Origin of the sequence: Devosia ginsengisoli (assembly GCF_024707105.1) — a bacterium.
GTDB classification, from domain to species: Bacteria; Pseudomonadota; Alphaproteobacteria; order Rhizobiales; family Devosiaceae; genus Devosia; species Devosia ginsengisoli_A.
Genome location: NZ_JANQAJ010000012.1, coordinates 1 through 55,744, shown reverse-complemented (window position 1 = coordinate 55,744; position 55,744 = coordinate 1). Strand labels below are relative to the sequence as shown.

Sequence of the window (55,744 nt, the reverse complement as noted above, 5' to 3'; positions counted from 1 at the left end):
GCGAAACCCTCGCCATAGTCGGCCCGTCCGGCGCCGGCAAGACCACACTCTGCGCCCTGCTGCCGCGCTTCTACGAAATCAATGAAGGCGCGATCACCATTGACGGAACCGATATTCGCGACATGACGCAGGCCAGCCTGCGCAGCCAGATCGGTATCGTGCAGCAGGATGTCTTCCTGTTCGGCGGCACTTTGCGCGAAAACATCGCCTATGGCCGGCTCGATGCCAGCGATGAAGAAATTCTTCAGGCCGTGCACAGCGCCCGTCTGGAATCGGTCATCAAGCGCCTGCCTGATGGCCTCGACACTGTTGTCGGCGAGCGCGGGGTGAAGCTTTCGGGCGGGCAGAAACAACGCGTGGCCATTGCGCGTATCTTCCTCAAGAACCCGCCGATCCTGATTCTGGACGAAGCGACCTCGGCGCTGGATACGGCGACGGAAGTGGCGATCCAGCGCTCGCTGGCCGAGCTGTCGCAGGGGCGGACGACGCTGGTCATCGCCCATCGGCTGGCCACTATCCAGCATGCCGACCGCATCGTGGTGATCGATGAAACCGGCATTGTCGAGGAGGGCAGCCACGAGGCTCTCTTGGCCAAGGACGGCGCCTATGCGGTGCTGCACAAGGCGCAGTTCGGGTATCTCGCGGGGTAGGGGGAAGAGTTCATCTCGGACTTCGGTGGCTCCCGTCACCCCACCCTCAATCCCTCCCCATCGAGGGGAGGGGAGGCGCCAGCTCGGAGGCCCGTGTTCATCGTCTCCCTCCCCTTGTGGGGAGGGATCAAGGGTGGGGGTAGGCCGCGCGAACCAGGCTAACGAAGAAGCCCGAAAACGAACACTCCTCCTATGACAGGGGACTGTCACCCGAGTGACTTGGAACCGTCACCCAACTGTCAATCGCCATTGTTAGGCACGCCGGGCTCGCGATCAGACGGGCCGGCAGGAGCCCTCCTGCTGATATTCCGACAGCCAGGAGAGACCCGATGGTTCGCCATTCATTCGCAGCCGGCCTTGCCGCCCTGACCGTAGCCCTATCCTCCAGCATCGCGCTGGCCCAGACCGAAGTCACCTGGTGGCATGCCATGGGTGGCGAGCTGGGCACCAAGCTCGAAGAAATCGCCAATGGCTTCAATGCCAGCCAGTCCGACTATGTCGTGACGCCGGTGTTCAAGGGCTCCTATGCCGAGACCCTCACCGCCGCCATCGCCGCCTTCCGCGCCAATGAGCAGCCGGCCATCGTGCAGGTCTTCGAAGTGGGCACCGGCACGATGATGGCCGCCAAGGGCGCCGTCTATCCGGTCTACCAGCTCATGGCCGACAACAACCAGCCCTGGGACCCGGCCGGCTTCCTCGCTCCGGTGACCGGCTATTATTCGGACACCGACGGCAACATCCTGTCGATGCCGTTCAACTCCTCCACCCCGATCATGTACTACAACAAGGACGTGTTCGAAGCCGCCGGCCTTGACCGTGAAGTCGCGCCCAAGACCTGGGCCGAAGTCGAGGAATTCTCCAGGAAGATCGTCGAGTCCGGCGCTGCGTCCTGCGGCTTCACCAGCGGCTGGGTGAGCTGGATCCAGACCGAGAACCTCTCGGCCATCCACGACCTGCCCTATGGCACGCTGCAGAACGGCTTCGGCGGCCTTGCCACCGAATTCACCTTCAACGGCGAAACCCAGGCCCGTCACTGGGACAACCTGGCCAAGTGGAGCAAGGAAGGCCTGTTCCGCTATGGCGGCCCTGGCGGTGGTGCCGATGCCCCGCCGCTGTTCTATACCGGCGACTGCGCCATCTACATGAACTCGTCGGCCTCGCGCGCCGGCGTCATCGCCAACGCCGCCGGCTTCGAAGTCGGCTTTGCCCCGCTGCCCTATTATGACGACGTCATTGCCGAGCCGAAGAACTCGATCATCGGCGGCGCCACTCTGTGGGTGCTGAATGGCAAGTCGGCTGAAGAATATGCCGGTGCCGCCGCCTTCTTCACCTATCTCAGCCAGCCTGAAGTCCAGGCCGACTGGCACCAGTTCACCGGCTATCTGCCGATCACCAATGCCGCTTTCGAACTGGGCCAGAGACAGGGCTATTACGAAGCCAATCCGGGTTCGGACATTGCCATCGAGCAGATCACCCGCGGCACGCCTTCGGACAATTCCAAGGGCATCCGCTTCGGCAACCTGACCCAGGCGCGTGACGTCATCGACCAGGAATTCGAAGCCGTGCTGGCTGGCACCAAGACCGGCCAGGAAGGCGTGGACGCCGCCGTTGCCCGTGGCAACGAAATCCTGCGCGAATTCGAAGCTGCCAATCAGTAATCGCGACTAGCCGGGCCCGGACACCAGTCCGGGCCCCATTCATCTGCGAGGCTCCATGCAGACCAAGCGCACGATCTTTCCGAACAGGTGGCTGCCCTATGGGTTGCTGGCGCCGCAACTGGCCATCACGCTGGTCTTTTTCATCTGGCCGGCTCTGCAGGCCGTCAAATCCTCATTCGAGCGCGAGGACCCGTTCGGCTTCAAGACGACGTTCATCTGGTTCGCCAACTATTCCAAACTGCTGGCCGACCCGATGTATCTCAACGCGCTGTGGCGCACGCTGATCTTCGCCGTGCTGGTGACCGTGATCGCCATGGGCGTGTCGCTGATCCTCGCCGTGGCAGTCAATCGCCTGCTGCGCTCGGGCCGGGTCTATACGACATTGCTGGTGTGGCCCTATGCCGTGGCGCCTGTCGTGGCGGGCATTCTGTGGTGGTTCATGTTCAACCCGTCCATCGGCATTCTCAGCTATGTGCTGGGCCAGATGGGGGTGACCTGGAACCACCGCGTCAATGCCGACCAGGCCATGATCCTGATCGTGCTGGCCGCGAGCTGGAAGCAGATTTCCTACAATTTCCTGTTCTTCGTTGCGGGGCTGCAATCGGTGCCCGCCTCGCTGTCGGAAGCGGCAGCCATCGACGGGGCAGGGCCCTTCAAGCGGTTCTGGACCATTGTCGTGCCGCTGCTGTCGCCGACGACCTTCTTCCTGCTGATCGTCAATATCAACTACGCCATGTTCGACACGTTCGGCGTCATCGACGCCACCACGTCTGGCGGCCCGGCGCAGTCCACCAATATTCTGGTCTACAAGGTTTATGCCGACGGCTTCCTCGGCCTCAACATTGGTTCATCGGCGGCCCAATCGGTGCTGCTCATGCTCATCGTCATCGTCCTGACCGTGGTCCAGTTCCGCTTCGTCGAGCGGCGCGTGCAGTATTAGGAGCGCTCCATGGTCGAAAACCGCCCCTGGCTGAATGTCCTCACCCATCTGGTGCTTGTTGTCGGCGTCATCATCATCGCCTTCCCGGTCTATCTGGCCGTCATCGCCTCGACCCATGGGCCCGGCGCCTTCCTGAGCAATGTCGTGCCGCTGCTGCCCGGCTCCTACATGCTCGACAATTACGGGCAGATGCTGAGCCAGGGCATGTCCACGTCGGGCGCGCCGCCGCTGACGCTGATGCTGGCCAATTCGCTGGTCATGGCCATCGTCATCGCCGTGGCCAAGATCGCCATATCGATCATCTCGGCCTATGCCATCGTCTATTTCCGCTTTCCCCTGCGGACGCTGGCCTTCTGGATCATCTTCATCACCCTGATGCTGCCGGTCGAAGTGCGCATCATCCCGACCTTCAAGGTGGTGGCCGATCTCGGCCTGCTCAATTCCTATGCCGGCCTGACCATACCCCTGATCGCCTCGGCCACGGCGACTTTCCTGTTTCGGCAATTCTTCCTGACCGTGCCGGATGAATTGATGGAGGCGGCGCGAGTCGATGGGGCCGGGCCGATGAAATTTTTCCGCGATATCCTGCTGCCGCTGAGCCGCACCAATATGGCGGCGCTCTTCGTGATCCTCTTCATCTATGGCTGGATGCAGTATCTGTGGCCGCTGCTGGTGACCACCGACCCCAAATTCTATACCGTCGTCATGGGCATCAAGCGCATGGCCGCTGTTGCCGACGCCGATCCGCAATGGAACCTGGTCATGGCTGCCGTGGTGCTGGCCATGCTGCCGCCGGTTCTTATCGTCATCTTCATGCAGCGCCTGTTCGTCAAAGGCCTGGTGGAAACGGAGAAATAACATGGCCGCCATCGAACTCGCAGGCGTCAAGAAGACCTATCCCGGCGGCGCCCAGGTGATCCACGGCATCGACCTGGCCATCGGCGATGGCGAACTGGTCGTGCTGGTCGGGCCCTCGGGCTGCGGCAAGTCCACCCTGCTGCGCATGATTGCCGGGCTCGAAACCATCAGCGACGGCACGATTTCCATCGGCGGCGCGGTGGTCAATACCAAGGAACCGGCCGAGCGCGACATCGCCATGGTGTTCCAGAATTACGCGCTCTATCCGCATATGACCGTAAGGGGAAACCTCGAATACGGCCTCAAAAACCGCGGCACGCCGCGGGCCGAGATCGATGCCCGCGTCGAAGCGGCGGCGCGGACGCTGGAGATCAGCCAATTCCTCGACCGCAAGCCGCGCCAGCTTTCGGGCGGGCAGCGCCAGCGCGTCGCCATGGGCCGGGCCATCGTGCGCCAGCCCAAGGCATTCCTGTTCGACGAGCCGCTGAGCAATCTCGACGCCAAGCTGCGCGGGCAGATGCGCATCGAGATTCGTCGCCTGCAGCGGAGCCTGGGCACGACCAGCGTCTATGTCACCCATGACCAGCTCGAGGCCATGACCCTGGCCGACCGGCTGGTGGTGATGAATGGCGGGCATATCGAACAGGTCGGCAAGCCCACCGAACTCTATGACCGGCCCGCTTCGCTCTTCGTGGCCGGCTTTATCGGTTCGCCGCCGATGAACCTGCTCGATGTTGCGGCTCTGCAGGCGCTGCCCGGCGTGACACTGCCCGACGCGCTGCCTGATGGAACCGACATTGTCGGCATCCGTCCCGACGCCATTATACTGGGGACCGCGGCGCCGGGGGATATCTTGTTATCGGGGACGGTCGAACTGATCGAACCGGTGGGTGGGGAGAGCCATCTCTATGTACGCGTGGCCGGGCTGGAACAGGCCATGATCATCGTCGCCCAGGGCCGTTCGGAACTGGTCGAAGCGGCCAGCCTGGACTTCGCCCTGCCGGCCGACGCGCTGCATCCATTCAGCCGCGCCACGGGGAAACGGCTGTAACAGGCGTCGCCATGTCGTTGAACCGTCATAATATTCGGCTAGCGCAGCCAGTGTTACGCCACTGCAGGATCGGTCAGTCATGAACTCTGTCACCCTTGGAGAACTGGTTCTCACCAATGCAAGGATCGTGCTGGCCAACGAAGTGCTGGAAGGCTCGCTGCGGGTCGATGGCGGGGTCATCACCGATATCGGTGCGCCGAGCCGGACCGGGCTCGATCTCGACGGGGATTACCTGATCCCGGGCCTGGTGGAACTGCACACCGATCACCTCGAAACCCACTATGCGCCGCGCCCGCGCGTGCGCTGGAATCCGGTGGCCGCGGTGCAGGCGCATGATGCGCAGATCGCGGCTTCCGGCATCACCACCGTGCTCGACGCCATCCGTATCGGGCTCGACGAGGATACCGATGTCAGCGCCGAGGAGATGCGCATTCTGGCCAGGGCGATCCGCGCCGGCATGGATGCCGGGCGCCTGCGCGCCGAGCACCATATCCATCTGCGCTGCGAGGTCTCGGCGCCCGATTGCCTCGACTCGTTCCTCGCCATCAAGGACGATCCGCTGGTGCGGCTGGCCTCGCTGATGGACCATGCGCCGGGCCAGCGCCAGTTCGCCAGCCTCGATGCCTACAAGGTCTATTACCAGGGCAAGACCAAGATGAGCGATGCCGAGCTCGATGCCTTCACGGCCCGGCGCAATGCCCAGTCCGTGGCCCATTCCAGCAAGCATCGCCGCATGATTTCCCAGCTCTGCCACGACCAGGGCATCGTGCTGGCCAGCCATGACGATGCCACCCGCGCCCATGTGGAAGAGGCGGTGGATCTGGGCCTGCATATCGCCGAATTTCCCACCACGTTGGAAGCCGCCAGGGCGTCGCGCCAGGCCGGCCTTTCCATTCTCATGGGCGGGCCGAACGTGGTGCGCGGCGGCTCCCATTCCGGCAATGTGTCGGCGCGGGCGCTGGCCGAGGCCGACCTGCTCGATATCCTGTCTTCGGACTACATTCCCTTTTCTATGCTGCAATCGGCCTTCTCGCTCGCCGACAATGTGGAGGGAGTGAGCCTGTCCAAGGCGATCCAACTGGTGACCAAGCGGCCGGCGGAAGCCGCCGGATTCCATGATCGCGGTGAGATCGCCGTGGGCAAGCGGGCCGACTTCGTGCATCTGCGCGTCGAGGACGGCATTCCCATCGTGCTGACGGTGTGGCGGCAGGGCCAGCGGGTGATATGAGCGGAACCTTCGTCGCCGTAGTCGGCCCCAGCGGGGTGGGCAAGGACAGCCTGATCGGCTTTGCCCGTGAACGACTGGAAGCGGGCGGGTGCGTGGTGTTCGTGCGCCGTGTGGTGACGCGCCCCGCCGATGGCGGCAGCGAAGACCATGACAGCATGGACGAGGCGGCGTTTTCCGAGGCCGAGGCGGCGGGCGAATTCGCCCTGAGCTGGGGCGCGCATGGCCTGCGCTATGGCCTGCCGGTGGCGCTGGAAGACGATCTTGCGGCCGGGCGCGTGGTGGTGGCCAACCTGTCGCGCGGGATGATCCCGGCATTGGTGGCGCGTTACCCCGATGCGCTGGTGGTGGCGGTGACGGCCGACCGCGCGGTGCTTGCGGAGCGGCTGGCGAGCCGGGGGCGGGAGACGGCGGAATCGATAAGGCAGCGGCTGGATCGCAGCGTGGGCGATGGCCTGCCGGCGAGTACGGTGCGGATCGACAATTCCGGGGCGCTTGATGTGGCGGGGATGCAGTTTACCCGGCTGTTGATGGATGTGGCGGGGGTGGAGTCTTTGGTGGATACCCCCTCCTAACCTCCCCTGATAGGGGGAGGAACAGATCGCGTTTGTGGCGCGACCTTGCCCCATTCGCCGGCCGGATTCCTCCCCCTATCAGGGGGAGGCTAGGAGGGGGTATCCCCCTAAACCACCAATTCCATCCGCTCGGCCGGAAAGCGGCTCAGGGCGTAGGATATTGGAATTCCTTCCGAATCCACGTCGACCGCTTCCGAAACCAGCAGGATGGCGCCCGGCGCCAGGCCCAGCAGCTTGGTCTCTTCGACATCGGCATGGCGGGCGGAGATGCGCGTTGAGGCGCGGGCATAGTCTGCTATGCCGTAGCTGGCGAAGACGGCGGTCGTCGATTGCAGCCGGGCGATCCGCTCGGCGAAATCGGGAAACAGCCGATAGGGCAGCCAGGTGGTCGAGCGGGAGATCGGCCGCCCGTCGGCGATGGACAGGCCCTCCGTGCGCACCACTTTGGCGCCGGGCTTGAGGCCCAAAGCGGCGGCTACGGCGGCGGTTGCATTCTCGATACGGTGGCTAAGGCTGTGCGAGACGAGGCTTGCGGCCTGGCCCTTGAGACCTTCGCGAAATCTTGTGCGGCGGCCGATGGGATAGGAGAGGCGCCGGGCGCTGCGGACGAAGGTGCCGCGGCCCTGTTCGGCGCCTACTACACCTTCTTCGGCGAGCACGGCGAGAGCGCGGCGCACCGTGTGGCGATTGGCAGAAAAGCGTTCGGCCAGAAGGGCTTCGGTGGGCAGGCGGTCGCCGCTGGCGAGCTTGCCGCCGACAATGTCGAGGCGGATGGCGTCGGCTATGCGCCGCCACAGGGCCACCCCGCCGGAAACGTCTTTGGAAACTGTCATTGCATTTTCACACGAGAAGCGTAGGACCAGAATAAGGACATTAATTGTCTAGTCTATTAGACAAATCGAGGCAAGCATGCAGACGCAACCCTCCATCGATAGCAGCGCGCGCAAGGCGGCGCTGGATGTGTTGGCCGCCGCCCCGGCGCGGGCTTTGGCCGAGTTGTGGGAAAGCTGGCCCGACAAGCCCGTGCATAAGTTCGTGCGCGGGCCCGAGGTCGGGCTGGTCATGGTGCGCGGCCGCGCTGGTGGCGGCGGGGCGCCGTTCAACCTGGGCGAGGCCAGTGTGAGCCGCGCCAGCGTGCGCATTGTAAGCGGGGAAGTGGGGCACGGGTATTGTTTGGGCCGGGACCTCGCCAAGGCGGAGGCGATCGCTGTCATCGACGCGCTGTGGCAGCGCGATGCTGATGCGGTCGAGGCGCAAATTATCGAGCCGTTGCGGGCCCTTGCGGCGGAGGCCGACGGCAAGAGGCGCGACGAGGCGGCGGCGACACGGGTCGATTTCTTTACCATGGTGCGCGGGGATAACTGAAATGGATATCGGTCTCGACGGTGGATTTGCCGAGCCGGTGCGGCAGGCGCAGAGCAGTTTCCGGGCGATTATGGACGCTTTGGCCAATCCCGGAACGATCAGGAAATTCGCGGATTTGGCGCCCGCACATGGTCCCCTCACGGGCGAATTGGTTAGCACACTGTTAACGTTGAGCGACCAGGACACGTCAATCTGGTTGAGCGATGAGCTGCGCCAGACGGCAGGCGTGGAAGGCTTTGTGGCGTTCCATACCGGCGCGCCGATGGTGAGCGAAACCGGGCATGCGGTACTCGCTTTTGCCGGGTCGGCGAACGAGCTGCCTGACTTCGATGCGTTCAATCTCGGCACGCAGGAATACCCCGACCGGTCGACTACCATCGTGCTTGGCGTGACCGCGCTTGAGGGTGGCGACGAGCTGGTCATTCGCGGGCCGGGAATCAGGGATCACCTCAATATCAGCCCCATCGGGCTGCCCGAGGGTTTCGTGGCGCAATGGGCTGCCAATCGCGAGCTGTTCCCGCGCGGGGTGGACCTGCTGCTGGTGGCCGATGGCGCGGTACTGGCACTGCCGCGCTCGACGCGGATTGCGGAAGGACATTGAGATGTATGTAGCCGTCAAGGGCGGGGAAGCCGCCATTGCCAATGCCCATGCGCTGCTGGCGGACCGAAGGCGCGGCGACCGGTCGGTGCCGGCGCTAAGGCTCGACCAGATCATGGAGCAGCTCGGCCTCGCGGTCGACCGGGCCATGGGCGAGGGTTCGTTGTATGACCGCGAGCTGGCGGCTTTGGCACTGGTGCAGGCGCGGGGCGACCTGATCGAGGCGATCTTTCTGGTGCGGGCCTACCGCACGACGCTGCCGCGCTTCGGCTATTCGAAGCCGGTCGATACCGGGGCCATGCTGATCGAGCGGCGGATTTCGGCGACCTTCAAGGACCTGCCCGGCGGGCAGATGCTGGGGCCGACGTTTGACTATACCCACCGGCTGCTCGACCCGACGATTGTCTCGGACGAGGTGCCCGCGCCGGTGACGCGGGAAGCCGAGGCGGCGCAGGCGCCGCGGGTGACCGACCTGCTGGGGCGGCAGGGGCTGATGGAGCCCGATGGCGAAACCGACCCGGACCGCGAAGTGGGCGACCTGACGCGCGAGCCGCTGGATTTTCCGCTGGATCGCGATCTGCGGCTGCAGGCGCTGGCGCGGGGCGACGAGGGCTTCTTGCTGGCGCTCGGCTATTCGACGCAGCGCGGCTATGGGCGGAGCCATCCCTTTGTCGGCGAAATCCGCATTGGCGAAGTCGCGGTGGAATTCGACGTGCCGGAGCTGGGTTTTGCGGTGAGCCTGGGGCGCATTCGCGTGACCGAGTGCCAGATGGTCAACCAGTTCAAGGGTTCGGCGAAGGTGCCGCCACAATTCACGCGCGGCTATGGGCTGGTCTTCGGACAGGCCGAGCGCAAGGCCATGGCCATGTCGCTGGTCGATCGGGCGCTGCGGGCGAAGGAGTTCGGCGAGGACGTGGTGGCGCCGGCGCAGGACGAGGAATTCGTCATTTCGCACTCGGACAATGTGCAGGCGACGGGGTTCGTCGAGCATCTGAAACTGCCGCATTACGTGGATTTCCAGGCCGAGCTGGACCTGATCCGGCGCATGCGGGCCGAGCATGAAGCGGCCGAACTGAAGGAGGCCGCGGAATGACCACCACCGCCCAATACAATTTTGCCTATCTCGACGAGCAGACCAAAAGGATGATCCGGCGGGCCATTCTCAAGGCCATCGCCATTCCGGGCTATCAGGTGCCGTTCTCCAGCCGCGAAATGCCTATGCCCTATGGCTGGGGCACCGGCGGGGTGCAGGTGACGGCGTCGATCATCGGTCCATCAGATGTGCTCAAGGTCATCGACCAGGGGGCGGATGATACGACCAATGCGGTATCGATCCGTGCCTTCTTCGCCAAGGTGGCGCAGGTGCAAACGACCACGCATACGGGCGAGGCCACCATCATCCAGACGCGGCATCGCATTCCCGAACGCGTGCTGGGGCAGGGGCAGATCCTGGTCTATCAGGTGCCGATCCCCGAGCCTTTGCGGTTCCTCGAACCGCGCGAGACCGAGACGCGCAAGATGCATGCGCTGGAAGAATACGGGCTGATGCATGTGAAGCTCTATGAGGACATCGCCCGGCATGGGCGCATCGCCACGACCTATGCATACCCCGTGAAAGTCGAGGGGCGGTACGTGATGGACCCGTCGCCGACGCCGAAATTCGACAATCCCAAGATGCATATGAGCGAGGCGCTGCAACTGTTCGGGGCAGGGCGCGAGCACCGGATTTATGCGGTGCCGCCGCATACCGAAGTGGTGAGCCTGGACTTCGAGGATCATCCGTTTGCCATCCAGCATTTCGAGGAACCCTGTGCTTTGTGCGGGGCGGAGCAGGTCTATCTGGATGAGGTGATCTTGGATGATCGGGGCGGGCATATGTATGTCTGTTCGGACACCGACAATTGCGAAAGCCGCCGCGCCGAAGGGCATCGCGGAGCACTGGCGGGGCACGCGGTGGAGGCGGCGGAATGAGCAGAGAGACTTTCCCAGTAGACCTCATCCTGAGCCCGTCGAAGGACGAGGTCGTGGCAGGATCGGTGTGCCCGACCTCGTGGTTCGACAAGCTCACCATGAGGTCTTTCAAGGAGCATTGCCATGACTGAACCCCTTCTCCGCGTCGAGAACCTGACTAAATATTACGGCTCCCGCCTTGGCTGCGCCGATGTGAGCTTTGATCTGTGGCCGGGCGAAGTGCTGGCCATTGTGGGGGAATCGGGATCGGGCAAGACCACTTTGCTGAATTCCCTATCGGCCACGCTGGAGCCGAGTGCGGGGCGCACGCTCTATCGCATGCGCGACGGGGAATGGCGCAATATCTATGAATTGAGCGAGGCCGAGCGGCGGTTTCTCGTGCGGACGGATTGGGGCTTCGTGCACCAGAATCCGGCCGATGGGCTACGCATGACGGTCTCGGCCGGCGCCAATGTGGGCGAGCGGCTGATGGCGGTGGGCGACCGGCATTATGGGCATATTCGCGAGACGGCGCTGGACTGGCTCGGGCGGGTGGAGATCGCGGCGGATCGTATCGACGACCAGCCGCGAGCCTTTTCGGGCGGCATGCGGCAGCGCTTGCAGATCGCGCGGAACCTGGTGACGGGGCCGCGGCTGGTGTTCATGGACGAGCCGACGGGTGGGCTCGATGTGTCGGTGCAGGCGCGGCTGCTCGATTTGCTGCGGGGCCTTGTGGGGGAACTGGGGCTGGCGGCTGTCGTCGTGACCCATGACCTGGCCGTGGCGCGGCTGCTGAGCCATCGCATGATGGTTATGAAGGACGGGCATGTGATCGAGGCGGGACTGACGGATCGGGTGCTGGACGATCCGCGCGAGCCTTATACGCAACTCCTGGTTTCTTCGATTTTGCAGGTTTAGCGATGACTGAGACATCCCACCCCCTCATCCGTCTCGCGCTGCGCGCGATCCACCTTCTCCCACGAGGGGAGAAGGTGAACTCCACTCTGGCCCAAACACCAGGTCCCCTTCTCCCCTCGTGGGAGAAGGTGCCCGAAGGGCGGATGAGGGGGTCTTTCCCTGAGCTTGCAGGAGCCATCCAATGACCGCGCTATCCGTCCGCAACCTCGCCAAGACCTTCACCATGCATCTGCGCGATGGGGTGGTTCTGCCGGTGGTGGAGAATGTGAATTTCGAAGTCCAGCCGGGCGAATGCGTCGTGCTGGGCGGGCCATCGGGGGCGGGCAAGAGCTCGATCCTCAAGATGGTCTATGGCAATTACGGCGTCGATGCCGGGGCGATCGTCATCCGGCATCATGGCGAGGCGGTGGATCTGGCTACGGCCGATCCGCGCACGGTGCTGACGCTGCGGCGGGATCTCGATCGGCTATGTCAGCCAGTTTTTGCGCACGGTGCCGCGCGTGTCGGCGCTGGACGTGGTGGCTGAGCCGCTGGTGATCCGCGGGGTGGACCGGGATGAAGCCGGCCAGCGCGCAAAAGAGCTGCTGGCGCGGCTCAACCTGCCGGAGCGGCTGTGGAGCCTACCGCCGGCGACATTTTCGGGCGGCGAGCAGCAGCGTGTGAATATCGCGCGCGGCTTCATCACCGACCATCCGGTGCTGCTGCTGGACGAGCCGACGGCCTCGCTCGATGCGACCAATCGGGCCGTGGTGGTGGCGATGATCGCGGAGAAGAAGGCTGATGGTGTCGCCCTGCTGGGCATTTTCCATGACGAGGATGTGCGGGTGCAGGTGGCGGATCGCATTGTCGATGTGACGGCGTTCGCGCCGAAGGTGGCGGCATGACCCGGCTTGGTGAGAAGCCCTATGTGCATCCCACGGCGCAGGTGACGGGCTCGACGCTGGGGCGCTATACCGAGGTGGGCGCGGGCAGCCATGTGTCGCGCTCGACGCTGGGCGACTATTCCTATTGCGTCGAGAATACGCAGATCGCCTATGCCGAGATCGGCAAGTTCGCCAATATTGCCAGCCATGTGCGGATTTATGCCTCGATGCACCCGATGGAGCGGGCGTCACTGCACCACTTCACCTATCGCTCGAGCTGGTATTTCGAGGGTGAGGCTGATGATGCCGAGTTCTTCGACTGGCGGGCGGGGCAGGGGATCAGTATCGGGCACGATACCTGGATCGGGCATGGCGCGGTGGTGATGCCGGGCGTGCGCATCGGCAATGGGGCGATCATCGGGTCCAATGCCGTGGTGACGAAGGATGTGGCGGATTTCGCCATTGCCGTGGGCGTGCCGGCGCGAGTGATCAGGCAGCGGTTCAGCGACGATGTGGCGGGGCGGCTGGATGTGATGAAGTGGTGGGACTGGAGCCACGAGAAGCTGCATGCGGCGCTGCCGGATTTTCGCAAGCTGGGGGTGGAGGGGTTTCTGGAGAAGTATGCGGGATAGTTTTTTGGTGGGATACCCCCTCCTAGCCTCCCCCTGATAGGGGGAAGGAATCCCATCGAGTTTCCGGCACGATATTGCCACGGCCGCCGGGCGGCTCCTCCCCCTATCAGGGGAGGTTGGGAGGGGGTACTCCGATGCCGCGACACCCCACCACACCTGCCCGGTGCATAGTCACCGAACCGTCATTCAATCGTTATCCCAGCTTCACGTGCCCGCCCTAGGTCTGCCGCAGTTCAACGGCGGGCGACCCTGATGCTGAAGATTTCCAACGTATCGCGACGGTTTGGCGACAAACTCGCCGTCGATGGCGTGAACCTCGAAATCCCGCAAGGGCAGATGGTCGGCGTTATCGGCCGCTCGGGCGCCGGCAAGTCGACCCTGCTGCGCATGATCAACCGGCTGGCCGATGTGTCGTCGGGCTATATCGAATACGGCAATGTGCGCGTCTCGGAGCTGCGCGGGCAGGCTTTGCGGAACTGGCAGCGCGACTGCGCCATGATCTTCCAGCAGTTCAACCTGGTGCCGCGGCTCGACGTCATCACCAATGTCATGCTGGGGCGGCTCAATGGCCGCAATCCGGTGCTGAACCTGCTGCAGGTGTTCTCGCCGGCCGAGCAGCTCGAAGCGCTCAAGGCGCTGGAACGGCTCGATATCGCGGCCACGGCGATGCAATGGGCGCAGACGCTGTCCGGTGGCCAGCAGCAGCGCGTGGCGATTGCAAGGGCGCTGATGCAGGGGCCGAAGATGATCCTGGCGGACGAGCCGATTGCTTCGCTCGATCCGCGTAACGCGCAGATCGTCATGGACAGCCTGCGCGACATCAATGCCGAGGGCATCACCGTCATCACCAACCTGCATACGCTCGATACGGCGCGCGCCTATTGCGAGCGCATCATCGGCATGGCCGCGGGCAAGGTGGTGTTCGACGGCACGCCGGACGAGCTGACCACCGATGTGGCTCGTACCATCTATGGCGCCGACGGGCTCAAGGAAGCCTTTTCGGAGGCGATGACGTCGACCTCCATTGCCCCGGTCGCTCCCATCCGCCTGCCGCGCACGCCGACCAACGCGCAGCAGGCTCCCTGATTTACCGAAGTTCCGCGGCCCGGTTTCCGGGCTGAAGACAAACCCGCGTCACCAAAGGAAGATATCCATGACCGCGATCCGCACGATCCTGCTGGCCTCCGTGGCCCTGACCATGTCCACCGCAGCCTTCGCCCAGGACGTCAATGTCCTGCGCATCGGCCTCGATGGCGGCGAGAACGAGAGCGACCAGCTCCGCCGTTCCGAATGCGTCGTCGACAGCCTCAAGGCCGCCACCGGCGTTGCCGAAGTGCAGTTCTTCCCCTCGCCGGACTATAACGGCGTCATCCAGGGCCTACTCGGCGGCACGATCGACATCGCCATCATGGGCGCCTCGTCCTATGCCTCGATCTATCTCAGCGACCCGGAAGCCGTCGACCCGATCCTGACCACCAAGCAGCAGGACGGCTCGACCGGTTATGTGTCGATCATGGTCGCCCGCGCCGATAGCGGCATCACGGACCTCGCCTCGACCAAGGGCAAGAAGCTCGGCTTCGCCGACCCGGATTCGACCTCGGGCTACCTGGTGCCGAACGTGTCGCTGCCGACCGACCTGGGCATGCCGATCGCCGAATTCTACAGCGAAACCGGCTTTGGCGGCGGCCATGAAAACCTGGTTCTCGGCGTGCTCGACGGCACCTGGGACGTGGGCACCACTTTCGGCTCGGGCCAGGGCAACTGGAGCGAAGGCTACACCACCGGCAACCTGCGCATCATGGTCGACAAGGGCATGCTCGACATGGACGACCTGGTGGAAGTCTGGCAGTCCCCGATCATCCCGAACGGCCCGCTGATGGTCTCCAACAATCTCAGCGACGAGATGAAGGAAAAGGTCCGCGCCTATTTCGTGGGCCTGCCGGCAGCCGATTTCGACTGCTTCGACAGCTTTACCGGCGGCGGCTATGTGGATTTTGCCCCGGCCGACCAGCAGTTCTACCAGACCATCATCGACGCCCGTAAGTCGGTGATCGGCGGCTGAGGCCAGAACGTCCAACAAGCACGGTGTCACCCCGGCGAAGGCCGGGGTCCATCCTGAGGTCGATCAACGCCTCCTGCGCGTGGAGGCATCTCAGGATGGATTCCGGCCTTCGCCGGAATGACACCGTGCATTTTTGAAAGTCCGGTGCCCCATGACCGATGTCCCGCTCTCCCCCGCCAGCGAAACCCTGTTGCGGCACTATCGCAGCCAGGTGCTGACGCGGCGGGTCTATTCGGTGATCGGGGTGCTGCTGGTGCTGGTGGCCCTGTTTGCGGCGATGAATTACGCCAACGCGGCGAACTCGGGAAAGTTCTTCGACCGCATCCCCTATCTCTTTGATTTCCTCAAGAATTTCGTGCCGAACGACCCGCTCGAAATCTTCCGGGCCATGTTCGATATCGAGTCGCCCTATTACGACGGCTCGCTCAAATATGACTACACCTCGGACCGGCACTACCTGACCGAGAGCCTCTACATTCCCAATTTCGTCTACCAGCTCATCATCACGGTCAATATCGCAGTGGTCTCGACCATTATCGGCGGCTCGATCGCCTTCTGCCTGTGCTTCTTCGCGGCCACCAACCTGGTTGGCGCGGGCGCGGTGCGCTGGATCGTGCGGCGCATCATGGAAGTGCTGCGCGCCTTTCCTGAAATCGTCATTGCCGGCCTGCTGACGGCGGTGCTGTCCATCGGGCCGATCGCGGCCATCGCGGCGGTGTCGCTGCATACGATCGGCGCGCTGGGCAAGCTGTTCTTCGAAGTGGTCGAGAATGCCGACATGAAGCCCGAGGAAGGGCTGCGCTCGGTGGGGGCGACCTGGCTGGAGCGGGTGCGCTTCGCCATCGTGCCGCAAGTGCTGCCCAATTTCGTCAGCTACACCTTGCTGCGGGCCGAGATCAATGTGCGCGCCTCGACCATTATCGGCGCGGTGGGCGGCGGCGGTATCGGCGAGGTGTTCCGCCTCTCCATCGGCCGCGACCATGCCGCCAAGACCTATGCCATCGTCATCCTGCTGCTGGTGACCATCGTCTGCATCGACCAGTTCTCGGGCTGGCTGCGGCGCCGGCTGGTGGGCAACCAATCGTTCGAACTGGGCCGGGGAGCCGCATGATGACCGCGATCAGCCTCGCCGAGCGCAGCCGGCTCGAAAAGAAATATCCTGAAGTCTTCCGCCAGAGTTTCATGCGCCGCTGGGGGCTGCTGGTCGGCATCGGGCTGACGCTGCTCTATCTGGTGTTCTGCTGGTTCTTCTTCAGCGTCGGGCCGGCTCTGCAGAACGGCAAGTGGGACCGCGCCGGCATCTATATCCAGGACTGGTATAGCTGGCGGGCGCAGCCGCGGCTGCGCTTCGAGGATGGCGCGGTGGTGCCGCAATGGTCGAGCCGCGGGCAATATGCCGAAGGTGCGGATATCGACTGGCTGACCCCGCATGACGACGGCAGCATGACCGCCACTTTCGGCAGCGACGATGACCGGCTGGACATCACCACCAGCCAGGTGGATGTCTATGTCGATGGCGCGCCCTGGCCGGTGACCATTACCGATGACGGCGCCTTTGCCCCGGAGGGCGCACCTGCTGCCATTGAGCAGGATGGCAGGAAGGTGGTGGTGCATTACGGCTTTGCCGGGCAGGCGGAAATCCGCGACAACCAGGTGGCGGTGCAGCGCCGGTTCCTGGGCTGGGCCAACTTCCTCTACGATCCGCGCTCGCCGCTCTGGGGCAATGACCTGTTCGATACTGTCGGGCTGATCTTTACCGGCCACGGCCAGCAGGTGTTGAGCGAATGGCTGGGCAACCGGGCCTGGCAGCATGCCGATATCCTCGCCAAACTGATGCAGACGCTGGTCATGGCCTTTGTCGGCACGCTGTTCGCCACGCTGGTCGCCTTCCCGCTGGCCTTCGTCGCGGCGCGGACCATCACCCCGAACCGGGCGGCCAACTGGCTGATGAAGCGCGGCTTCGATTTCCTGCGCTCCATCGACATGCTGATCTGGGCCTTGTTCTTCACCCGCGGCTTCGGGCCGGGGCCTATTCCCGGCATTGCGGCGATCTTCTTCACCGATACCGGGGCGCTGGGCAAGGTCTATGCCGAGGCGCTGGAAAATGTGGATGACAAGCAGCGCGAAGGCGTGAAATCGGTCGGCGCGAGCCCGGCTTCGGTCAACCGCTTCGGCGTGGTGCCACAGGTGCTGCCGGTATTCATTTCCCAGTCGCTGTATTTCTGGGAGAGCAATACGCGCTCGGCCACCATTATTGGCGCGGTGGGCGCCGGGGGCATCGGGCTCAAGCTGCTCGAAGCCATGGGCACCAATTCGGACTGGGACAAGGTGGCCTATATGGTGCTGCTGATTCTGGGCGTGGTGTTCCTGTTCGACAATGTATCGAACGCGATCCGCTCGCGACTGATCGGGCCGGCGGCACATTAAGCCGGCGAGGCCATGACCGGCGGGCGAAGCTGAAAGATCGCGCCGCGCTTGGACCTATTTCCGGTCCCTGAACCGCCGCTGGTAGTCCGGATCGTAGAGCGAGCTTTCACGGAAATCGGCTTCACCCAAGCCCTTGCCGACGAAGATGATGGCGGTGCGCTCCACCGGGTCGGCGGCGAAGCGCGCTTCGATATCGGCCAAGGTGCCGCGAATGATCTTCTCGTCGGGCCAGGAGGCGTGGAAGACCACGGCGACAGGGCAGTCCTTGCCATAGAGCGGGGTCAGCTCGGCCACGACGCGGTCGAGGGCGTGGATGGCGAGGTGGATCGCCAAAGTCGCGCCGGTAGCGCCGAAGGCCGCGAGGGTTTCGCCTGATGGCATGGGCGAGGCGCGGCCGGAAACGCGGGTGAGCACAAGGCTCTGCGCGGCGGCGGGAATGGTGAGCTCGCGGCCGAGCGCGGCAGCGGCGGCGGCGAAGGCGGGGACGCCTGGGGTGAGCGTATAGGGGATGCCGAGGCGGTCGAGCCGGCGCATCTGTTCGGCTACGGCGCTCCAGACGGAGAGGTCGCCGGAATGGAGGCGGGCAACATCCTGCCCCGCCGCGTGGGCGCGGACATATTCGGCTTCGATCTCGTCCAGCGACATCGGGGCGGTGTCGACGAGGCGGGTATCGGGCCCGCACCAGGCCAGCATGTCCGGCGGCACGATGGAGCCGGCATAGAGGCAGACGGGGCAGGCTTGCAGCAGCTTCATGCCGCGCACGGTGATGAGATCGGCCGCGCCGGGGCCGGCGCCGATGAAATGGATGGTCATGGCATGAAGCTCAGCGCAAGCGGAGAAACCCCCTCACCCGGTTTTCCGCTGAACGCGGAAAACCACCCTCTCCCACGAGGGGCGAGGGGTGGCTCCGCGTTTGGTGCGAATACCGGGTTTCCCTTCTCCCCCTGTGGGAGAAGGTGCCCCGAAGGGGCGGATGAGGGGGCTCTTTTTCTCATGGCTTCACCCACACCCATTGCACGATCGACCGCGCCGGCTTCCAGCCGGCCATGCCGCCGATGGCGTCGGCGCGTTCGACCGAGAACCGGGTGAGATTGCCGCCCTGCTCGGCGTGACGAGCCAGGAGCAGGGCTTCCATTTCCAGCGTCACGGCATTGGCGACCAGACGCCCGCCGGGGCGGAGGGCGGCGATGGCGGCGTCGAGCATGCCGGGATCGGAGCCGCCGCCGCCGATGAAGATGGCGTGGGGCGGTTCGAGATTTTCGAGGGCCGCGGGCGCGGTGCCGATGACCAGTTTGAGGGCGGGGACGCCGAAGGCGCTGGCATTGCGGGAAATGCGGGCGGCGCGTTCGGGATCGGCCTCCACGGCAATGGCGGAAAGGCTCGGATCGGCCAGCATCCACTCGATGGCGATGGAGCCCGAGCCGGCGCCGATATCCCAGAGCAGCTCGCCGCGCCGCGGGGCGAGGGCCGCGATCGTGAGGGCGCGGATTTCGCGCTTGGTGATCTGGCCGTCATGCTCGAACAGGGCGTCATCAAGGCCGGGCGTCAGCGGCAGGATGCGGGCGCCGGGCAGGGCGACGACGCTGATGGCGCAGATATTGAGCGGGTTGATATCGGTTAGGGCGAAATTCATGGCGACGTGGGAGCGCACGGTTTCGTTTGGACCGCCGAGGGCTTCCAGAACCGTGACGATGGAAATGCCGAAACCGGCTTCGCTGAGCAGTTTCGCCAGCGCGGCGGGGCCGTGTTCGTCCGAGGTCAGGGCGAGGATGCGGGCGCCGGGATGGAGATGCGGGCGGATGAGATCGAGCGGGCGGCCATGCAGCGAGAGGGCGAGCACGTCCTGCAGCGGCCAGCCGAGGCGGGCGGCGGCGAGGCTGAAGGATGAGGGATGCGGGAAGACCCGCATCTGGCTGGCGTCGATATGGCGGGCGAGGGTGGCGCCGACGCCGTGATGGAACGGATCGCCCGAGGCGAGGACACAGACCTTGCGGCCGCGCAAGGTGATGATGGCGTCGATGGAGGCGGAGAAGGGCGGGAGCCAGGGCCGGGCTTCGCCTGATATGGCTGACGCGGCGAGGGCGAGATGGCGGGAGCCGCCGAAGACCACCTCGGCATCGGAGATAGCGGCCCTGGCGGCGGTGCCGAGGCCGGGGAGGCCATCTTCGCCAATGCCGACAATGGAGAGCCAAGGGGTGGTCATGAGGCACGCCCAGCGTGGTGGATGGCGCGGTGCCCCCACCCTTGATCCCTCCCCACAAGGGGGAGGGGAGACGATGAACACGGGCCTCTGAGCTCGCGCCTCCCTCCCCTCGATGGGGAGGGATCGAGGGTGGGGTGGGGCCATGCAAGCGGAATGATCCATTTGTACTGAGCCCTTCATGACCCGCCTCCGATGGAGCGCGGCGAATAGACCAGCGGGGGCAGGCCTTCGCGCTCGATAATGCGGGTTTCCGGCGAGCCGATGATGACGCAGGTGGCCATGTCGGCCTTGGCCGGATCGGCTTCCGCAAGGGTCATGATACCGATGGCTTCGTCGGGGCGGCCGGCGGCGCGGCCGAAGATGACCGGCGTGGTCCAGGGCAGGACTTCGCGCAGGATGGCGAAGGCGGTGCCCAACTGCCAGGGGCGGGCCTTGCTGATGGGATTGTAGAGCGCGATGACCAGGCCCGCGCCAGCCACGGCCCGCAGGCGGGCCTCGATGACGGTCCAGGGCTTGAGATTGTCTGACAGCGACATGGCGCAGAAATCGTGGCCTAGGGGCGCGCCGGCACGGGCGGCCACGGCCAGCATGGCGGTGACGCCGGGCACGATGCTGAGATCGACGGCGCGCCAGGCGGGCGGGCCGGCCTCGATGGCTTCGCATATGGCGGCGGCCATGGCGAAGACGCCGGGATCGCCGCCGGAGACGACGCAGACCTGTTCGCCCGAGGCGGCGGTGTGCAGCGCATCCTTGGCGCGGGCCAGTTCCTCGCGGTTGTCCGAGGCGACGCGGCGCTGGTCGGGGCGGAGGGTGAGGCGGTCGAGATAGGGGCCGTAGCCGAAGAAGACGTGGGCGGCGGTAATGGCGGCCGTGGCTTCGGGCGTAGTCTGATCGGGGTTGCCGGGCCCGGTGCCGACCACTGTGAGGCGCCCGGTCATGGCCGGCTGCTCCAGCCGGGGACGAGGACGATGGCGAAATAGGGCGCGATGTCGTCCAGCTTGTCGGCGAGGCGGATGGCGTGGCCATTGGCCATGGTGCCGCGTTCGACATAGACGGCGCTGTCGAGGCGCCCGGCGGCTTCGATGGCGCGGCGGATCTTGGGCAGGTTGCGGCCGACCTTCATGATGACGGCGCCATCGGTGTTGTTGAGGCGGGTGCTGAGATCGACTTCGTCCAGCGTACCGGGGAGGACGGAGAGGATATCGTCGCCCTGCACCAGCGGCAGACCGGCCTGCGACCAGCAGCCGGACATGGCTGATATGCCGGGGATGACCTCGGTGTCGTAGCGGTGGGCCAGACGCACATGGATATGCATGTAGCTGCCATAGAAGAGCGGATCGCCCTCGCTGAGCACGGCGACATTGCGGCCGGCATCGAGATGGGCAGCGATGCGGGCAGCGGCCTCTTCATAGAAGGCCGATGTGGCGCTCTTGTAGTCGTCGTGGCGGCGGTCGATCTCGGTGGTGACCGGATAGCCGAGCTGTTCCTCGATCTGGGTGGTAATCCGGTCGGCCACGATGGCGCGGGCATTGCTGGCATTGCCCTGCTTGGCGAACCAGGCGACCACATCGGCACTTTCGATGGCGCGGACGGCCTTTAACGTGAGCAGGTCCGGGTCGCCCGGACCGGTGCCGACGCCTGTCAGTTTGCCCCTCATATGCCTGGCCTCGCCAGGGCATTGAGCGCGGCGGCCGTCATGGCGGAGCCGCCGAGGCGGCCACGGACCACGGCATAGGGGACGCCATAGGAGTGTTCGGCCAGGGCCGCCTTGGATTCGGCGGCGCCGACGAAGCCGACCGGCATGCCGATAATGGCGGCGGGTTTCGGGGCGCCGTCGCGCAGGAGTTCGAGCAGGAAGAACAGGGCCGTTGGCGCATTGCCGATGGCGACGACCGAGCCGGCGAGGCGCGGCAGCCAGAGGCGCAAGGCGGCGGCCGAGCGGGTATTGCCGATTTCGGCGGCGATGGTGGCCGTCTGCGGATCGCGCAGGGTGCAGATGACTTCGTTATGGGCGGGCAGGCGGGCGGCAGTGACGCCACGGGCGACCATTTCGGCATCGCAGAAAATGGGCGCACCGGCTGCCAGCGCACCGCGGGCCGCGGTGACGAAGCCGGGGCCGAACTCGAAATGCTGCGCGGCTTCCACCGAGCCGGCGGCGTGGATCATGCGGATGGCAAGCTCGGCTTCATCGGCCGAAAAGGCCGAAAGATCGGCCTCGGCGCGGATGATGGCGAAGGACTGGCGGTAAATCGCGTCGCCATCCTTGATGTAGTCATAGTGGTGCATCGTCATCCCTGGCGGTGCGCGACGGCGGACTCAAGCTGGTCCGCACGCAACAGTGCCTGTGGCGTATCGCCCGCCATGCCGGATATGACAAGACCATAGCCATCGGCGCGGCCCACTAGCGTCACATCGGCGCGGCGCGGATGGGCGCAGCCCTTGGCACAACCGGAGACGTGGAGACTGGTTACGGGCGCGAGATGCGGGGCGAGGCGCGCGGCTATGGCGCGGGCGGGGACGTGGCCGGAGGCGCAGCCATCGGAGCCTATGCAGGCGCTGATGCGGGTGCGGTTATCGTCGGGGGAGGTGACGAAGCCGAGGGCGGCGGCTTCGGCGGTGAAGGCCAGCGGCGCGCCCGTCGCGAGCAGGGCGTGATGCGGGGCGAGGCGGAGTTCGGTGATGCCGTGGCTGATAGCGGTATCGGCAAGCGCGGTGAGCGCGGCATGGTCGCTGCTGCCGAAGGGCAGGGCGATGCCGGTGGCTGTGCCGTCGCGGAGAGCCAGGATGCCGATGGGGGAAATGGATCTGGTGCGATGGGGCGTCGCGGCTGACCCGGCGAGGTCGGTGGCGCGGGCCGTTATGCCCAGATCGGCAATCTGGCGCAGGTGGCGCAGGGTGATCATCAGTGCGTCATTGCGCAGGATCACGTCGCTTCGCCCGCCGACCGAGCAGGCCCATTGGCTGGAACCGATCGCGGTGAGGCGAATATCGGCCTTGAGTGCCGACAGGTTCAGCCGGCCATTGCCATCGACAATGACGGTGACCTTGGGACCGAGCCTGGCGGATAGCAGCGTGGCCGCTGCGCGAATGGAGGCGGCGAGGGGGCGCGGGTCGTCGATCTCGGTCGGATCGTCCCCGCCAGGGGCGGGGTTTCGACGACAAGGCCGCGCTCGATCTTGACGAGGGCATCGGTGGCGCGGGCGAAGGGGGCGGCGGAAGCGGCGGTGAGGCCGCGGACCTGCAGATTGCCGCGGGCGGTGATCTCGATCAGGCCATTGCCATGTTCGGCCGCGAGGGCGGCGATCCGCGCAAGCTGGGCGGGGGTCAGGCGCCCGCCCTTGATGCGCAGGCGGGCGAGCAGGCCGTCGCCGGTCTGCATCGGCGCGTCGAGTGTCGGACACGCGCCGCGGCGACTTGCTGCGATGGGGAGGACGAGGGCCATGGGGAGGTTCTAGCGGATTGGCGGCGACGGGGGAACAGGAAGCCACCGGTCCCACCCTCCCCCTTGTGGGGAGGGTAGCGGCGCTAGGCCCGAAGGGTCGTAGCGAAGCTGGGGTGGGGGTGAGCCACATGCACCGAGTTCGTGGAGAGATACCCCCACCCTGCTCGATTCAACGGACTTAGCTAAGGCTAAGTCCTATCTCGCTTCCTGAGCAGGTACGTATCCATGATCCAGCCGTGCCGGTCCCGTGCGGCCTTACGGGTGGCCACGATCTCGTCGCGGACATCGCCCAGACGGCCGGCAATGGTGATCTGGTCGGGGTTGCCGAGATAGGCGCCCCAGAAGATGTCGAGATCGGGGTCGGCATCGAGGAAGGCGGTCTGGCCGTCGAGCATGACCACGGTGTCGTCCGTCACGGGGCCGAGCTTGCGGCCGGTGGTGATGTGGACGGGTTCGCCGATGCGGTTGAGCGCGATGCCATGGGCGGCGGTGAGGGCCTGGATGGCCGATATGCCGGGGATGATTTCGACCGCGTGGTCGGCGCGCAGGCGTTCGACGATGCGGATGGTCGAATCGTAGAGACCCGGATCGCCCCAGACGAGGAAAGCCCCGGCGCCGTTGTCGGGGACTTCGGCGAGCAGGCGGCGGAAAATCTCGGCCAGGGCGGCGTGCCAGGCATCGACGCCGGCGCCGTAATCGGGATTGGCGGCGTCGCGGCGGGGCACGCCATAGGTGACCATGCGGCTGGCCGGATTGGTGACGTAGCGGGCGACGATATCGCGGCGCAGGTCGGCCAGATCGGCTTTGCTGGCGCCCTTGTCGGGGATGAACAGCATATCGGCGCGGTTGAGCGCGTTGATGGCCTGCACCGTCAGATGCTCGGGATTGCCGCTGCCGATACCCACGATGAGGATGGTTTTCATAGCCGCTTCCTTGCCCTGATGCGGTTGTGTTGACAAGCGGTACGATCGGTAGTATTCAACCAATTAGTATTATACAAAACGGTTGAATGAAATGGCCGATCCCCTGAGCACCACGCTCGCTGCCCTTGCCGACCCGACCCGAAGGGCCATTCTCGCCCGGCTGGCGCTGGGGGAGGCAAGTGTCAACGAGCTGGCCGAACCCTTCGACATGACGCTGGCTGCCGTCTCCAAGCATATCAAGGTGCTGGAAGGCGCGGGTCTCGTCAGCCGTGGCAGGCAGGCGCAATGGCGCCCCTGCAAACTGGAGGCGGCGCCGATGCGCGACGTCGCCGCCCTTGTCGAGTTCTATCGCAGGTTCTGGGAGCAGAACCTCGATCAGCTCGACGCCTATCTCAAGAAACTGCAGACCCCCGAAACCGACAGCAAGAACTGACAAGGAGACGGCTGATGAATGCCATTGCGACCAACGACCTGACGGTCGACCTGCCCAAGGACAAACCCCTCATCGTCATGACGCGCCTGTTCGACGCGCCGCGCGACCTGGTGTGGAAAGTGTGGACCTCGCCCGAACATGTCGCCATCTGGTGGGGCATGACCGGCGCGGTGAACAAGGTGATCACCTATGACGTGCGGGTCGGCGGCGCCTGGCGCATCGAATCCGGCGAGGGCGAGCAGAAATTCACCTTCAAGGGCACGTATCTTGAGGTTCACCCCATCCACAAGCTGGTCAACACCTTCGGCATGGAGGGCTTCTACGAGGGCAAGGAACTGGTGGAGACCCACACTTTCGAGGATGTGGACGGCAAGACGAAATATACCAGCTCAACGCTCATGGACAGCTTCGAAGACCGCCAGGGCATGGTCGATAGCGGCATGGAATTCGGCGCACGCCAGACGATGGACAAGCTCGAGGAACTGCTCAAGACCCTGCAAGGAGACGCGAAATGAACGCCCAGACCTTTCCCAATCCCTTCAAGACCGAATTGCCCGCCGACGAACCCGTCATCATCATGTCGCGCACCTTCGCCGCGCCGCTGGCGCTGGTGTGGAAGGTGTGGACCGAAAAGGAGCATGTGGCCTACTGGTTCGGCCCGCGCGAGGACAACGAGATCGTCGAATATGACGTGCGCACCGGCGGCAAGTGGCGGGTGATCTCGACCATGAGCGATGGCTCGGAAGTCGTGTTCTTCGGCACCTATCTGGCGGTCGAGCCCAAGACGATGATCCGCAACACATTCGTGGTGGAAGGCCAGTTCGAGGAGGACTCGCGCTTCTATGAGGAGCATCGCTTCGAAGAGCGCGACGGCAAGACCTATTACCGCTCGATCAGCAAGGTCGATTCCATCGAGTCGCGCGACGCCATCGTGGCGACCGGCATGGAATGGGGCGCCAATGCGAGCATGGTGAAGTTCGATGAGATATTGGCGCGGCTGAAGGGGAAGTAGGGACTTTCCACGGACCGTGCTTGCGACCCACCCCCACCCTCATTCCCTCCCCACAAGGGGGAGGGAGGCGATGAACACTGGCATCGCACCCTGCGCCTCCTTCCCCTCGATGGGGAGGGATTGAGGGTGGGGTGGCGGGAGCCACAGAAGGAGGGATACCCCCCTCAATTCGCCCCTTCGCGCTCCAGATAGCGGCCGAGATTGTCGAGCAATACGGCGGTGCCTTCCTTGCGGATGGCGTTGCCGTCTTCGAAGCCGTCGAGATAGGCGCCCATTTCGGTCAGCTTGAGCACGGTGTGATCGCCATCCGGGACCAGCTCGAAGGTGGAGACCGAGACGGAAATGCGCACTTCGTCGAGATGCATGTCATAGGTGTAGATGATGCGCTGGTCGGGCACGATATCCTGATAGATCGCCTTGAACTTGTGGACCGGCCCGCCGATCGGGCCGCCGACGCTGGTCTCGATGCCACCGACGCGGAAATCCATGGCATGCTCGTCCTTGCCCCAGGTCTCGGGTGGGGTGAACCATTTCTGCTTGGAAGCCTCGTCGCTGAGCGCCCTGAACACGCGGGCCGGCGTGGCCTTGTAACGGCGCTCCAGGGTGAAGCTGGCATGGGTGACGCTGCGTTGGGTCACGGCTGAGGCTCGTCGGCGGTTTCGGCCAGAAAGTCGCCCAGCCGGTCGAGGCGGCGCGACCAGGCGGTGCGGCGGTCGTTGATCCACTGTTCGGCCAGGCTCAGCGTATCGGGCTGGATCTGCACGGTGCGGACGCGGCCGACCTTCTGTGAGGTGACGAGGCCCGAATTCTCCAGCGCCTGCAAATGCTGCACCACTGCCGGCAGCGACATGGCGAAGGGCTTGGCCAACTCGCTGACCGAAGCCGGGCCGCGGCTGAGCCGGTCGATCATGGCGCGGCGCGTCGGATCGGCCAGCGCCTGGAACATCAGATCGAGATTGGGCTGTTGGTTAAGCATGATATTAAGTAACAACTGCGGGGCGCCGGTGTCAATGCGCTTGACCTTCCCATTGGGCAATCCGGCAGGAGGGGGCATTCAACCAGAGGAGATAGCGATGAAAACCCTGACGATTGCCGCGGTCCTGCTTGCCGGCCTCGCGACGCCTGTCATGGCGCAGGACCATTCCGGCCACGGCGCCATGGCGGCCTCGACCGACAGCGCCGCGACCACGGCCTACAAGGAGGCCAATATGCGCATGCATGAGGATATGGACATTGCCTATACTGATGATGCGGATGTGGATTTCATTCTCGGCATGATCCCGCACCATCAGGGCGCCGTGGACATGGCGCGCGTCGTGCTGGAGCACGGCACCGATCCGGAAGTGAAGGCGCTGGCGGAAGGCGTCATCGCCGCGCAGGAAGAAGAGATCGCCTGGATGAAGGCATGGCTGGCGAAGAAGGGGTACTGAGGCGGTGCCACGCCCTCGTGGTTCGAGGCTCGCAAGAACTCGCACCTCACCATGAGGGCTACTTTGAGCTCGATGTATCAACAGCCCTCATGGTGAGGCGCTTCTTCAGCGCCTCGAACCACGAGGGCGTTGAACCCTAATTCCGGCCGACCCGGCTCACTGAATTCCGCACGATGAGCTCGGCCCGCAGCAGCACTTCCTTCTTCTTGAGTGGCTTGCCTTCGAGCAAAGCCAGCAGCAGGTCCATGGCTTCCTCGCCGATCTTGAGGCGGGGTTGCTTCATGGTGGTCAGCGAGGGCGTGACGAAGCTGGCGAAGGAAATGTCGTCGAAGCCCATGACGGAGAATTCGCGCGGCAGGTCGTATTTGCGGGCGTTGAGGGAGATGATGACACCCAGAGCCGTAGCGTCGTTGACGCAGAAGAAGGCCGTGGGCAGTACGTCGCGGACGAACATGTGCTCGGTGGCCTGGCGGCCGGATTCGGTGGTGCCGTCGCCATCGAGGATAAGGCGGGGATCGAGGGCGATGCCCGCTCCATCCAGCGCCGCGCGATATCCCGCTTCACGCAACTGGTTGACCGCCTTGCTGGTCGAATGGCCGATAAAAGCGATGCGGCGATGGCCCTGCGAGACGAGATGCTCCGTGGCGATGCGGGCGCCCTCGAAATTGTCCACGCCGACAAAGGGCAGGTCGCTGTTGGAGACCGGCTCGTTCACCGCCACCATGGGCGGCAGGCGCGCCGGGCCGGCATCACTGCCGAAGCCATAGGGCAGGTGGCCCGTGAACAGGATCAGCCCATCGGCCTGGTTGGAGCTGATGAAGCGCAGATAGTCGGTCTCGCGCGTCGCATCGTTCTGCGTATTGCCGATCAGCACACCGTAGCCGCGCTTGCTGGCCTCGGTCTCGAGGCCGACCAGGATATTGGAGAAATTCGGGTCGCCCACATCGGGCGCCAGAATCAGGATCATATTGGAGCGGCGCATGCGCAGCGAACGCGCCATGGCATTCGTCGTGTAGCCGGTGCGGGCAATGGCCTCGGTCACGCGGCGGCGCGTTTCGTCGGCAACCTTGGTCGGCTCGTTAATGGCCCGGCTGACCGTGGCGATGGATACGCCGGCGATCGCCGCAACGTCCTCTATCGTGGCCAGCTTGTGGTGCTGCAATTGGCGCTCCGCCCGCGCGATCCGGTGTCACGTTTCCGAACCGGAAGAGTGGTGCCCACTTTCCTGGAAACATTCTGGCGTCCCGCTTTGGCTGCCTTTAGCAGAAGGCGCGGGTTGCGCCATAACGATGTCGCCACGCTATACACTTTTCTGTTTGTGTAAACCTTTACATCAATCATGAAAACCTTTACATCGTCGGCCAAGGACAAGAGACGGATTGAATCCGCCAGGGTCTGGGGAGGGTATTCGATCATGACCAGCGCCGAGGGCACGCCTGCGCCTTCCATCCTGTCAGCCAACAGGGTGTCGAAGTCGTTCGGCGAGATTCCAGTGCTGTTCAGCGTGGATTTCGACGTGCGTCCCGGCGAGGTTCACGCCATCATCGGCGAGAACGGCGCGGGCAAGTCCACCCTCATCAAGATTCTGTCCGGCATCGAGCAGCCGACCTCGGGCTCGATCAGCTATGACGGCCGGACTACGGTACTGCCGCCCAATGGCGAAGCCGAGGCGCTGGGCATCGTGCTCATCCACCAGGAGCTGAACCTGGCCGAGCATCTGACGGTGGCCGACTCGATCTTCCTCGGACGCGAGATGAGGAAATTCGGTTTTCTCGACCTGCGCCAGATGCGCGAAAAAGCCCGCTCGGTCATGGACACGCTGCATGTGCGTGTCGATCCCGAGGCGCGGATCAACATGCTCTCTGTGGCCGACAAGCAGATGGTGGAAATCGCCAAGGCGATCAGCCGCGATGCGCGGGTACTGATCATGGACGAGCCGACCGCGGTGCTGTCGGTGAGCGAGACGCAGACGCTGTTCGAGCAGATCAGGCGGCTGACCGCGCGCGGTGTGGCGGTGATCTTCATCTCGCACAAGCTCGACGAAATCATGGAACTGGCCGACCGCGTGACGGTTTTGCGCGACGGGCAACTGATCGCCACTGTCGGCACCGAGGCGCTGACGCCCGACTCCATCGCCCAGATGATGGTTGGCCGCGAGCTCTCCAACCTCTACCCGCCCAAGCACGAGCCGGACGTGGATGCGCCGCTGGTGCTGAGTGTGCGGAACCTGGTGGCGCCGGGCGTGAAGGACATTTCCTTCGACCTGCGCCGGGGCGAGATCCTGGGCTTTGCCGGGTTGATCGGCTCGGGCCGGACGGCGGTGGCCGAGGCGGTGGTGGGGCTCAGCCACCGGGTCGCCGGCAGCGTCGCGGTCAATGGCGAAGCGGTGAATTTCACCGAGGTTGCCCAATCGGTCGCGGCGGGCCTGGCCTATATGACCAAGGACCGCAAGGGGCGCGGCCTGCTGCTCAATGTGGGCCTGCAGCCGAACCTGACGCTGCTGACACTGAAAAAGCATATGCGGAACGGCTTCCTCGACGGCAGGAGCGAAGCCAAGGCGCTGGAGCGCGCGGTGCGCCGCTTCGACATCAGGGCGCGCGACGCCTCGGTGCGGGTGGGCCAGCTTTCGGGCGGCAACCAGCAGAAGCTGATGCTGGGCAAGACCATGGAGAGCGAGCCCGACATCATCATCATGGACGAGCCGACGCGCGGCATCGATGTCGGCACCAAGCAGCAGATCTATCACATCATCGCGGCGCTGGCTGCCGAGGGCAAATCGATCATCGTCATCTCCTCGGAGATGCAGGAAGTCATCGGGCTGAGCCACCGCGTGGTGGTGATGCGCGAGGGCCGCATGGCCGGGGTGCTGGAAGGCGCCGAAATCGTCGAAGCAGAAATCATGCGGTACGCCGCGGGCATCAAGCAGAGTGGGGAAGATGAGCGTCTCAGCGCATGAAACAACCAGGCCGTCGCGCGGATTCCGCATCGACCTGAAGACGGCGGGACCGCTCCTGGCGCTGATCCTGCTCTGCGTCTTCGGTTATCTGCTCAACCCGCTGTTCCTGGGCGAGGGCAATGTCACCAACCTGCTGACCCGCTCGGCCTTTATCGGCATCATCGCGGTGGGCGCCACCTTCGTCATCACCGCCGGCGGCATCGATCTGTCGGTGGGGTCCATGGCGGCCTTTATCGCCGGCATGATGATCATCGTGATGAACTGGGCCGTCGGCTCCATGGGCGTCTCGGTGTGGACAGTGCTGCTCGGCGTCGGCTGTTCGCTGATCCTGGGCATCGGGGCCGGCTTCATCAACGGGTTCCTCACCACCAAGGGCAAGATCGAAGCCTTCATCGTGACCCTGGGCACGATGGGTATCTACCGCTCGCTGATCACCTATTTCGCCGATGGCGGCACGCTGTCGCTGGCCTCCCCGGCGCGCGATATCTACCGGCCGATCTACTATGACTCCATCCTGCGTATCCCGATCCCGGTCTGGGTGTTCATCATCGTCGCCATCATCGGCTGGGTGCTGATGAACCGCACCGCCTTCGGCCGCTATTGCATGGCCATCGGCAGCAACGAGCATGTGGCGCGCTATTCGGCCATCAAGGTCGACCGGATCAGGACGCTGACCTACATCATCCAGGGCCTGTGCGTGTCGCTGGCCACCATCATCTATGTGCCGCGCCTGGGCTCGGCTTCGTCGGCCACGGGCGTGCTGTGGGAACTGGAGGCCATTGCCGCTGTCATCATCGGCGGCACCATGCTCAAGGGCGGCTTCGGGCGGATCGGGGGCACCGTCATCGGCGCGCTGATCCTTACCGCCATCGGCAATATCCTCAACCTCACCGATATCATCTCCAACTATCTCAACGGAGCGGTGCAGGGCGTCATCATCGTCGCGGCTGTCTACTTGCAGCGCGGCAGTTTCAGGGCCGGCAGGAAAAACAAGCCGGCCGAATAATTCCGCGTCGCGAGACGGGATAACCGGGCGCCTACAACAGGCGCCATACTTTGAGGGAGGACTAAAATATGTCTTTGAAGGCAATTGCTCTGGCCCTGACGGCCACCACTGTCCTGGCCGGGGCGGTCATGGGGCAGGACGAAAAGATCCGCATCGGCGTTTCCATCCCGGCCGCCACCCATGGCTGGGCCGGTGGGCTGAACTGGCATGCGGGCGTGGCCGAGAGCCGCATCGAAGCCCGCAACCCCAATATCGACGTCATCATCGTGACGGCCGACAGCCCGGCCGACCAGGCCAGCGACATCGAGGATCTCGTGTCGGTGCAGCAGATCCACGCCCTGGTGGTGCTGCCCTTCGAATCCGAGCCGCTGACCGAACCGGTCCGCAACGCGAAGAACGAAGGCGTGTTCATCACCGTCGTCGACCGCGGCCTGCCCGATCCGTCGATCCAGGACGTCTATGTGGCCGGCAACAATACCGAACTCGGCAAGATCTCGGCCGACTACTTCAAGAGCCGGCTGGGCGAGGGCGACAATATCGTCATCCTGCGCGGCATTCCGACCGTCATCGATACCGAACGGTTCGATGCGTTCATGGCCGGTATCGAAGGCACAGGCATCACCGTGCTGGACGACGAATTCGCCAACTGGAACCGCGATGACGGCTTCGAGGTGATGCAGGACTTCCTGAGCCGCTTCCCCGATATCGACGGCGTCTGGGCACAGGACGACGATATTGCCCTGGGCGTGATCGAGGCCGTCAAGCAGGCGGGCCGCGAGGACGAACTGTTCATCGTCGGCGGTGCCGGCATGAAGGAAATCATCAAGGGGATCATGGATGGCGACACGCTGGTGCCTGTCGACGTGCTGTATCCGCCGGCAATGATCGCCACCGCCATCGACGTGACCGTGGCCAACTTCACCTCGAACGGTCCGGTGCAGGGCAGCTACATCCTGGGCGCCCCGCTGGTGACCCCTGATAATGCCGAGCAGTTCTACTTCCCCGACAGCCCGTTCTGATCCTCCAGGGACGGACATGCGAAGGGCGCCCGATGGGCGCCCTTTGTTTTTAGAGCGGATACCCCCCTCCCTAACCTTCCCTGATAGGGGGAGGAATCCCATCGAGAGGGGGAGGGCGGCAGGACCTAAACCGCTTCCGGCGTATACCCCGCTTCGCGGATGGCGGCTTCGCCGGTGGCGCGGTCGCCGGTGAATTCCACCTTGTGCGTGTCGAGGTCCACCGAAATCCGGGCGCCGGGCAGGGCGTCTTCCAGCGCCTTGCGCACGGTGCCGACGCAGTGGCCGCAGGTCATGTCGTTGACGGTGAGAATGGTCGTGTCGCTCATATTCAGTGTCCTTTGGTCGTGGGATGCTCGCCGGCGAGGTCGTCGAGTATGGGGCAGTCGGGGCGGTTGTCGCCGCCGCAGCAATGGGCCAGGTGCTTGAGGGTTTTCACCATGCCCTGGAGTTCGGCGATCTTGGTTTCGAGCGCCGTGATGTGGCTGGTGGCAACCTCCTTGACCTCGGCGCTGGCGCGGGTCTTGTCCTGCCAGAGGCCGAGCAGGGTCGAGGTTTCCTCGACCGAAAAGCCCAGCGTACGCGCGCGCTTGACGAAGCGGAGGACGTGAACCTCATCCTCGCCATAGACGCGATAATTGCTGCCGGTGCGCAGGGGCGCGCGGATCAGGCCGATGGATTCGTAATAGCGGATCATCTTGGCCGAGACGCCGGTGGCGCTGGAGGCTTCGCCGATATTCATGCATTCACTCCTTTCACCAGGCGCAGGCGCTGCGCGTTACCGACCACGAAGACCGAGCTGAGCGCCATGGCGCCGGCGCCGATCATCGGATTGAGCAGGATGCCGAAGGCGGGGAACAGTATGCCGGCCGCGACGGGGATCAGCAGCACGTTGTAGCCGAAGGCCCAGAACAGGTTTTCCCAGATGTTCTTCATTGTGGCCCTGGAGACCTTGAGCGCATTGAGCACGCCCTTGAGGTCGCCACCCAGCAGGACCACGTCGGCGCTTTCGATGGCCGCATCGGTGCCGGTGCCGACGGCGATGCCGATATCGGCTTCGGCCAGAGCCGGAGCGTCGTTGATGCCGTCGCCGACATAGGCGACCGGGCCGAGCTGGCGCAGGGCCTTGAGCGTGGCCACCTTGTCAGCCGGCAGCACTTCGGCGCGGACTTCGTCTATGCCGAGGCGGCGGGCAATGGCTTCGGCGGTGCGCTGATTGTCGCCCGAGATCATCGCGGTCTTGAGGCCCATGGCGTGCAGGGCATCGATGACAGCCTTGCTGGTCGGCTTGACCGTGTCGGCGACGACGATGGCGGCGGCCAGCTTGCCGTCAATGGCGGCAAAGACCGGGGTCTTGCCCTCATTGGCCAGCCGGTCGATGTCGGCGGCAAAGCCGGAGAAATCGAACTGGCCGAGATGGCGCTGCGAGCCGACCGAGACTAAGTGCCCATCGACGCTGGCGGAGACGCCATTGCCGGCATGGGACTGGAAGTCGGTAACCGGGCCGAGGGTGAGTCCGGCCTGTTCGGCCGCGGTGACGATGGCTGACGCGATCGGGTGCTCGGACTTCGCTTCCACCGCGGCGACCAGGGCCAGCACGGCGTCATGGTCGAAGCCATCGGCGAGAACCAGGTCGGTGAGGGCCGGCTTGCCTTCGGTCAGCGTGCCGGTCTTGTCGAAGGCCACCACCCTGGCGTCCCGCAATTGCTGCAGGGCTTCGCTCTTGCGGAACAGCACGCCCAGCTCGGCGGCGCGGCCGGTGCCGACCATGATCGAGGTCGGCACGGCCAGGCCCATGGCACAGGGGCAGGCGATGATCAGCACGGCGACGGCATTGACGAGACCGAAGGTGGAAGCCGGTTCCGGCCCCCAGATAGCCCAGACCGCGAAAGTGGCGATGGCCAGGGCGATGACAGCCGGCACGAACCAGGCGGTGATCCGATCGACCACGCCCTGGATCGGCAGCTTGCCGCCCTGGGCTTCCTCGACCATGCGGATGATCTGCGCCAGCATGGTGTCGCCGCCGACCTTGGTGGCGCGGAAGCTGAAGCTGCCGGACGTGTTGAGCGTGCCGCCGATGACAGGCGCGCCGACGCTCTTGGAGACGGGCAGGGGCTCGCCCGAAATCATGGATTCATCGATATGGCTGGCGCCTTCGGTGATCTCACCATCGACGGCGATCTTCTCGCCGGGACGGACCAGGATGATATCGCCTTCCACGACCTGTTCGATGGGCAGTTCCACCGCCTTGCCGTCGCGCTGCACGCGGGCTGTCTTGGCCTGTTCGCGCACCAGCCGCTGGATGGCTTCGCCGGTGCGGCCCTTGGCCAGGGCCTCGAGCCAACGGCCGACCAGGATCAGCGTCACGATGACCGCGGCGGCTTCATAATAGATATAGCGCGTGCCCTCGGGCAGCAGTTGCGGCGCGAAGGTGGCGGTGACGGAATAGAGATAGGCCGCGCCCGCGCCGAGGGCGACGAGCGAATTCATCTCCGGCGCACCGCGCAGCAGGGCCGGAATGCCGATCTTGAAGAAGCGCCAGCCGGGGACGAACAGCACGATGCTGGCGGCGATGAAATAGGCCGTCCACAGCACGTCCATCGACACGACGGACATGATCCACATGTGGAATGGCATATAGAGATGGCCGCCCATTTCGAGCACGAAAAGCGGCAGAGTCAGCACGCCGGCAATGAGCACGTCGCGGCGCAGCACGGCGGCATCCTCGTCGTGATGCTGGTGGCCGGAATGGTCGTGATGATGGGTGTGCGGCGTCTCGCTGCCCTTGTAGCCGGCCTTTTCGACCGCCTTGAGCAGGGCGGCGCTATCGCCGCCATGCACGGTCGCGCGTTCGGTGGCCAGGTTGACCGAGGCCGATGTGACGCCGGGCACCTTGAGTAGAGACTTTTCGACTCGCGCCACGCAGGAGGCGCAGGTCATGCCTTCGATATCAATGGAAAGCGGCTTGGTATGGACGTGTTCGTTCATGATGTTTCACCTCGTCCTGAGCTATATAAAGGTTCCAATGATGGGAAGGTCAAGGGGTGGTTTGCGATTGCTTTTGGCTTCGATGCCGCAGTCGTCTCCCTCCCCCTTGTGGGGAGGGATCGAGGGTGGGGGTGGGCCGCGAACACTGGATTTGCGGAAGGACCCCCACCCGACCCCTTCGGGGCCACCCTCCCCACAAGGGGGAGGGAAGGGATCGCGTATGCGGCGCGGCCAGAGACCTGAAATCGGGCAATTTTGACGCATGCGGCAGGTTGGCGCTGCGACCTTTGCGCAGCTTAAAGGCTTGACGGGGCAGGCCTATATCGGGGCGGTCAGGAGACGATATGCCATGCAGCCCGTCCGCAACGACATCCACAATTCCGACCTTCCCGTGCTCTGCCAGAGCTGCGAATCCCGCCATCAGGGGATTTGTGGCGCGCTGAGCACCGAGCAATTGCTTGCCCTGGCGCGGCATACGCGGCGTGTGCATCACGCGGCCGGCGATGAACTGCTGGCCGATGCGGAGCCAATCACCAGCTATGGCAATGTGCTGCGCGGGGTGGTGAAGCTCTCCAAGGTCCTGGAGGATGGGCGGCAGCAGGTGGTGGGGCTGCAATTTGCGCCGGACCTGCTCGGAAGGCTGTTTGCCAGCGAAAGCCGGGTCACGGCGGAGGCGGCATCCGATCTCGAACTGTGCCTGGTGCCCAAGCCGGCGCTGGAGGCGCTGGTGCGCGAAAACCCGGCGCTGGAGCATCGCATCATGCTGCAGACTTTGCGCGAGCTCGACGAGGCACGCGACTGGATGGTGACTTTGGGCCGCAAGACCGCCGCCGAGAAGGTGGCGAGCTTTCTCTACCTGATTGCGAGTCATATAGACCCAACGCAGGACGAGGTGACCAGTTTCGACCTGCCGCTGAGCCGCGCCGATATCGGCGATTTTCTCGGGCTGACCATCGAGACGGTGAGCCGGCAGATGAGCAAGCTCAAGGCCGATGGGGTGATCGCGATCGAGAATTACCGGCATGTGTCGGTGCCTGACGTGGCGCGGCTGCGGGTGCGCTGCGGATAGGGGCACGTCACCTTTTCTGGTGGCTCCCGTCACCCCACCCTCGATCCCTCCCCATCAAGGGGAGGGAGGCGCATGGGCGACGTAAGTGATCCAATATTACATCGTCCACCGGGCAGGCTTCCCCCCTAGGAGGTGAGCGCCCCATTCCGGAGCGTCAGGACACGGTCCATTGTCCCATCAGGAATGGCGGCGTGGGTGACCACGATCACCGTCCGGTCCTGCGCGGCCTGATGCAGGGTTTCGAAGAATGCCACTTCGGCGGGGCGATCCAGCGCCGCGGTGGGTTCGTCCAGCAGCAGGATTTTGGCCGGCGACAGCAGCACGCGGGCGAGGCAGAGGCGGCGGGCCTGGCCGACCGAGACGGTGCGGCCGCCTTCACCCACCATCGTATCGAGACCGGCGGGCAGGGCGCGGACGAAGTCGCCGATGCCGGCAGCGGCGAGGGCGGCCCAGAGAGCGTCGTCATCGGCATCGGGGCGGGCGATGCGCAGGTTGGCGCGGATCGTGTCGTTGAACAGCGGGCTGTGCTGGCTGAGCAGGGCCACACTGGCATGAATATCAGCCTGCCGTAGCGTGGGCAGGGCGGTGCCGCCCAGGGTGATGCGGCCAGATTGCGGATCGGCGAGGCGCAGCAGCAGGGCCAGCAGGCTAGATTTGCCGCTGCCGCTGGGGCCGGTAATGGCGATGTGTTCGCCGATGGCCACGGCGAGGTCGAGATTATCAAGCACCGGCGGGCCGCCATAGCCGAAGGTGACACCGGTCAGCGCCAAGGTGGTATCGGCCGGGAGGGCGGCGGGGGTGGCCGGATCCACGATGGCGGGCGGGGCTTCGGCGATGGCGGTGAGGCGTTCGGCGGCGGCCATGGCGGTGGTCAGCTTGCCGACGCTGCGGACGATTGTGCTGGTGGCCTCGAAACTACCCGCTATGGCCAGCAGCAGGCCGGCGAGGACGGGGCCGTCGATGGCACCGGCAGCAAAGGCGCTGAGACCGAGCCAGAGCGAACCGGCCAGCGCCAGCGCCGCGAGGGCCTGGACGGCAAAGCCGGCAATCGCGGTCAGCGTCGAGAGGCGTCCCCTGACCGCGGCGAGGTGCCGGCTGGTCGCGGCGAAGCCGGATTGCGCCGTGCCGAGCACGCCGAAGACGGTGAGATCGGCATGGCCTTCGATGCCGTCGAGCACCGCGGCGCGGGCATCGGCGGCGCGCTGGACCACGGCATTGCCGGCGGCGCGACTGGTGAGGACAAGGCCGGTCGGAACCACCAGCACGGCGACGCCGTAGCAGAAGCCGTAGAGCCATGCGGCACCGGGCAGCAGCCAGGCGAGCAGAGCGGTCAAGGCTGCGCCGATGACGAGGGCGGCCGCTATGGGGCCGATGGCGACGAGGAAGGCGGTGTCGAGCGCATCGACATCCGATGTGAGGCGGCTGACGAGATCGCCGTGGCGCAGGCTGCGATCGGCCAGCGGCAGCCGCGGGAACAGGCGGGCAAACAGCCAGCCGCGCAGGCCGGACAGCAGGCGCAAGGTGGCGTCATGGCCGCTGAGGCGCTCGCCGTAGCGGGCCAGGATGCGGATGAAGGAAAAGCCGCGCACCAGCGAGGAGGGCACGAAGAGGTTGAAGGCGAGGCCGGCCGTCGTGAGCGCGGCTGCGGTGATGAACCAGCCGGATGTGCCGAGCAGGGCGATGCCGGCAGCCAGGGTGACCAGCGAGAGGATCAGCGCCAGGGTAAACCCTCGGACCTGGCTCAGGAACAGGCTGCGGAAGGCGAGGAGCGCTTTCATGCGACACCCTTTCCCTTGCGGGCGGGCAGGGGCGTCGGCAGCAATGCCTCGCCAGCTATGCGCCAGGCCCTGCCCATGCGGGCGGCGACGGCAAGCGAATGGGTGGCGATAACAAGCGTGCGGCCGCGGGCATAGGATTTGAGGTCGTCGAGGACGGCCTGCTCCAGTTCGGCATCGAGATGGGCGGTGGGCTCATCGAGCAGGATCAGGCCCGCGTCGCGCAGATAGATACGGGCCAGGGCAATGCGCTGCGCCTGTCCGCCGGAGAGACCAAGTCCGCCTTCGCCCAGGATCGTATCGAGACCATCGGGCAGGGCATCGGCAAAGGGGGCGACATGGGCCCGCTCGGCCGCGTGGCGGATGTCGCTGGTGGAGGCGCCGGGGCGGGCGAGGGCGATATTGTGCGCAATGGAGCCGGCAAAGATGCGCGGCTTCTGGCCCAGCATGGTGACGCGGGCGCGCAATTCGGCTTCCGGCCAGTCGGCGAGGGGGCGGCGATCCAGCGCGATCTCGCCTTCGTGGATCCTGAGCCGGGCCACGGCTTCGAGCAGGGTGGATTTGCCGATGCCGCTGGGGCCGAGCAGGGCGACATGGTCGCCGGGCGCGATGGTGAGGTCGGCATTGGCGAGGATGACGCGGGCGGCGTCGGGTGTGCGCAGGGTAAGACCGGTGGCGGTGAGGCCGATGGGGCCGGTGCCTGGCATGGGTTTTATGTCGGCGAGCGGGGCGGGGGCTTCGGGCAGCTTGCCGAGCTGGGCTTCGATCTCGCCGATGGCGGATTTGGCGGCGGCGCGGTCGTGATAATGCGCGGCGAGCAGGCGTAGGGGATTGTAGACCTCGGGCGCCATCAGCAGCAGGAAGAGGCCGAGTTCGAGCGTCAGCGGGCTTGCGCGTAGATGCAGGTAGTCGATGAAGGTCAGCCCGACATAAAGGGCGATGCCGGCGACGCCGAGGGCGGCGAAGAATTCGAGCACGGCCGAGGAGAGGAAGGCGATGCGCAGCACGCGCAGGGTGCGGCGGCGCAATTCGTCACTGGCGGCGACGATGCCTGCCGTTTCGGCCTCGGCGCGGCCGAACAGCTTGAGGGTGACGAGCCCGCGCAGCCGGTCGGCAAAGCGGCCGGTGAGCAGGCTGAGGGCGCGGGCCTGCCTGTCGGTCGCGATCTGCGCGCCCCAGCCGGCCAGCGCCATGAAGACCGGGATCAGCGGCGCGGTGACGAGAAACAGCAGGCCAGCCAGCCAGTCGAGCGGCAGGATGATGGCGCCAAAGGCAATGGGCAGCACGGCGGCCTGAATCATGGCGGGCAGGTAATGCGCGAAAAAGCCGTCGAGCGCTTCGACCTGGTCGACGATAGCGGCGGAGGCAGCGCCCGATTGCGGCTGTTCGGCGGCGCGGGGCGAGCGGGCCAGCAGATGCGAGAAGAGCGTGGCGCGGAGCTGGGCCTTGATGGCCTCGGCCGCCGCCGTGCCGGCACGGTCGCCAATGGCGGCGAGGGCGGCGCGGGCGAGCAGCAAAGCGAGGATGAGCGCGATGCCCGGTGTGAGCGTATCCAGGGCGGCGCCGGTTTCTATGGCGCTGCCGAGCACGGCGGCGAGTGTCCAGGCCTGCCAGACGAGGAGGGCGCCGGCAGTGAGCGGGGCGAGGATGGACAGCCAGAGCCACGGTCCGCCGTGCTGGCGGAGGCTGGAGAGGGTCTTGGCATTGTGACGATCGGTGTCGGTCACGATATCTCCCTCGTGACCATGTGCGAGATATCGGGGCCAAACCACCCCCACCCTTGATCCCTCCCCACAAGGGGAGGGAGACGATGAACACTGGCGCCTCAGCCTGCGCCTCCCTCCCCTCGATGGGGAGGGATTGAGGGTGGGGTGGAGTCACACGCGTCGATGCTGCGGTGGGAACGGCGATGGTCACTATGAGCAATCCAGTGGCACGACCTCGTGGTTCGGCAGGCTCACCATGAGGTCTGTTGGTACATCGCACCATAACGAAACGTCGCGGACTACCCTTGATCTATATCAAGGCATGGGCGAGTCTGGTGTCGCATAGAGTGCGCAGTGACGGCGGCGACTCGGGCGCTGCCAGGCATAGAGGCAGTATCGCCATGATCGACATGACCGTCGTCGAACTCGCGGGTGGCAATTCGCGGCCACCGCCATGTATCACTTCATCTTCGTGCCGCTGACCATTGGCCTCAGCGTAATGATGGCCATCATGGAAAGCGTCTATGTGATGACCGGGCGCGACGTCTGGCGCAAGGCGACCCTGTTCTGGGGGACCTTGTTCGGCGTCAACTTCGCCATGGGTGTGGCCACCGGCGTGGTCATGGAATTCCAGTTCGGCATGAACTGGAGCTATTACAGCCACTATGTGGGCGACGTGTTCGGCGCGCCGCTGGCCATCGAGGGGCTGATGGCCTTCTTCCTCGAAGCCACCTTTATCGGGCTGTTCTTCTTCGGCTGGGACCGGCTGAGCAAGGTGGGCCATCTGGCCGTGACCTGGCTGACGGCGCTGGGTGCCAACTTCTCGGCGCTGTGGATCCTGATCGCCAATGGCTGGATGCAGAACCCGGTCGGCTCGAAGTTCAACCCCGACACGATGCGCATGGAAGTCACCGATTTCGTGGCGGTGCTGTTCAATCCGGTGGCGCAGGCCAAGTTCGTGCATACGGTCAGCGCCGGCTATGTCTGCGGCGCGGTCTTCATCTTCGCCATTTCGTGCCTGTTCCTGGTGCGCGGCAAGCATGTGGAGCTGGCCAAGCGCTCCATGGTGGTCGCAGCCAGTTTCGGGCTGGCCTCGGCCCTGTCGGTGGTCGTGCTCGGCGACGAGAGCGGTTATATCGCGACCGAGCACCAGAAGATGAAGATCGCGGCCATGGAGGCCAGCTATCACACCGAGCCGGCCCCGGCGCCCTGGACCATCTTCGCCATTCCCGGCCCCGATGGCGGCGCGCCGAGCTTTTCCATCCAGGTGCCCTGGGTCGGCGGCCTGATCACCACCCGCTCGCTCAATGAGGAACTGCCGGGCATCGACGAACTGGTCGGGCATGCGCAGACGCGCATCCGCTCGGGCATGATCGCCTATGACGCCCTGCAGGAGATCCGCGCCGACGGGACCAATGCCGACGCGCGCGCCCTGTTCGACGAACACTGGGCCGACCTGGGCTATGGCCTGCTGCTCAAGCGCTATCGCGAGGATGTCGGCAATGCGACCGACGCCGAGATCGCGCAGGCGGCGGCCGATACCGTGCCCGGCGTGTGGCCATTGTTCTGGACCTTCCGCATCATGATGGGGCTGGGCTTCTTCTTCATCGGCTTTTTCGCACTGTGGTTCTACCGGGCCTCGCGCGGCTGGCTCGAAACCAACAAGCCGCTGCTGTGGTTCAGCGTCTTCCTGCTGCCTTTGCCCTGGATCGCCATCGAAAGCGGCTGGTTCATCGCCGAATTCGGGCGACAACCCTGGGTGGTGGAAGGCGTGCTGCCCACCTTCTACGCGGCATCGGGCCTCCATTTCTGGGACCTGGTGATCTCGCTGAGCTTCTTCGTGGCGCTCTATTCGGTCCTGCTGGTCATCATGATCATCCTCATGGTCAAGATCATCAAGGCCGGGCCGCAGGACAAGCTCTTCTCCGCCGATGAGGACAATGACGAGGACTATGTCGTCGCCGCTTTGCCGGCCACATCAGCCAACAAGGAGCTCGGATCATGAGCACCATTCCGCTGGACTACGAAACCCTGCGCCTCATCTGGTGGCTGCTGCTGGGTATCCTGCTGATCGGCTTCGCCATCATGGGCGGGCGCGACCTCGGTGTGGGCACGCTGCTGCCCTTCGCCGCCCGCACCGATGCGGAACGGCGCGTGCTGCTGAACGTGGTCGGACCGACCTGGGAAGGCAACCAGGTATGGCTGATCGTGGGCGGCGGGGTGATCTTCGCGGCCTTCCCGCCGCTCTATGCGGTAAGCTTTTCGGGCTTCTACCTCGCCATGATCGTGATCCTGCTGGCGCTGATCCTGCGGCCGGTGGGATTCAAGTTCCGCAGCAAGGTCAAGGATGACCGCTGGCGCGCCACCTGGGACTGGGCGCTGTTCATCGGCGGCTTCGTGCCTTCGCTGATTTTCGGCGTGGCGGTGGGCAATGTGCTGCTCGGGGCGCCCTTCCATGTCGATGGCACGATGCGCGCCTTCTATACCGGCAACTTCTTCATGCTGCTGACGCCCTTCGCCCTGCTGTGCGGGCTGGTGAGCCTGGGCATGATCGTGACGCAGGGCGCCGCCGTCATTGCCGGCCGGACCACCGGACCGCTGGCCGAACGGGCGCGGACCTATGGCTCGCTGTCCGGCATCGCGACCATCCTGCTGTTCGCCTTGGCGGGCGTGTGGATCGCCTTCGGCATCGATGGCTATGCCATTACCAGCGCGGTGGACGGCAATGCCGCCATCAATCCGCTGGGCAAGAGTGTGGAGCTGACCCGCGGCGGGTGGCTCGCCAATTACGGGCTCCATCCCTGGATGATTGCCGGGCCGGTACTCGGCTTTGCCGGGCTGGCCGGCGCGGTAATCGGCCTGCAGGCGCGGCTGCGACTGGTGACGCTGCTGGCATCGAGCGTCGCCATATTTGGCATCGTCGCCACGGCGGGGCTGTCGCTGTTCCCGTTCCTGCTGCCGTCCTCGACGGTGCCGGAAGCCAGCCTGACCCTGTGGGATGCCTCGTCGAGCCACCTGACCCTGTTCATCATGCTGCTGGTGACGGTCTTCTTCCTGCCGATCATCCTGCTCTATACCGCTTGGGTGTTCCGCGTGATGCGCGGCACGGTGAGCACGCAGTCGCTCGAAAAGAACCCCAACGCCTATTAGGAGACCGCTATGTGGTATTTCTCTTGATCCTGGGCCTCGGGCTGGCCTGTTCCTTCGCCATTCTCAACGCGATGTGGTTCGAGCTGCGCGAAGACCGGCGCATCGCCGAGGAAGCCGAGCCGGGCCAGCGCTAGGGCAGCCTCCGGCTGGATTGCGCGAATTTGGCTGAAGGCGGGATACGTCAGGCGCATGGCGCTGACCGGATGGTCAAAAATCGGTTAAGGATGTAATTGCGGCAGTTTGATCCATTTTCGCTATACAAATCAGCGTATTGCGGCTGGATATGACAGTTCTTTGACTCTTGCCGGCTGAAGCGAGCCTGAACGATCTGCCTCTTTAACGTGCACCTAGTGCATAACGGATGTGCAAAGAGTCCATCTTCTAATCACGACCCGACGACTATAGATAAGGGTCATCAAAACGAAGGGGAACCGAAAATGAACATCCGTCAGCGCCTTGCCCAGTTTGCTCAGTACCAGCGCACCATGCGCGAACTCAGCGCCCTCGATCAGCGTCAGTTGAACGATCTCGGCATCACCAAGGGCGATATCAAGAACATCGCTCGCGGCGCCCTGGCCCGCTAAGCGGTCCAAGCCGACCAATCAGACTTGAGATGAAGGCGTCCATTCGGGCGCCTTTTGTCTGTTTGGGAGTCGGTTCCAGATACTCCCCAATACAGATCGTCACCCTCGGGCTTGACCCGAGGGCTCTTCACTTGCAGAGCGCTCGTCAAGTGCAACGCCCTCGGGTCAAGCCCAAGGGTGACGGCTGGTGGGAGAGATGCTTCCGGGCCTCAGTCCGTGATGGTGAAGCGCGTCACGCTGCCGGCGCTCAATGTCATGCGTTCATAGGCTTCGCCACCGCCGAACTCGCCGCCACCCACATCCCAGCAACCGGCCGAGAGGGTGAAGCTGCGGGCACCGCCGGGCGGGATGGAGTCGCCATCGGACAGGCGGTTGAAGCCGTAGGTGAAGTTGTTGCAGTCGGAAATGACGATGGCGTCGAGATAGCCATAGCTGCCGTTGACGATGATGAGGGTCGCTGTCGGTTCGCCCGGCCGGATCAGGTCGCCGCCGGTTACGCTGCAGCCGGCCAGCGTCACGGCCATCGCGGCCGACAGGCCGGCGGCAAGAAGCTTGTTCATGAAAATGTCCCTCCAAGGATGGGGGGACATTAGGATCTGTGGGGGAGGATGCTATCCCCGAACAGGGGTAGTCAGCGGATGAGATCGGCCGCCTTGCCGCCCAAAGCCGCAACCAGGTCGTCGGGCTTCATGCGGATCTGCAAGCCGCGTTGCCCGCCATTGAGGAAGATTTCGTCTTCCAGCGTCGCCAGTTCTTCGACGGCGGTCGGCACGGGCTTTTTCTGGCCGAACGGGCTGATGCCGCCCACCTTGTAGCCGGTGAGCCGCTCGGCATCTGATGGTTTCATCATATGGGCCGACTTGCCGCCGAAAGCTGCCGCGAGCTTTTTCATGTTCACCTCCTCGTCGGAGGGCACGACAACGCAGACCGGCTTGCCATCGACCTCGGCCATCAGTGTCTTGAGCACGATGGAGGGCGAAACCCCCATCGCCTCGGCGGCCTGCAACCCGACCCGGTCGGCCGCGGGATCGTAGTCATAGGTGGCGGTGGCGAAGGCGATGCCGGCTTTGGTGAGGGCGAGCGTGGCGGGCGTGGTCTTGGACATGTGGTGGTTTTAGCCAAAGAAAGGCGCGCGGCAAAGGCTCTCCGCTACCGCCCCCGACTGGTGATGTTGTGGTCGGTGACGCCAATATCGCGCAGCAGATGCGGCGAGGAATGGATCAGGTCGATCGTGGTCCGGCGGCGGCGATGGGCAGCGCCGAATGGGCGCGGCACGCTCCAGCGGGGCAGGTGAAAGGCGGCAATCAGCGGTCTGGCAATGGCGTTCATTTCGATAAGCAGCCTTATGGGGCTGCCTCCTGCTTTATGTTCCATGCCCTAAAAATGGCTGGTAGCAGGCCGGAATTCCAACTAAAGCTCGATAACGAGGCATAAGGAGATTTGATCCATGTCCAGCCTGCCGCCGCTGACCGCCATTCGCGCCTTCGAGGCCGTGGCGCGGCATTTGAGCTTCACCAAAGCCGCCGACGAGCTGGGCATGACGCAGGCGGCGGTGAGTTATCAGATCAAGATCCTGGAGGAGCGCGTGGGGGCGCCGCTCTTCCTGCGCAAGCCGCGGCAGATTGCGCTGAGCGAGACCGGGGCGCGGCTGGCGCCCGATGTGAGCACGGCCTTCGAGACCCTGCGCGACGCTTTCGCCGCCTCGCGCGGAAGGGTGGAGGGACTGCTGAGCCTGAGCTCGGTGCCGACCTTTGCCAGCCACTGGCTGGCCGCCAATATCGGCCTGTTTCAACTGGCCAACCCTGACATCGCGGTGCGCGTCGAAAGTTCGGCGCATCTGGTGGATTTTTCCGGCGAGGAATTCGATGCCGGCATCAGGGCGACCAGCAAGCCAGCGCCCGGACTGGTCTGGCACCTGCTGGTCAAGGCTGAATTCGCGCCGATGCTGAGCCCGCGCCTGGTGCAGGAATACCAGGTCCGCGAGCCGGCCGACCTGCTGCGCGTGCCCCAGATCACGCCTGACGATCCCTGGCTTTGTGCCTGGCTGGAATTGGCGGGTGTCTCAATGCCCGTTCGGCCCAGCCGACCCTTCAGCCGGCTTGGATCGCAGACGCTGGAGGTTGCGGCGGCCATTGCCGGGCGCGGCGTGGCCATGGTGACGCCGGCCTTCTATGGCGACGAAGTGGCCAGCGGCCGCCTGGTGCAGCCCTTCGACATTCTCGGCTGGGACGGCCACGGCTACTATTTCGTCTATCCCGAAGCGCGGCGCAATTCGCCCAAGATCAAGGCGTTTCGCGACTGGATCGTGCCGGCCACGGAGCCGCTGCGGGCCAAGCCGGGCAGCTAGAACATCGCCTTGTCCCGCGCGACGATCTCGCTCAGGAAATCGGCCACCAGCGCCACGCGGCGGATAGTGCGCAGGTCTTCATGCATGACGGTCCAGTAGCTGCGGGTCAGCGTGTGGGCGGGTAGCACGGGAACGAGGCCGGTGTCGCGGCCGGCCATGAAGGCGTGGAGAATGCCGATGCCGGCGCCGGCACGCACCGCCTCGGTCTGGCCCATGGCCGAGGAGACGGCGAGGCTGGAATGCCAGCCCTTGAGGAATTCGGCGGTGTAGTCGAGCGAGGCCGTATAGAGCAGGTCTTCGACATAGCCGACGAGGCGATGGGCGGCGAGATCGGCGAGGCTGGCCGGGGTGCCGTTGCTGTCGAGATAGGATTGCGAGGCGTAGAGGCCTAGCCGGTAATCGGTGAGTTTGCGGGCGACCAGCCGGCCTTCGCGCGGGCGCTCGAGGGTGACGGCAATATCGGCCTCGCGGCGGGACAGCGAGAAGGCGCGGGGGACCGGGACCAGCTCGATCCGCAGGCCGGGATGACGCTCGGTGAGTTCGCCCAGGCGCGGGGCGAGGAAGGCGACGCCGAACCCGTCAGGCGCGCCGACGCGAACGGTGCCGTCGATCAGGCTGTCGGCCCCGGCGGATCTCGCTGGCCGCCAGCATGGCGCTTTCCATGGCCTCGGCATGGACGAGGAAGCGCTCGCCGCTGGGTGACAGGTCGGAGCCGTTGGTGCGGCGGGTGAACAGCGTGCTGCCGAGCGCGGTTTCGAGCGCGGTGAGGCGGCGGGCGACGGTGGCATGGTTGAGGTTCAGACTGCGGGCGGCGCCGAGAATCTGGCCGCTGCGGGCGACGGCGAGGAAGATGCGGATGTCGTCCCAGTTCATTGGAATCTCTTGGGTTTTAGGGGGTACCCCCTCCTAGCCTCCCCTGATAGGGGGAGGAATCCGACCGGTGGATGTGGCGAGGTCGTGCCACAAGCTCGATCTGCTCCTCCCCCTATCAGCGGGAGGTTGGGAGGGGGTATATAACTATAATTTCCGCACAACAGATGCGAAATCTATCGCGTTGAACATCTGAATTTATAGCGCGATGAGGATATCCAAACAAGGAGAGCCTCATGCGCACCATTGGCCATTTTATCGACGGCGTCGAAACATCAGGTTCCAGCACGCAGTTTCAGGATGTGTTCAACCCCGCCACCGGCGAGGTGCAGGCGCGCGTGGCGCTGGCGACGCCGGCCGACCTTGAAGCCGCCGTGGCTTCGGCCGCCGCGGCGCAGCCGGCATGGGCAGCGACCAACCCGCAGCGCCGGGCGCGGGTGTTCTTCAACTATGTCGCCTTGCTCAACCAGCATATGGACGAACTGGCCGAACTGCTGAGTGCCGAACATGGCAAGACCTTCGATGATGCCAAGGGTGATGTGCTGCGCGGGCTGGAAGTGGCCGAATTCGTGGCCGGCGCCCCGCACCTGCTCAAGGGAGCTTACACCGAGGGCGCAGGGCCGGGGATAGATATGTATTCCATGCGCCAGCCCGTGGGCATTGGTGCGGGGATAACCCCGTTCAACTTTCCGGCCATGATCCCGCTCTGGATGCTGTCGCCGGCCATTGCTTCGGGCAATGCATTCATCCTCAAGCCGTCGGAACGCGACCCCTCCGTGCCGGTGCGACTGGCGCAACTGGCCCTCGAGGCCGGCCTGCCCAAGGGGGTACTCAATGTGGTGCAGGGCGGCAAGGAGACGGTGGACGGCATTCTGGAACACGAGGCGATCTCGGCGGTGAGCTTTGTCGGCTCGACCCCGATCGCCCGCTATGTCTACGCCACGGCGGCGGCAAATGGTAAGCGCGTGCAGGCCTTTGGCGGCGCCAAGAACCACATGATCATCATGCCCGATGCCGATATGGAAAAGGCCGCCGACGCGCTGATGGGATCAGGTTATGGCGCGGCGGGCGAGCGCTGCATGGCGGTCTCGGTGGCGGTGCCGGTAGGCGATGCGACGGCCGACAAGATCATCGCGGCGCTGCTGCCGCGGATCGAAAAGCTCAAGGTCGGACCCTATACCGACCGGGCTTCGGAAATGGGGCCGCTGGTGACGGCGGCGGCCAAGCAACGGGTGCTCGGGCTGGTGGATAAGGGCGTGGAGCAGGGCGCCACGCTGGTGGTCGACGGGCGCGGTTTCTCGCTGCAGGGCTATGAGAATGGCTTCTTCGTCGGGCCGTGCCTGTTCGACCATGTGACCACGGATATGGACATCTACAGGGAAGAGATTTTCGGGCCGGTCCTGTCGGTGGTGCGCGCGAAGAACTATGAGGAAGCCCTTGAGCTGCCGTCGAAAAATCCCTACGGCAACGGCGTGGCCATCTTCACTCGCGACGGCGATGCGGCGCGCGATTTCGCTTCGCGGGTCAATGTCGGCATGGTGGGGGTGAACGTGCCGGTTCCGGTGCCGGTGGCCTATCACAGCTTCGGCGGCTGGAAGGCGAGTTCGTTTGGGGACTTGAATCAGTATGGCACGGATTCCATGCAGTTCTGGACCAAGATGAAGACGGTGACGACGCGCTGGCCGAGCGGCATCAAGGATGGGGCGGAGTTCCAGTTTCCGACGATGAAGTAGGCATAAGGCGGGTTTATGCGGAGGCGTTAGCAGAAGGGTCGCTAATGTTAGCGGACTGTTAGCATCGAGCGCCGGCGCCCGCGGTTGGGCTCCCCTTCTCCCCTCGTGGGAGAAGGTGCCCGAAGGGCGGATGAGAGGGCACGGAGCAACCCGCTGGCGGTGAAGCATGGGATGACGCAGAACCCTCACCCTCGAAAATCCTCTGAACGAGGATTTCCTATCCCTCTCCCACAAGGGGCGAGGGGTGACGACTGCGGGTGCGGTGATCAAAACGAGAGGCCCGGTGATTGCTCACCGGGCCTCTTTATTTCCAGCGCGGGGAGGTGCGTCGGAAATTTCTAGACGATGCCGCTCGACCCGGCTGCGACTTCGGGACGGACCTCCGCGACTTTGGCGCGGTAGCCGGCGGCGCGGTAGGTGGCGAGGAGGTCGATGGCGCCGCCCTGTTCCATACGCGCCGTGGCCAGGATCGGTTCGACATCGGTGCGATAGGCCAGGCGCAAAGCCTGGGTGGCGGCGAGGGCGTCGTTGCCCTCCTGCGCCGCCTTGAGGGTGGCGCGATCGACCAGCAGGGCCTGGGCATAGGCGCGCTGCACGTCGGCAGCCGACAGCATCAGCGACTCGATGGGGTCGGTGACATTGTGCGACTGGTCGAGCATGTGGGCCGGGTGGAAAGCCGGGTCGCGGCTTTCGGCATCCACCAGTTCGTTGAAGACGAGGAACAGGCGGAACGGATCGATGGAGCCGGCGTCGAGATCGTCGTCGCCATATTTGCTGTCGTTGAAGTGGAAGCCGCCGAGCTTGCCGAACTGGGCGAGGCGGGCGACGATCATCTCGATATTGACGTTGGGCGCGTGGTGGCCGAGGTCGACCAGGCAATAGGCCTTGTCGCCCAGCTCCTTGGCGATGAGGTAATTGGTGCCCCAGTCCTGCACGACGGTGGAATAGAAGGCCGGCTCATACATCTTGTGTTCGGTATAGATGCGCCAGTCATCGGGCAGGGCAGAGTAGATGGACTTCATCGAGTCCAGGTAGTGCTCGAACTGCCGGGTGAAATTCACCTGGCCGGGGAAGTTGGAGCCGTCGCCGATCCAGACGGTGAGCGCCTTGGAGCCGATGGTCTGGCCGATCTCGATACATTCCAGATTATGCTCGATGGCCTGGTCGCGCGTCGCCTTGTCGGCGGCTGAGAGCGAGCCGAACTTGTAGCTCTGGAGCTGGCCGGGCGCATCGGCGAAGGTGTTGGAATTCATCGCATCGAAGCCGAGGTTGAAGCGGCTGGCGGCCTGCTTCAGGCGGTTCGGATCGGCCTTGTCCCATGGGATATGGAGGGACACCGTGCGGGTCGCCTGCGTGAGCTGGGAGATGACGGCGCAATCCTCGATCTTGTCGAAGATATCGCGCGGCTCGCCCTTGCCGGGGAAACGGGCAAAGCGCGTGCCGCCGGTACCGACGCCCCAGGAGGGCACGGCGACGTTGAAGGCGGCGACTTTTGCCTTGATGGCGTCGATATCGACGCCGCGGCGGTCGAGACGTTCGCCGAGGGTGTCGTAGTCGACATGGAGGTCCGCCATGCGTCTGGCGTTTTCGGCCTCGATGGTGGATTGGTCGATGATTGCTTCGGTCATTGTGCCTCCCTTAGACCCCCTCATCCGCCCTTCGGGCATCTTCTCCCACGAGGGGAGAAGGGGATCACCCTGAACTCCCAGTCGGGACCTTCTCCCCTCGTGGGAGAAGGTGGCGCGTAGCGCCGGATGAGGGGGCTCTTCCCCTTTTTACCGTGTAAAGCTCTGGGCGTTGCCCGCGTCGACGTTGATGATGTTGCCGGTGGATTTGGCCGAGGCGTCCGAGGCGAAGAAGTAGATGGCTTCGGCAATGTCCTCCGGGAAGACCGAGCGCTTGAGCATCGAGCGCTGGCGATACATGTCCTCCAGGCCTTCCTTGTCGGTCTTGTAGGTCGATGCGCGCTGCTCCAGCCATTCGCCGGCCCAGATCTTGGAGCCGCGCAAGACGGCGTCTGGATTGACCACGTTGACGCGGATCTGCGCTTCCGCGCCTTCGAGGGCCAGGCACCGGGCGAGGTGGATTTCGGCGGCCTTGGCGGTGCAATAGGCGGCGGCATTGGGCGAGGCGGCCAACCCGTTCTTGCTGGCGACGAAGACGACATTGCCGCCGATCTTCTGGGCACGGAACACCTTGAAGGCTTCGCGGGAAACGAGGAAATAGCCGGTGGACAGGATGTCCATATTCTTGTTCCACAGCTCGAGCGTGGTTTCCTCGATGGGGGCGGAGGAGGCCAGGCCCGCATTGGAAACGAGAATGTCGAGCCCGCCGAATTCGACCACGGCATGGGCGAAGCCCGATATGACCTGGTCTTCGCGGGTGACGTTGATGTTGACCGGGCGGACGAAGTCCTTGCCGAAGACGCCGGAGAGTTCCTCGGTGGCGTCGTCGAGCGCGGTCTGGTCGATATCGGCGAGGACGACGCAGGCGCCTTCGCGCAGGAGGCGCGCGGCGGTGGCCTTGCCGATGCCCCCGGCGCCGCCGGTGACCAGGGCGATCTGGCCGGCGAGGGATTTCGGCTTGGGCATGCGCGCCAGCTTGGCCTCTTCGAGCAGCCAGTATTCGATGTCGAAGGCTTCCTGCTCGGGCAGGCCCTGATATTCGCTGACGGTGGACGAACCGCGCATCACATTGATGGCGTTGACGTAGAATTCGCCGGAAATGCGGGCCGTGGCCTTGTCCTTGGCGAAGGTGAACATGCCGACGCCGGGCATCAGATAGACCACGGCGTTCGGGTCGCGCACGGCGGGCGAATTGTCGTGTTTGCAGCGGTCGTAATAGGCCTGGTAGTCGACGCGATAGGCGGCGATCTGGTCGGCCAGGCCTGATATCACGGCGTCCACATCCGGCTTGGCGGGGTCGAAGTCGATGACCAGCGGGCGGATCTTGGTGCGCAGGAAATGGTCGGGGCAGGAGGTGCCCAGGGCAGCAAGAGGCCGGAGGTTATTGGAATTGACGAATTCCAGCACGGCGGCGCTGTCGTCGAAATGGCCCAGCTTGTGACTGTCTTCGGAGATGAAGCCGCGGATTTTCGGCATCAGGCGCGCGGCGATGGCGCGGCGCTGGTCTGATGGCAGCGACGTGACGGCCGCGCCGCCGAAAATGGTCTTGCCTTCGGTCTGCTGTTCGAACCACTCGATGGCCTGGTTGATGATGCCAATCGTGGTTTCGTAGCATTCCTTGGGCGTGTCGCCCCAGGTGAAGAGACCATGCGACTCGAGAACGACGCCCTCGGCTTCGGGATTTTCCTCGCAGAACTTGCCCAGCCACAGGCCGAGCTCGAAGCCCGGCTTCTTCCATGGGAGCCAGCCGATCGTGTCGCCGAAGATTTGCTTCGTCAGCTCTTTGGAGTTCTTGCTGGCGGCGATGGCGATGATGGCATCGGGATGCATGTGATCGACGAAGGGGCGGTTCACATAGGCATGCAGCGGGGTGTCGATGGAGGCGGCGCGCGGGTTGAGATTGAAGGTGGCGTGGGGCAGGTAGCCCACCATCTCGTCCTCGAATTCGACGCCACGATAGAGGCCCTTCAGGGCGCGCAGCTTGTCCATATAGAGGGTGGAAAAGCCGTCGAGCTTGATCGAGGCGCTGTCGCCGCCCGAGCCCTTGACCCAGAGGACTTCTACTTCTTCGCCGGTCAGCGGGTCCTTCTGCCAGATTTTTGAGGAGGTGTTGCCGCCACCGTAATTGGTGACGCGCTTGTCCGAGCCGAGCAGGTTGGAGCGATAGACGAGGCGCTCGGGCTCGCTCATGGCGGCCGCCCTGGCGTCGTCCCAGAGGTTCGCAAGGCGCTTGGGCGCTGTGGTGGACATGAGACTCCTCCCGAAGAGATAGGCTGAAGATGGTTGGCCGGACATGGCCACAGAATCCGGAAGGCTGTCAATCACAAACGATCAGAAATGATCATAGATCGGCCTATGTGATCGGGCGTGGCGTTTTGGTGATTGACACTGACCGGAATTGATGGAAGCAAATGAGGCAGGGAGAAGTCATTTGCACGAAACCGAACGCCATCGCGTCATATTGGCCGCCGTGCAGTCGCGCCCGGTCGCGACCGTTGCCGACCTCTGCGAAGTCACCGGCGCGTCGGAAGCGACGATCCGCCGGGATATCGCGGCGCTACATGTGCAGGGGCAGTTGCGCCGGGTGCGCGGCGGCGCCGAAGCGCTGACGCCGCCGGCACAGGGCGGGCTGATGGGCCGGCCCTTCTCGGTGAACGAGACGCTCAATATTGCGCAGAAGCGGGCGATCGCGCGCATGGCGGCCGAAATGTGCAATGACGGCGAGCCCATCATCATCAATGGCGGCACGACGACCTACCAGATGGTGCATCACCTGACCGGCAAAAGGCTCTCGGTCTTCACCAACAGCTTCGGCATTGCCGAATTCCTGATCCACAATTCGCGCAATTCGGTCGTCATTCCCGGCGGCACGATCTATCGCGAGCAGAATGTCATCCTGTCGCCCTTCGGTGGCGTGGTGGCGAGCCATTTCTACGCCAAGCGCATGTTCATCGGCTGCCAGGGCATCGGCGCCCACGGGCTGATGGAGGCCGACCCCATGGTCGTGCAATCCGAACTGGCCCTGATCGGGCAGGCGGACGAGCTGATCGTCTTGGCGGATTCATCGAAGTTTTCGGGGAGATCGAGCCTGATCCTGTGCGGGCTCGACCGAATTGCCACTGTCATATCGGACAGCGGCATCCGCGACGAAGACCGCCAAATGCTGGAAACGGCAGGCGTGCGGCTCCTCGTGGCGGAGACGACGGCTCAGAGCGACCGGCAAGCAACGGTGGCCTGAGTGACAAGACCACAGACCAAACCATCCCAGGGAGGGATTTTCGCATGAAACTCTTGAAGTTACTGGCTGCAACGACAGCCGTCGCAGTTCTGCTCGCCGCGCCCGCCTATGCCCAGACGCGCATCGCGCTGGTGGTGAAGTCGCTCGGCAACGGGTTCTTCGACGCCGCCAACAAGGGCGCCCAGGAAGCTGCCGCCGAACTCGGCGACGTGGAAGTGATCTATACCGGCCCGACCGCCGCCACGGCGGAAGCCCAGATCGAAGTGGTCAACGCGCTGATCGCCCAGCAGGTGGATGCCATTGCCATTTCGGCCAATGATCCCGACGCCCTGGTGCCGGCTCTGCAGCGCGCCATGGAACGCGGCATCAAGGTGATTTCCTGGGATTCGGGCGTGGCGCCCGAAGGCCGCCAGTTGCACCTCAATCCGTCCGATATCGACCTGATCGGCGAGACCATCATCAAGCTGGCCGCCGACTACCTGCCCGAGGGCGGCGACGTGGCGATCCTCTCGGCCGCATCCACCGCGACCAACCAGAATGCCTGGATCGAGGCCGCCAAGGCTGCCATCCCGGAAAAGTTCTCCAATATCAACCTAGTCTCGGTGGTCTATGGCGACGATGACTCGGTGAAGTCGACCGACGAAGCCAAGGGCCTGATCGCCTCCTATCCCGATCTCAAGGCCATCATCGCCCCGACCACGGTCGGCGTCGTGGCGGCTGCGCAGGTGGTGACCGACCAGGGCCTGATCGGCAAGGTCAACGTGACCGGGCTGGCACTGCCGAGCGAGTTCAAGCAGTTCATCGACAATGGCGCGAGCCAGGCCGTGGCGCTGTGGAACCCGATCGACCTGGGTTATGCGGCCGTGATGCTGGCCAATGACCTGGTCGAAGGCGGCGAAGCCGCGCCCGGCGCGAGCCTGTCGATGGGCCGCATGGGCGAGCTGACGCTGGACGATACGAACTCGGGCGCCATGGCCCCGCCGTTCACCTTCGATGCGAGCAATATCGAAGAATTCTCGAAGATCTATTGATCTGACCTGGCCCGGCGCTTCGGCGCCGGGTTTATCTTGTGGCCTTGGGATCGTGCCACGCCCTCGTGGTTCGAGGGTCGCTGCGCTCCCGCCTCACCATGAGGGCTACTGGTACACTATGCCAAAAGTAGCCCTCATGGTGAGGTGCGCTTCTTCAGCGCCTCGAACCACGAGGGCGTGGCACTAAGCCCTGGAATAATCGCAATGACCGACCCCATCCTCACCCTGTCAGGCATATCCAAGAGCTTTCCCGGCGTGCGGGCGCTGCATGATGTGGCGCTGGAGCTTTACGCCGGCGAGGTCACGGCACTGATCGGGGAGAACGGGGCGGGGGAAATCGACCCTGGTCAAGGTGATGACCGGGATCTACCAGCCCGATGCCGGCGAGATTTCGGTGGCGGGCAGGGTGGTGAGCCTGCCGACGGCGCATTCGGCTTCGGCGGTGGGGATTACCGCCATCCATCAGGAAACCGTGCTGTTCGACGAACTGACCGTGGCCGAGAATATCTATCTGGGCCATGCGCCGCGCAATCGGCTGGGGCTGATCGACTGGCGCAAGATGCGCGAAGAGGCGCAGGAAACGCTGGATTCCATGGCGGCCGGGATCGATGCCGGGATCAAGCTCAAGGAACTGGGCATTGCCAAGAAGCATCTGGTGGCGGTGGCGCGGGCGCTGAGCATCGACGCGCAGGTCGTCATCATGGACGAGCCGACCGCGGCGCTGAGCCAGAAGGAAATCGAGGAGCTTTATGTGCTCATCGACCTGCTCAAGCAGGACGGCAAGGCCATCCTGTTCATCAGCCACAAATTCGATGAGATTTACCGCATTGCCGACCGCTACACCGTGTTCCGCGATGGCGAGCAGGTGGGCAAGGGGCTGATCAGGGAGACCAGCCAGAGCGAAATCGTGCGGCTGATGGTAGGCCGCTCGGTGGACCAGATTTTCCCGGCGCGCCAGGCCGCCATCGGCGCGGTGGTGCTGGAAGCCAAGGGGCTGAGCCATCCAACTGAGTTCGATGACGTGTCCTTTGCGGTGCGGAAGGGCGAGATATTGGGCTTTTATGGCCTGGTGGGCGCGGGGCGCTCGGAAGTGATGCAGGCCGTGTTCGGGCTGACGCAGACTTCGGCTGGCACGCTGACGCTGGAGGGCGAGGCGATTGCGCCGAAATCGCCAGCCGATGCGGTGGAGGCCGGGATCGTCTATGTGCCCGAGGAGCGGGGTAAGCAGGGCGTCATCACCGGCGAGCCGATTTTCAAGAATGTGTCGCTGCCGTCGCTGGGCAAGACGTCGAAATCGGGCTTTCTGCGCATGGCGGAGGAGTTTGCGCTGGCGCGGACCTATACCGAGCGACTGGACCTGCGCGCCTCGTCGCTGAGCCAGAATGTGTCGACGCTGTCTGGTGGTAACCAGCAGAAGGTGGTGATCGCCAAATGG

The 55,744-nt window shown here is 64.6% G+C and carries 53 protein-coding genes and 5 pseudogenes (1 of these 58 cut by a window edge); 35 read left to right on the top strand and 23 right to left on the bottom strand.

Features of this window, described 5'->3' with window-relative positions:
- The 7 genes and pseudogenes from NVV79_RS19440 to phnN all read left to right on the top strand — a co-directional run.
- A pseudogene (locus NVV79_RS19440) lies at positions 1-650 on the top strand (ABC transporter ATP-binding protein) (it extends 1,095 nt beyond the left edge of the window).
- 329 nt (positions 651-979) lie between these two features.
- On the top strand, positions 980-2,308 hold the full coding sequence (ugpB, locus tag NVV79_RS19435; protein WP_303992953.1) for a sn-glycerol-3-phosphate ABC transporter substrate-binding protein UgpB: 1,329 nt from the start codon (positions 980-982) through the stop codon (positions 2,306-2,308).
- A gap of 55 nt (positions 2,309-2,363) precedes the next feature.
- Positions 2,364-3,248, top strand: a complete 885-nt coding sequence (ugpA, locus tag NVV79_RS19430; protein ID WP_303992950.1) for a sn-glycerol-3-phosphate ABC transporter permease UgpA — start codon at positions 2,364-2,366, stop codon at positions 3,246-3,248.
- Between the two features lie 9 nt (positions 3,249-3,257).
- Entirely contained in the window at positions 3,258-4,106 is an 849-nt protein-coding gene (gene ugpE / locus NVV79_RS19425) for a sn-glycerol-3-phosphate ABC transporter permease UgpE (protein ID WP_303992946.1), read from the top strand.
- A gap of 1 nt (position 4,107) precedes the next feature.
- A complete protein-coding gene (locus NVV79_RS19420) occupies positions 4,108-5,157 on the top strand; it encodes a sn-glycerol-3-phosphate import ATP-binding protein UgpC (protein WP_303992943.1) in 1,050 nt (349 codons plus the stop codon).
- A 79-nt stretch (positions 5,158-5,236) separates the two neighbouring features.
- The gene (locus NVV79_RS19415) at positions 5,237-6,385 is read left to right on the top strand and encodes an alpha-D-ribose 1-methylphosphonate 5-triphosphate diphosphatase (protein WP_303992940.1); all 1,149 of its coding nucleotides are present in this window, start codon (positions 5,237-5,239) and stop codon (positions 6,383-6,385) included.
- A complete protein-coding gene (gene phnN / locus NVV79_RS19410) occupies positions 6,382-6,957 on the top strand; it encodes a phosphonate metabolism protein/1,5-bisphosphokinase (PRPP-forming) PhnN (protein WP_303992937.1) in 576 nt (191 codons plus the stop codon). Before NVV79_RS19415 ends, phnN begins: the two co-directional genes overlap by 4 nt.
- A 107-nt stretch (positions 6,958-7,064) precedes the next feature.
- On the opposite strand, the gene phnF is transcribed toward phnN, so the two are convergent.
- A complete protein-coding gene (gene phnF / locus NVV79_RS19405; RefSeq protein ID WP_303992933.1) occupies positions 7,065-7,790 on the bottom strand; it encodes a phosphonate metabolism transcriptional regulator PhnF in 726 nt (241 codons plus the stop codon).
- Positions 7,791-7,866: 76 nt separating this feature from the next.
- Here phnF and phnG point away from each other — a divergent pair, with 76 nt between their 5' ends.
- The 11 genes and pseudogenes from phnG (at position 7,867) to phnE (NVV79_RS19350) (ending at position 17,772) form a co-directional block, all read left to right on the top strand.
- The gene (gene phnG, locus NVV79_RS19400; protein WP_303992931.1) at positions 7,867-8,322 is read left to right on the top strand and encodes a phosphonate C-P lyase system protein PhnG; all 456 of its coding nucleotides are present in this window, start codon (positions 7,867-7,869) and stop codon (positions 8,320-8,322) included.
- A 1-nt stretch (position 8,323) separates the two neighbouring features.
- A complete protein-coding gene (phnH, locus tag NVV79_RS19395; RefSeq protein WP_303992929.1) occupies positions 8,324-8,923 on the top strand; it encodes a phosphonate C-P lyase system protein PhnH in 600 nt (199 codons plus the stop codon).
- Position 8,924: 1 nt separating this feature from the next.
- Positions 8,925-10,013 carry a carbon-phosphorus lyase complex subunit PhnI gene (locus tag NVV79_RS19390; protein WP_303992927.1) on the top strand — a complete coding sequence of 363 codons (1,089 nt, stop codon included), beginning with the start codon at positions 8,925-8,927 and terminating at the stop codon, positions 10,011-10,013.
- Entirely contained in the window at positions 10,010-10,891 is an 882-nt protein-coding gene (locus tag NVV79_RS19385; RefSeq protein ID WP_303992925.1) for an alpha-D-ribose 1-methylphosphonate 5-phosphate C-P-lyase PhnJ, read from the top strand. Before NVV79_RS19390 ends, NVV79_RS19385 begins: the two co-directional genes overlap by 4 nt.
- Positions 10,892-11,014: 123 nt before the next feature.
- Entirely contained in the window at positions 11,015-11,788 is a 774-nt protein-coding gene (gene phnK / locus NVV79_RS19380) for a phosphonate C-P lyase system protein PhnK (RefSeq protein ID WP_303992923.1), read from the top strand.
- A gap of 181 nt (positions 11,789-11,969) precedes the next feature.
- Positions 11,970-12,672 (top strand): annotated as a pseudogene (gene phnL / locus NVV79_RS19375) (phosphonate C-P lyase system protein PhnL).
- Complete coding sequence (locus NVV79_RS19370; protein WP_303992921.1) at positions 12,669-13,283, top strand: DapH/DapD/GlmU-related protein; 615 nt, start codon at positions 12,669-12,671, stop codon at positions 13,281-13,283. The pseudogene phnL and the gene NVV79_RS19370 overlap by 4 nt, the downstream one beginning before the upstream one ends.
- Positions 13,284-13,535: 252 nt before the next feature.
- Positions 13,536-14,369: a phosphonate ABC transporter ATP-binding protein gene (gene phnC / locus NVV79_RS19365; protein ID WP_303992918.1), complete on the top strand. Its 834-nt coding sequence runs from the start codon at positions 13,536-13,538 to the stop codon at positions 14,367-14,369.
- A 67-nt stretch (positions 14,370-14,436) separates the two neighbouring features.
- Positions 14,437-15,345: a phosphonate ABC transporter substrate-binding protein gene (phnD, locus tag NVV79_RS19360; protein ID WP_303992916.1), complete on the top strand. Its 909-nt coding sequence runs from the start codon at positions 14,437-14,439 to the stop codon at positions 15,343-15,345.
- Between the two features lie 151 nt (positions 15,346-15,496).
- Positions 15,497-16,456, top strand: coding sequence for a phosphonate ABC transporter, permease protein PhnE (gene phnE, locus NVV79_RS19355; protein WP_303992913.1), 960 nt, complete (start codon positions 15,497-15,499; stop codon positions 16,454-16,456).
- On the top strand, positions 16,453-17,772 hold the full coding sequence (phnE, locus tag NVV79_RS19350) for a phosphonate ABC transporter, permease protein PhnE (RefSeq protein WP_303992911.1): 1,320 nt from the start codon (positions 16,453-16,455) through the stop codon (positions 17,770-17,772). The genes phnE (NVV79_RS19355) and phnE (NVV79_RS19350) overlap by 4 nt, the downstream gene beginning before the upstream one ends.
- Positions 17,773-17,826: 54 nt before the next feature.
- On the opposite strand, the gene cobM is transcribed toward phnE (NVV79_RS19350), so the two are convergent.
- From cobM to cobF, 8 genes are all read right to left on the bottom strand, one after another.
- Positions 17,827-18,585: a precorrin-4 C(11)-methyltransferase gene (cobM, locus tag NVV79_RS19345; protein WP_303992908.1), complete on the bottom strand. Its 759-nt coding sequence runs from the start codon at positions 18,583-18,585 to the stop codon at positions 17,827-17,829.
- Positions 18,586-18,763: 178 nt separating this feature from the next.
- On the bottom strand, positions 18,764-19,975 hold the full coding sequence (gene cbiE / locus NVV79_RS19340; RefSeq protein WP_303992905.1) for a precorrin-6y C5,15-methyltransferase (decarboxylating) subunit CbiE: 1,212 nt from the start codon (positions 19,973-19,975) through the stop codon (positions 18,764-18,766).
- A 176-nt stretch (positions 19,976-20,151) separates the two neighbouring features.
- Positions 20,152-20,913, bottom strand: coding sequence for a precorrin-3B C(17)-methyltransferase (locus tag NVV79_RS19335; RefSeq protein WP_303992902.1), 762 nt, complete (start codon positions 20,911-20,913; stop codon positions 20,152-20,154).
- Positions 20,910-21,632 carry a precorrin-2 C(20)-methyltransferase gene (locus NVV79_RS19330; protein ID WP_303992899.1) on the bottom strand — a complete coding sequence of 241 codons (723 nt, stop codon included), beginning with the start codon at positions 21,630-21,632 and terminating at the stop codon, positions 20,910-20,912. The genes NVV79_RS19335 and NVV79_RS19330 overlap by 4 nt, the downstream gene beginning before the upstream one ends.
- Positions 21,629-22,261 carry a precorrin-8X methylmutase gene (locus NVV79_RS19325; RefSeq protein ID WP_303992896.1) on the bottom strand — a complete coding sequence of 211 codons (633 nt, stop codon included), beginning with the start codon at positions 22,259-22,261 and terminating at the stop codon, positions 21,629-21,631. The genes NVV79_RS19330 and NVV79_RS19325 overlap by 4 nt, the downstream gene beginning before the upstream one ends.
- Before the next feature lie 2 nt (positions 22,262-22,263).
- The gene (locus NVV79_RS19320) at positions 22,264-22,902 is read right to left on the bottom strand and encodes a hypothetical protein (RefSeq protein WP_303992893.1); all 639 of its coding nucleotides are present in this window, start codon (positions 22,900-22,902) and stop codon (positions 22,264-22,266) included.
- An 83-nt stretch (positions 22,903-22,985) separates the two neighbouring features.
- Positions 22,986-23,417, bottom strand: coding sequence for a hypothetical protein (locus tag NVV79_RS19315; protein ID WP_303992891.1), 432 nt, complete (start codon positions 23,415-23,417; stop codon positions 22,986-22,988).
- A gap of 188 nt (positions 23,418-23,605) precedes the next feature.
- A complete protein-coding gene (gene cobF, locus NVV79_RS19310; protein ID WP_303992888.1) occupies positions 23,606-24,340 on the bottom strand; it encodes a precorrin-6A synthase (deacetylating) in 735 nt (244 codons plus the stop codon).
- Positions 24,341-24,431: 91 nt separating this feature from the next.
- Between cobF and NVV79_RS19305 the strand changes: the two genes are divergently transcribed.
- Genes NVV79_RS19305 through NVV79_RS19295 form a run of 3 tightly spaced genes read left to right on the top strand, consistent with a single transcriptional unit; the run spans position 24,432 to position 25,785 of the window.
- Complete coding sequence (locus tag NVV79_RS19305; protein WP_303992885.1) at positions 24,432-24,773, top strand: metalloregulator ArsR/SmtB family transcription factor; 342 nt, start codon at positions 24,432-24,434, stop codon at positions 24,771-24,773.
- A 14-nt stretch (positions 24,774-24,787) separates the two neighbouring features.
- A complete protein-coding gene (locus NVV79_RS19300; protein ID WP_303992883.1) occupies positions 24,788-25,288 on the top strand; it encodes an SRPBCC domain-containing protein in 501 nt (166 codons plus the stop codon).
- Entirely contained in the window at positions 25,285-25,785 is a 501-nt protein-coding gene (locus NVV79_RS19295; protein WP_303992880.1) for an SRPBCC domain-containing protein, read from the top strand. Before NVV79_RS19300 ends, NVV79_RS19295 begins: the two co-directional genes overlap by 4 nt.
- Before the next feature lie 164 nt (positions 25,786-25,949).
- On the opposite strand, the gene NVV79_RS19290 is transcribed toward NVV79_RS19295, so the two are convergent.
- Together NVV79_RS19290 and NVV79_RS19285 are read right to left on the bottom strand one after the other, a co-directional pair.
- Entirely contained in the window at positions 25,950-26,423 is a 474-nt protein-coding gene (locus NVV79_RS19290) for an SRPBCC family protein (protein ID WP_303992877.1), read from the bottom strand.
- The gene (locus NVV79_RS19285) at positions 26,420-26,761 is read right to left on the bottom strand and encodes a metalloregulator ArsR/SmtB family transcription factor (RefSeq protein ID WP_303992874.1); all 342 of its coding nucleotides are present in this window, start codon (positions 26,759-26,761) and stop codon (positions 26,420-26,422) included. Before NVV79_RS19285 ends, NVV79_RS19290 begins: the two co-directional genes overlap by 4 nt.
- Before the next feature lie 91 nt (positions 26,762-26,852).
- On the opposite strand from NVV79_RS19285, the gene NVV79_RS19280 reads away from it, so the two are divergent.
- Positions 26,853-27,215, top strand: coding sequence for a DUF305 domain-containing protein (locus NVV79_RS19280; protein WP_303993214.1), 363 nt, complete (start codon positions 26,853-26,855; stop codon positions 27,213-27,215).
- Positions 27,216-27,351: 136 nt separating this feature from the next.
- Here NVV79_RS19280 and NVV79_RS19275 read toward each other — a convergent pair whose 3' ends face one another.
- On the bottom strand, positions 27,352-28,377 hold the full coding sequence (locus tag NVV79_RS19275) for a LacI family DNA-binding transcriptional regulator (RefSeq protein ID WP_303992873.1): 1,026 nt from the start codon (positions 28,375-28,377) through the stop codon (positions 27,352-27,354).
- Positions 28,378-28,629: 252 nt separating this feature from the next.
- On the opposite strand from NVV79_RS19275, the gene NVV79_RS19270 reads away from it, so the two are divergent.
- From NVV79_RS19270 to NVV79_RS19260, 3 genes are all read left to right on the top strand, one after another.
- Complete coding sequence (locus tag NVV79_RS19270; RefSeq protein ID WP_303992870.1) at positions 28,630-30,171, top strand: sugar ABC transporter ATP-binding protein; 1,542 nt, start codon at positions 28,630-28,632, stop codon at positions 30,169-30,171.
- Complete coding sequence (locus tag NVV79_RS19265) at positions 30,152-31,177, top strand: ABC transporter permease (protein ID WP_303992867.1); 1,026 nt, start codon at positions 30,152-30,154, stop codon at positions 31,175-31,177. Before NVV79_RS19270 ends, NVV79_RS19265 begins: the two co-directional genes overlap by 20 nt.
- A 68-nt stretch (positions 31,178-31,245) precedes the next feature.
- A complete protein-coding gene (locus NVV79_RS19260) occupies positions 31,246-32,196 on the top strand; it encodes a substrate-binding domain-containing protein (protein ID WP_303992865.1) in 951 nt (316 codons plus the stop codon).
- Between the two features lie 125 nt (positions 32,197-32,321).
- Here NVV79_RS19260 and NVV79_RS19255 read toward each other — a convergent pair whose 3' ends face one another.
- Genes NVV79_RS19255 through NVV79_RS19245 form a run of 3 tightly spaced genes read right to left on the bottom strand, consistent with a single transcriptional unit; the run spans position 32,322 to position 35,181 of the window.
- A complete protein-coding gene (locus NVV79_RS19255) occupies positions 32,322-32,522 on the bottom strand; it encodes a heavy-metal-associated domain-containing protein (RefSeq protein ID WP_303992862.1) in 201 nt (66 codons plus the stop codon).
- 2 nt (positions 32,523-32,524) lie between these two features.
- Positions 32,525-32,935: a Cu(I)-responsive transcriptional regulator gene (cueR, locus tag NVV79_RS19250; protein WP_303992860.1), complete on the bottom strand. Its 411-nt coding sequence runs from the start codon at positions 32,933-32,935 to the stop codon at positions 32,525-32,527.
- Positions 32,932-35,181: a heavy metal translocating P-type ATPase gene (locus NVV79_RS19245; RefSeq protein WP_303992857.1), complete on the bottom strand. Its 2,250-nt coding sequence runs from the start codon at positions 35,179-35,181 to the stop codon at positions 32,932-32,934. The genes cueR and NVV79_RS19245 overlap by 4 nt, the downstream gene beginning before the upstream one ends.
- A gap of 349 nt (positions 35,182-35,530) precedes the next feature.
- Between NVV79_RS19245 and NVV79_RS19240 the strand changes: the two genes are divergently transcribed.
- Positions 35,531-36,250 (top strand): Crp/Fnr family transcriptional regulator, encoded by a 720-nt coding sequence (locus tag NVV79_RS19240; protein WP_303992854.1) that lies wholly within the window; start codon positions 35,531-35,533, stop codon positions 36,248-36,250.
- Positions 36,251-36,375: 125 nt separating this feature from the next.
- On the opposite strand, the gene cydC is transcribed toward NVV79_RS19240, so the two are convergent.
- Both cydC and cydD read right to left on the bottom strand, forming a co-directional pair.
- Positions 36,376-38,028: a thiol reductant ABC exporter subunit CydC gene (gene cydC, locus NVV79_RS19235; RefSeq protein WP_303992851.1), complete on the bottom strand. Its 1,653-nt coding sequence runs from the start codon at positions 38,026-38,028 to the stop codon at positions 36,376-36,378.
- Positions 38,025-39,752 carry a thiol reductant ABC exporter subunit CydD gene (gene cydD / locus NVV79_RS19230; RefSeq protein ID WP_303992848.1) on the bottom strand — a complete coding sequence of 576 codons (1,728 nt, stop codon included), beginning with the start codon at positions 39,750-39,752 and terminating at the stop codon, positions 38,025-38,027. Before cydD ends, cydC begins: the two co-directional genes overlap by 4 nt.
- A 433-nt stretch (positions 39,753-40,185) precedes the next feature.
- On the opposite strand from cydD, the gene NVV79_RS19225 reads away from it, so the two are divergent.
- From NVV79_RS19225 to NVV79_RS19210, 4 genes and pseudogenes are all read left to right on the top strand, one after another.
- Positions 40,186-41,736 carry a cytochrome ubiquinol oxidase subunit I gene (locus NVV79_RS19225; RefSeq protein ID WP_369684750.1) on the top strand — a complete coding sequence of 517 codons (1,551 nt, stop codon included), beginning with the start codon at positions 40,186-40,188 and terminating at the stop codon, positions 41,734-41,736.
- A complete protein-coding gene (cydB, locus tag NVV79_RS19220) occupies positions 41,733-42,881 on the top strand; it encodes a cytochrome d ubiquinol oxidase subunit II (protein ID WP_303992845.1) in 1,149 nt (382 codons plus the stop codon). Before NVV79_RS19225 ends, cydB begins: the two co-directional genes overlap by 4 nt.
- Before the next feature lie 9 nt (positions 42,882-42,890).
- Positions 42,891-43,015, top strand: a pseudogene (cydX, locus tag NVV79_RS19215) (cytochrome bd-I oxidase subunit CydX).
- A 303-nt stretch (positions 43,016-43,318) separates the two neighbouring features.
- Positions 43,319-43,465 carry a DUF1127 domain-containing protein gene (locus tag NVV79_RS19210; RefSeq protein ID WP_082530989.1) on the top strand — a complete coding sequence of 49 codons (147 nt, stop codon included), beginning with the start codon at positions 43,319-43,321 and terminating at the stop codon, positions 43,463-43,465.
- A gap of 209 nt (positions 43,466-43,674) precedes the next feature.
- Here the strand turns inward: NVV79_RS19210 and NVV79_RS19205 are convergent, their stop codons facing one another.
- The 3 genes from NVV79_RS19205 to NVV79_RS19195 form a co-directional block, all read right to left on the bottom strand.
- A complete protein-coding gene (locus tag NVV79_RS19205; RefSeq protein WP_303992839.1) occupies positions 43,675-44,025 on the bottom strand; it encodes a hypothetical protein in 351 nt (116 codons plus the stop codon).
- 71 nt (positions 44,026-44,096) lie between these two features.
- Positions 44,097-44,570, bottom strand: a complete 474-nt coding sequence (gene ybaK / locus NVV79_RS19200) for a Cys-tRNA(Pro) deacylase (RefSeq protein ID WP_303992836.1) — start codon at positions 44,568-44,570, stop codon at positions 44,097-44,099.
- Positions 44,571-44,614: 44 nt separating this feature from the next.
- Positions 44,615-44,794 carry a hypothetical protein gene (locus tag NVV79_RS19195; RefSeq protein WP_303992833.1) on the bottom strand — a complete coding sequence of 60 codons (180 nt, stop codon included), beginning with the start codon at positions 44,792-44,794 and terminating at the stop codon, positions 44,615-44,617.
- A 118-nt stretch (positions 44,795-44,912) separates the two neighbouring features.
- Between NVV79_RS19195 and NVV79_RS19190 the strand changes: the two genes are divergently transcribed.
- Positions 44,913-45,812 carry a LysR substrate-binding domain-containing protein gene (locus NVV79_RS19190; RefSeq protein WP_303992831.1) on the top strand — a complete coding sequence of 300 codons (900 nt, stop codon included), beginning with the start codon at positions 44,913-44,915 and terminating at the stop codon, positions 45,810-45,812.
- On the opposite strand, the pseudogene NVV79_RS19185 reads toward NVV79_RS19190, so the two are convergent.
- Positions 45,809-46,685, bottom strand: a pseudogene (locus NVV79_RS19185) (LysR family transcriptional regulator). The gene NVV79_RS19190 and the pseudogene NVV79_RS19185 overlap by 4 nt on opposite strands.
- Before the next feature lie 233 nt (positions 46,686-46,918).
- Between NVV79_RS19185 and NVV79_RS19180 the strand changes: the two are divergent.
- Positions 46,919-48,415: a CoA-acylating methylmalonate-semialdehyde dehydrogenase gene (locus NVV79_RS19180; protein WP_303992828.1), complete on the top strand. Its 1,497-nt coding sequence runs from the start codon at positions 46,919-46,921 to the stop codon at positions 48,413-48,415.
- Positions 48,416-48,753: 338 nt separating this feature from the next.
- Here NVV79_RS19180 and rhaI read toward each other — a convergent pair whose 3' ends face one another.
- Entirely contained in the window at positions 48,754-50,043 is a 1,290-nt protein-coding gene (gene rhaI, locus NVV79_RS19175) for an L-rhamnose catabolism isomerase (RefSeq protein ID WP_303992825.1), read from the bottom strand.
- Between the two features lie 147 nt (positions 50,044-50,190).
- Entirely contained in the window at positions 50,191-52,290 is a 2,100-nt protein-coding gene (locus NVV79_RS19170; protein ID WP_303992823.1) for a bifunctional rhamnulose-1-phosphate aldolase/short-chain dehydrogenase, read from the bottom strand.
- Positions 52,291-52,471: 181 nt separating this feature from the next.
- Here NVV79_RS19170 and NVV79_RS19165 point away from each other — a divergent pair, with 181 nt between their 5' ends.
- The 3 genes and pseudogenes from NVV79_RS19165 to NVV79_RS19155 form a co-directional block, all read left to right on the top strand.
- On the top strand, positions 52,472-53,278 hold the full coding sequence (locus NVV79_RS19165) for a DeoR/GlpR family DNA-binding transcription regulator (protein WP_303992821.1): 807 nt from the start codon (positions 52,472-52,474) through the stop codon (positions 53,276-53,278).
- A gap of 44 nt (positions 53,279-53,322) precedes the next feature.
- On the top strand, positions 53,323-54,309 hold the full coding sequence (rhaS, locus tag NVV79_RS19160) for a rhamnose ABC transporter substrate-binding protein (protein ID WP_303992818.1): 987 nt from the start codon (positions 53,323-53,325) through the stop codon (positions 54,307-54,309).
- 204 nt (positions 54,310-54,513) lie between these two features.
- Positions 54,514-55,744: pseudogene (locus tag NVV79_RS19155) on the top strand (sugar ABC transporter ATP-binding protein); the annotation flags it as partial.

Bases quoted from the DNA above. Each gene is read 5' to 3' on its own strand.
- NVV79_RS19245 (WP_303992857.1), bottom strand. From the start codon at position 35,181: ATGAACGAACACGTCCATACCAAGCCGCTTTCCATTGATATCGAAGGC.
- rhaI (WP_303992825.1), bottom strand. From the start codon at position 50,043: ATGACCGAAGCAATCATCGACCAATCCACCATCGAGGCCGAAAACGCC.
- cobF (WP_303992888.1), bottom strand. From the start codon at position 24,340: ATGAAAACCATCCTCATCGTGGGTATCGGCAGCGGCAATCCCGAGCAT.
- ugpA (WP_303992950.1), top strand. From the start codon at position 2,364: ATGCAGACCAAGCGCACGATCTTTCCGAACAGGTGGCTGCCCTATGGG.
- NVV79_RS19315 (WP_303992891.1), bottom strand. From the start codon at position 23,417: ATGGCCCTCGTCCTCCCCATCGCAGCAAGTCGCCGCGGCGCGTGTCCG.
- NVV79_RS19330 (WP_303992899.1), bottom strand. From the start codon at position 21,632: ATGAGGGGCAAACTGACAGGCGTCGGCACCGGTCCGGGCGACCCGGAC.
- NVV79_RS19270 (WP_303992870.1), top strand. From the start codon at position 28,630: ATGACCAGCGCCGAGGGCACGCCTGCGCCTTCCATCCTGTCAGCCAAC.
- rhaS (WP_303992818.1), top strand. From the start codon at position 53,323: ATGAAACTCTTGAAGTTACTGGCTGCAACGACAGCCGTCGCAGTTCTG.
- ugpB (WP_303992953.1), top strand. From the start codon at position 980: ATGGTTCGCCATTCATTCGCAGCCGGCCTTGCCGCCCTGACCGTAGCC.
- phnE (WP_303992911.1), top strand. From the start codon at position 16,453: ATGATGACCGCGATCAGCCTCGCCGAGCGCAGCCGGCTCGAAAAGAAA.
- ugpE (WP_303992946.1), top strand. From the start codon at position 3,258: ATGGTCGAAAACCGCCCCTGGCTGAATGTCCTCACCCATCTGGTGCTT.
- NVV79_RS19255 (WP_303992862.1), bottom strand. From the start codon at position 32,522: ATGAGCGACACGACCATTCTCACCGTCAACGACATGACCTGCGGCCAC.
- NVV79_RS19190 (WP_303992831.1), top strand. From the start codon at position 44,913: ATGTCCAGCCTGCCGCCGCTGACCGCCATTCGCGCCTTCGAGGCCGTG.
- NVV79_RS19385 (WP_303992925.1), top strand. From the start codon at position 10,010: ATGACCACCACCGCCCAATACAATTTTGCCTATCTCGACGAGCAGACC.
- cbiE (WP_303992905.1), bottom strand. From the start codon at position 19,975: ATGACCACCCCTTGGCTCTCCATTGTCGGCATTGGCGAAGATGGCCTC.
- NVV79_RS19300 (WP_303992883.1), top strand. From the start codon at position 24,788: ATGAATGCCATTGCGACCAACGACCTGACGGTCGACCTGCCCAAGGAC.
- NVV79_RS19335 (WP_303992902.1), bottom strand. From the start codon at position 20,913: ATGACCGGGCGCCTCACAGTGGTCGGCACCGGGCCCGGCAACCCCGAT.
- NVV79_RS19195 (WP_303992833.1), bottom strand. From the start codon at position 44,794: ATGAACGCCATTGCCAGACCGCTGATTGCCGCCTTTCACCTGCCCCGC.
- cydB (WP_303992845.1), top strand. From the start codon at position 41,733: ATGAGCACCATTCCGCTGGACTACGAAACCCTGCGCCTCATCTGGTGG.
- NVV79_RS19295 (WP_303992880.1), top strand. From the start codon at position 25,285: ATGAACGCCCAGACCTTTCCCAATCCCTTCAAGACCGAATTGCCCGCC.
- phnC (WP_303992918.1), top strand. From the start codon at position 13,536: ATGCTGAAGATTTCCAACGTATCGCGACGGTTTGGCGACAAACTCGCC.
- cydC (WP_303992851.1), bottom strand. From the start codon at position 38,028: ATGAAAGCGCTCCTCGCCTTCCGCAGCCTGTTCCTGAGCCAGGTCCGA.
- NVV79_RS19305 (WP_303992885.1), top strand. From the start codon at position 24,432: ATGGCCGATCCCCTGAGCACCACGCTCGCTGCCCTTGCCGACCCGACC.
- cueR (WP_303992860.1), bottom strand. From the start codon at position 32,935: ATGAATATCGGCGAAGCCTCCAGCGCCACCGGCGTCTCGGCCAAGATG.
- NVV79_RS19415 (WP_303992940.1), top strand. From the start codon at position 5,237: ATGAACTCTGTCACCCTTGGAGAACTGGTTCTCACCAATGCAAGGATC.
- phnN (WP_303992937.1), top strand. From the start codon at position 6,382: ATGAGCGGAACCTTCGTCGCCGTAGTCGGCCCCAGCGGGGTGGGCAAG.
- NVV79_RS19265 (WP_303992867.1), top strand. From the start codon at position 30,152: ATGAGCGTCTCAGCGCATGAAACAACCAGGCCGTCGCGCGGATTCCGC.
- NVV79_RS19170 (WP_303992823.1), bottom strand. From the start codon at position 52,290: ATGTCCACCACAGCGCCCAAGCGCCTTGCGAACCTCTGGGACGACGCC.
- NVV79_RS19210 (WP_082530989.1), top strand. From the start codon at position 43,319: ATGAACATCCGTCAGCGCCTTGCCCAGTTTGCTCAGTACCAGCGCACC.
- NVV79_RS19370 (WP_303992921.1), top strand. From the start codon at position 12,669: ATGACCCGGCTTGGTGAGAAGCCCTATGTGCATCCCACGGCGCAGGTG.
- NVV79_RS19180 (WP_303992828.1), top strand. From the start codon at position 46,919: ATGCGCACCATTGGCCATTTTATCGACGGCGTCGAAACATCAGGTTCC.
- ybaK (WP_303992836.1), bottom strand. From the start codon at position 44,570: ATGTCCAAGACCACGCCCGCCACGCTCGCCCTCACCAAAGCCGGCATC.
- phnE (WP_303992913.1), top strand. From the start codon at position 15,497: ATGACCGATGTCCCGCTCTCCCCCGCCAGCGAAACCCTGTTGCGGCAC.
- NVV79_RS19205 (WP_303992839.1), bottom strand. From the start codon at position 44,025: ATGAACAAGCTTCTTGCCGCCGGCCTGTCGGCCGCGATGGCCGTGACG.
- NVV79_RS19240 (WP_303992854.1), top strand. From the start codon at position 35,531: ATGCAGCCCGTCCGCAACGACATCCACAATTCCGACCTTCCCGTGCTC.
- NVV79_RS19260 (WP_303992865.1), top strand. From the start codon at position 31,246: ATGTCTTTGAAGGCAATTGCTCTGGCCCTGACGGCCACCACTGTCCTG.
- phnH (WP_303992929.1), top strand. From the start codon at position 8,324: ATGGATATCGGTCTCGACGGTGGATTTGCCGAGCCGGTGCGGCAGGCG.
- NVV79_RS19225 (WP_369684750.1), top strand. From the start codon at position 40,186: ATGTATCACTTCATCTTCGTGCCGCTGACCATTGGCCTCAGCGTAATG.
- NVV79_RS19390 (WP_303992927.1), top strand. From the start codon at position 8,925: ATGTATGTAGCCGTCAAGGGCGGGGAAGCCGCCATTGCCAATGCCCAT.
- phnD (WP_303992916.1), top strand. From the start codon at position 14,437: ATGACCGCGATCCGCACGATCCTGCTGGCCTCCGTGGCCCTGACCATG.
- NVV79_RS19420 (WP_303992943.1), top strand. From the start codon at position 4,108: ATGGCCGCCATCGAACTCGCAGGCGTCAAGAAGACCTATCCCGGCGGC.
- NVV79_RS19325 (WP_303992896.1), bottom strand. From the start codon at position 22,261: ATGCACCACTATGACTACATCAAGGATGGCGACGCGATTTACCGCCAG.
- NVV79_RS19285 (WP_303992874.1), bottom strand. From the start codon at position 26,761: ATGCTTAACCAACAGCCCAATCTCGATCTGATGTTCCAGGCGCTGGCC.
- phnF (WP_303992933.1), bottom strand. From the start codon at position 7,790: ATGACAGTTTCCAAAGACGTTTCCGGCGGGGTGGCCCTGTGGCGGCGC.
- phnK (WP_303992923.1), top strand. From the start codon at position 11,015: ATGACTGAACCCCTTCTCCGCGTCGAGAACCTGACTAAATATTACGGC.
- cobM (WP_303992908.1), bottom strand. From the start codon at position 18,585: ATGACCATCCATTTCATCGGCGCCGGCCCCGGCGCGGCCGATCTCATC.
- phnG (WP_303992931.1), top strand. From the start codon at position 7,867: ATGCAGACGCAACCCTCCATCGATAGCAGCGCGCGCAAGGCGGCGCTG.